This is a genomic window from Nocardioides sp. BP30 (genome assembly GCF_029873215.1).
GTDB lineage: Bacteria > Actinomycetota > Actinomycetes > Propionibacteriales > Nocardioidaceae > Nocardioides.
Genome location: NZ_CP123620.1, coordinates 2,895,527 through 2,949,339, shown reverse-complemented (window position 1 = coordinate 2,949,339; position 53,813 = coordinate 2,895,527). Strand labels below are relative to the sequence as shown.

General features: G+C 72.2%; 62 protein-coding genes, 1 tRNA gene and 1 riboswitch (2 of these 64 running past the window's edge). Of the genes, 44 read left to right on the top strand and 19 right to left on the bottom strand.

Annotated features, from left to right (window positions below):
* Positions 1 to 334 carry the 5' portion of a phosphatase PAP2 family protein gene (locus P5P86_RS13975; RefSeq protein WP_280608054.1) on the bottom strand. The gene continues 446 nt to the left of window position 1, outside the view, so 334 of the gene's 780 nt are visible here — the first part of the coding sequence; the start codon lies at positions 332 to 334; its stop codon lies off the left edge, out of view.
* A 147-nt stretch (positions 335 to 481) separates the two neighbouring features.
* Between P5P86_RS13975 and P5P86_RS13970 the strand changes: the two genes are divergently transcribed.
* Positions 482 to 1,663, top strand: coding sequence for a PQQ-dependent sugar dehydrogenase (locus P5P86_RS13970; protein WP_280608053.1), 1,182 nt, complete (start codon positions 482 to 484; stop codon positions 1,661 to 1,663).
* Here P5P86_RS13970 and P5P86_RS13965 read toward each other — a convergent pair.
* From P5P86_RS13965 to P5P86_RS13950, 4 genes are read right to left on the bottom strand one after another with little or no spacing between them, the layout of a single operon-like run.
* Positions 1,656 to 1,865: a ferredoxin gene (locus tag P5P86_RS13965; protein ID WP_280608052.1), complete on the bottom strand. Its 210-nt coding sequence runs from the start codon at positions 1,863 to 1,865 to the stop codon at positions 1,656 to 1,658. The genes P5P86_RS13970 and P5P86_RS13965 overlap by 8 nt on opposite strands.
* Positions 1,862 to 3,061 carry an NADH-ubiquinone oxidoreductase-F iron-sulfur binding region domain-containing protein gene (locus P5P86_RS13960; protein ID WP_280608051.1) on the bottom strand — a complete coding sequence of 400 codons (1,200 nt, stop codon included), beginning with the start codon at positions 3,059 to 3,061 and terminating at the stop codon, positions 1,862 to 1,864. Before P5P86_RS13960 ends, P5P86_RS13965 begins: the two co-directional genes overlap by 4 nt.
* Entirely contained in the window at positions 3,058 to 3,699 is a 642-nt protein-coding gene (locus P5P86_RS13955) for a ferric reductase-like transmembrane domain-containing protein (RefSeq protein ID WP_280608050.1), read from the bottom strand. The genes P5P86_RS13960 and P5P86_RS13955 overlap by 4 nt, the downstream gene beginning before the upstream one ends.
* Positions 3,696 to 4,613 carry an FAD:protein FMN transferase gene (locus tag P5P86_RS13950; RefSeq protein ID WP_280608049.1) on the bottom strand — a complete coding sequence of 306 codons (918 nt, stop codon included), beginning with the start codon at positions 4,611 to 4,613 and terminating at the stop codon, positions 3,696 to 3,698. The genes P5P86_RS13955 and P5P86_RS13950 overlap by 4 nt, the downstream gene beginning before the upstream one ends.
* A gap of 6 nt (positions 4,614 to 4,619) precedes the next feature.
* On the opposite strand from P5P86_RS13950, the gene P5P86_RS13945 reads away from it, so the two are divergent.
* Positions 4,620 to 4,919, top strand: a complete 300-nt coding sequence (locus tag P5P86_RS13945; RefSeq protein ID WP_280608048.1) for a hypothetical protein — start codon at positions 4,620 to 4,622, stop codon at positions 4,917 to 4,919.
* A 107-nt stretch (positions 4,920 to 5,026) separates the two neighbouring features.
* On the opposite strand, the gene P5P86_RS13940 is transcribed toward P5P86_RS13945, so the two are convergent.
* Positions 5,027 to 6,421: a HAMP domain-containing sensor histidine kinase gene (locus tag P5P86_RS13940; protein WP_280608047.1), complete on the bottom strand. Its 1,395-nt coding sequence runs from the start codon at positions 6,419 to 6,421 to the stop codon at positions 5,027 to 5,029.
* Positions 6,418 to 7,101: a response regulator transcription factor gene (locus P5P86_RS13935; protein WP_280608046.1), complete on the bottom strand. Its 684-nt coding sequence runs from the start codon at positions 7,099 to 7,101 to the stop codon at positions 6,418 to 6,420. Before P5P86_RS13935 ends, P5P86_RS13940 begins: the two co-directional genes overlap by 4 nt.
* A gap of 136 nt (positions 7,102 to 7,237) precedes the next feature.
* Here P5P86_RS13935 and P5P86_RS13930 point away from each other — a divergent pair, with 136 nt between their 5' ends.
* Positions 7,238 to 7,954: a CHAD domain-containing protein gene (locus P5P86_RS13930; protein ID WP_280608045.1), complete on the top strand. Its 717-nt coding sequence runs from the start codon at positions 7,238 to 7,240 to the stop codon at positions 7,952 to 7,954.
* 13 nt (positions 7,955 to 7,967) lie between these two features.
* Here P5P86_RS13930 and P5P86_RS13925 read toward each other — a convergent pair whose 3' ends face one another.
* Together P5P86_RS13925 and P5P86_RS13920 are read right to left on the bottom strand one after the other, a co-directional pair.
* Positions 7,968 to 8,642 carry a hypothetical protein gene (locus P5P86_RS13925; RefSeq protein ID WP_280608044.1) on the bottom strand — a complete coding sequence of 225 codons (675 nt, stop codon included), beginning with the start codon at positions 8,640 to 8,642 and terminating at the stop codon, positions 7,968 to 7,970.
* 71 nt (positions 8,643 to 8,713) lie between these two features.
* Positions 8,714 to 9,943 carry an HNH endonuclease signature motif containing protein gene (locus P5P86_RS13920; protein WP_280608043.1) on the bottom strand — a complete coding sequence of 410 codons (1,230 nt, stop codon included), beginning with the start codon at positions 9,941 to 9,943 and terminating at the stop codon, positions 8,714 to 8,716.
* A 383-nt stretch (positions 9,944 to 10,326) separates the two neighbouring features.
* Here P5P86_RS13920 and P5P86_RS13915 point away from each other — a divergent pair, with 383 nt between their 5' ends.
* Genes P5P86_RS13915 through P5P86_RS13905 form a run of 3 tightly spaced genes read left to right on the top strand, consistent with a single transcriptional unit; the run spans position 10,327 to position 13,421 of the window.
* Positions 10,327 to 11,460 carry a Nif3-like dinuclear metal center hexameric protein gene (locus P5P86_RS13915; RefSeq protein ID WP_280608042.1) on the top strand — a complete coding sequence of 378 codons (1,134 nt, stop codon included), beginning with the start codon at positions 10,327 to 10,329 and terminating at the stop codon, positions 11,458 to 11,460.
* 24 nt (positions 11,461 to 11,484) lie between these two features.
* Entirely contained in the window at positions 11,485 to 12,225 is a 741-nt protein-coding gene (locus P5P86_RS13910) for a zinc ribbon domain-containing protein (protein WP_280608041.1), read from the top strand.
* Positions 12,222 to 13,421, top strand: coding sequence for a bifunctional RNase H/acid phosphatase (locus P5P86_RS13905; RefSeq protein ID WP_280608040.1), 1,200 nt, complete (start codon positions 12,222 to 12,224; stop codon positions 13,419 to 13,421). The genes P5P86_RS13910 and P5P86_RS13905 overlap by 4 nt, the downstream gene beginning before the upstream one ends.
* A gap of 51 nt (positions 13,422 to 13,472) precedes the next feature.
* On the opposite strand, the gene yaaA is transcribed toward P5P86_RS13905, so the two are convergent.
* Positions 13,473 to 14,249 (bottom strand): peroxide stress protein YaaA, encoded by a 777-nt coding sequence (gene yaaA / locus P5P86_RS13900; RefSeq protein ID WP_280608039.1) that lies wholly within the window; start codon positions 14,247 to 14,249, stop codon positions 13,473 to 13,475.
* A gap of 19 nt (positions 14,250 to 14,268) precedes the next feature.
* Here yaaA and P5P86_RS13895 point away from each other — a divergent pair, with 19 nt between their 5' ends.
* A complete protein-coding gene (locus tag P5P86_RS13895) occupies positions 14,269 to 15,717 on the top strand; it encodes an RNB domain-containing ribonuclease (protein ID WP_280608038.1) in 1,449 nt (482 codons plus the stop codon).
* A gap of 7 nt (positions 15,718 to 15,724) precedes the next feature.
* Here the strand turns inward: P5P86_RS13895 and P5P86_RS13890 are convergent, their stop codons facing one another.
* The 3 genes from P5P86_RS13890 to P5P86_RS13880 form a co-directional block, all read right to left on the bottom strand.
* On the bottom strand, positions 15,725 to 16,693 hold the full coding sequence (locus tag P5P86_RS13890) for a cytochrome c oxidase assembly protein (RefSeq protein WP_280608037.1): 969 nt from the start codon (positions 16,691 to 16,693) through the stop codon (positions 15,725 to 15,727).
* 103 nt (positions 16,694 to 16,796) lie between these two features.
* Positions 16,797 to 17,276, bottom strand: coding sequence for a DUF421 domain-containing protein (locus P5P86_RS13885; protein ID WP_280608036.1), 480 nt, complete (start codon positions 17,274 to 17,276; stop codon positions 16,797 to 16,799).
* Positions 17,276 to 17,794, bottom strand: coding sequence for a hypothetical protein (locus tag P5P86_RS13880; protein WP_280608035.1), 519 nt, complete (start codon positions 17,792 to 17,794; stop codon positions 17,276 to 17,278). Before P5P86_RS13880 ends, P5P86_RS13885 begins: the two co-directional genes overlap by 1 nt.
* A 94-nt stretch (positions 17,795 to 17,888) precedes the next feature.
* Here P5P86_RS13880 and P5P86_RS13875 point away from each other — a divergent pair, with 94 nt between their 5' ends.
* The 14 genes from P5P86_RS13875 (at position 17,889) to P5P86_RS13810 (ending at position 31,273) form a co-directional block, all read left to right on the top strand.
* Positions 17,889 to 18,119, top strand: coding sequence for a hypothetical protein (locus P5P86_RS13875; RefSeq protein WP_280608034.1), 231 nt, complete (start codon positions 17,889 to 17,891; stop codon positions 18,117 to 18,119).
* Complete coding sequence (locus P5P86_RS13870; protein WP_280608033.1) at positions 18,116 to 18,550, top strand: hypothetical protein; 435 nt, start codon at positions 18,116 to 18,118, stop codon at positions 18,548 to 18,550. Before P5P86_RS13875 ends, P5P86_RS13870 begins: the two co-directional genes overlap by 4 nt.
* A 108-nt stretch (positions 18,551 to 18,658) precedes the next feature.
* Positions 18,659 to 18,886, top strand: coding sequence for a hypothetical protein (locus P5P86_RS13865; RefSeq protein WP_280608032.1), 228 nt, complete (start codon positions 18,659 to 18,661; stop codon positions 18,884 to 18,886).
* 81 nt (positions 18,887 to 18,967) lie between these two features.
* Complete coding sequence (locus tag P5P86_RS13860; protein ID WP_280608031.1) at positions 18,968 to 19,993, top strand: GGDEF domain-containing protein; 1,026 nt, start codon at positions 18,968 to 18,970, stop codon at positions 19,991 to 19,993.
* Positions 19,990 to 21,366: an amidase family protein gene (locus tag P5P86_RS13855; protein WP_280608030.1), complete on the top strand. Its 1,377-nt coding sequence runs from the start codon at positions 19,990 to 19,992 to the stop codon at positions 21,364 to 21,366. Before P5P86_RS13860 ends, P5P86_RS13855 begins: the two co-directional genes overlap by 4 nt.
* 106 nt (positions 21,367 to 21,472) lie before the next feature.
* Positions 21,473 to 22,603, top strand: a complete 1,131-nt coding sequence (locus P5P86_RS13850; RefSeq protein WP_280608029.1) for an ROK family protein — start codon at positions 21,473 to 21,475, stop codon at positions 22,601 to 22,603.
* A gap of 83 nt (positions 22,604 to 22,686) precedes the next feature.
* Entirely contained in the window at positions 22,687 to 24,030 is a 1,344-nt protein-coding gene (locus tag P5P86_RS13845) for an extracellular solute-binding protein (protein WP_280608028.1), read from the top strand.
* Positions 24,031 to 24,047: 17 nt separating this feature from the next.
* Positions 24,048 to 25,037, top strand: coding sequence for a carbohydrate ABC transporter permease (locus tag P5P86_RS13840; protein WP_280608027.1), 990 nt, complete (start codon positions 24,048 to 24,050; stop codon positions 25,035 to 25,037).
* Positions 25,034 to 25,894 (top strand): carbohydrate ABC transporter permease, encoded by an 861-nt coding sequence (locus P5P86_RS13835; RefSeq protein ID WP_280608026.1) that lies wholly within the window; start codon positions 25,034 to 25,036, stop codon positions 25,892 to 25,894. The genes P5P86_RS13840 and P5P86_RS13835 overlap by 4 nt, the downstream gene beginning before the upstream one ends.
* Positions 25,891 to 27,348, top strand: coding sequence for a glycoside hydrolase family 3 N-terminal domain-containing protein (locus tag P5P86_RS13830; protein ID WP_280608025.1), 1,458 nt, complete (start codon positions 25,891 to 25,893; stop codon positions 27,346 to 27,348). Before P5P86_RS13835 ends, P5P86_RS13830 begins: the two co-directional genes overlap by 4 nt.
* The gene (locus tag P5P86_RS13825; protein WP_280608024.1) at positions 27,345 to 28,262 is read left to right on the top strand and encodes an ROK family protein; all 918 of its coding nucleotides are present in this window, start codon (positions 27,345 to 27,347) and stop codon (positions 28,260 to 28,262) included. Before P5P86_RS13830 ends, P5P86_RS13825 begins: the two co-directional genes overlap by 4 nt.
* 143 nt (positions 28,263 to 28,405) lie before the next feature.
* On the top strand, positions 28,406 to 29,500 hold the full coding sequence (locus tag P5P86_RS13820) for an N-acetylglucosamine-6-phosphate deacetylase (RefSeq protein WP_280608023.1): 1,095 nt from the start codon (positions 28,406 to 28,408) through the stop codon (positions 29,498 to 29,500).
* Positions 29,501 to 30,286: a glucosamine-6-phosphate deaminase gene (locus P5P86_RS13815; protein ID WP_280608022.1), complete on the top strand. Its 786-nt coding sequence runs from the start codon at positions 29,501 to 29,503 to the stop codon at positions 30,284 to 30,286.
* Between the two features lie 111 nt (positions 30,287 to 30,397).
* The gene (locus P5P86_RS13810) at positions 30,398 to 31,273 is read left to right on the top strand and encodes a glycosyltransferase (RefSeq protein WP_280608021.1); all 876 of its coding nucleotides are present in this window, start codon (positions 30,398 to 30,400) and stop codon (positions 31,271 to 31,273) included.
* Between the two features lie 37 nt (positions 31,274 to 31,310).
* Here P5P86_RS13810 and P5P86_RS13805 read toward each other — a convergent pair.
* Positions 31,311 to 31,386 (bottom strand) — tRNA-Gly (locus P5P86_RS13805).
* Positions 31,387 to 31,438: 52 nt separating this feature from the next.
* Positions 31,439 to 31,831 (bottom strand): hypothetical protein, encoded by a 393-nt coding sequence (locus tag P5P86_RS13800; RefSeq protein WP_280608020.1) that lies wholly within the window; start codon positions 31,829 to 31,831, stop codon positions 31,439 to 31,441.
* Positions 31,832 to 31,947: 116 nt separating this feature from the next.
* Here P5P86_RS13800 and P5P86_RS13795 point away from each other — a divergent pair, with 116 nt between their 5' ends.
* Together P5P86_RS13795 and P5P86_RS13790 are read left to right on the top strand one after the other, a co-directional pair.
* On the top strand, positions 31,948 to 32,646 hold the full coding sequence (locus P5P86_RS13795; RefSeq protein WP_280608019.1) for a GAF and ANTAR domain-containing protein: 699 nt from the start codon (positions 31,948 to 31,950) through the stop codon (positions 32,644 to 32,646).
* A gap of 73 nt (positions 32,647 to 32,719) precedes the next feature.
* Positions 32,720 to 33,442: a hypothetical protein gene (locus P5P86_RS13790; RefSeq protein WP_280608018.1), complete on the top strand. Its 723-nt coding sequence runs from the start codon at positions 32,720 to 32,722 to the stop codon at positions 33,440 to 33,442.
* A gap of 9 nt (positions 33,443 to 33,451) precedes the next feature.
* Here P5P86_RS13790 and P5P86_RS13785 read toward each other — a convergent pair whose 3' ends face one another.
* Positions 33,452 to 34,036 carry a TetR/AcrR family transcriptional regulator gene (locus P5P86_RS13785; RefSeq protein WP_280608017.1) on the bottom strand — a complete coding sequence of 195 codons (585 nt, stop codon included), beginning with the start codon at positions 34,034 to 34,036 and terminating at the stop codon, positions 33,452 to 33,454.
* A gap of 134 nt (positions 34,037 to 34,170) precedes the next feature.
* On the opposite strand from P5P86_RS13785, the gene P5P86_RS13780 reads away from it, so the two are divergent.
* The 10 genes from P5P86_RS13780 to P5P86_RS13735 all read left to right on the top strand — a co-directional run bounded on the left by P5P86_RS13780 (position 34,171) and on the right by P5P86_RS13735 (position 42,211).
* A complete protein-coding gene (locus P5P86_RS13780) occupies positions 34,171 to 35,589 on the top strand; it encodes an APC family permease (protein ID WP_280608016.1) in 1,419 nt (472 codons plus the stop codon).
* Positions 35,590 to 35,631: 42 nt separating this feature from the next.
* Positions 35,632 to 36,687, top strand: coding sequence for an agmatinase (speB, locus tag P5P86_RS13775; RefSeq protein WP_280608015.1), 1,056 nt, complete (start codon positions 35,632 to 35,634; stop codon positions 36,685 to 36,687).
* Positions 36,684 to 38,054: a flavin monoamine oxidase family protein gene (locus P5P86_RS13770; RefSeq protein ID WP_280608014.1), complete on the top strand. Its 1,371-nt coding sequence runs from the start codon at positions 36,684 to 36,686 to the stop codon at positions 38,052 to 38,054. Before speB ends, P5P86_RS13770 begins: the two co-directional genes overlap by 4 nt.
* Before the next feature lie 86 nt (positions 38,055 to 38,140).
* Positions 38,141 to 38,581 carry a DUF2269 family protein gene (locus P5P86_RS13765; RefSeq protein WP_280608013.1) on the top strand — a complete coding sequence of 147 codons (441 nt, stop codon included), beginning with the start codon at positions 38,141 to 38,143 and terminating at the stop codon, positions 38,579 to 38,581.
* Positions 38,582 to 38,706: 125 nt separating this feature from the next.
* Positions 38,707 to 39,204 (top strand): LapA family protein, encoded by a 498-nt coding sequence (locus tag P5P86_RS13760; RefSeq protein WP_280608012.1) that lies wholly within the window; start codon positions 38,707 to 38,709, stop codon positions 39,202 to 39,204.
* Positions 39,205 to 39,208: 4 nt separating this feature from the next.
* A complete protein-coding gene (locus P5P86_RS13755) occupies positions 39,209 to 39,382 on the top strand; it encodes a hypothetical protein (protein WP_280608011.1) in 174 nt (57 codons plus the stop codon).
* Between the two features lie 158 nt (positions 39,383 to 39,540).
* On the top strand, positions 39,541 to 39,984 hold the full coding sequence (locus P5P86_RS13750) for an OsmC family peroxiredoxin (protein ID WP_280608010.1): 444 nt from the start codon (positions 39,541 to 39,543) through the stop codon (positions 39,982 to 39,984).
* Positions 39,985 to 40,030: 46 nt separating this feature from the next.
* Entirely contained in the window at positions 40,031 to 40,789 is a 759-nt protein-coding gene (locus P5P86_RS13745) for an alpha/beta hydrolase (protein ID WP_280608009.1), read from the top strand.
* Positions 40,790 to 40,875: 86 nt separating this feature from the next.
* Positions 40,876 to 41,020: riboswitch (cyclic di-AMP (ydaO/yuaA leader) on the top strand.
* Complete coding sequence (locus P5P86_RS13740; RefSeq protein WP_280608008.1) at positions 41,021 to 41,359, top strand: transglycosylase family protein; 339 nt, start codon at positions 41,021 to 41,023, stop codon at positions 41,357 to 41,359. It abuts the riboswitch before it with no gap.
* An 84-nt stretch (positions 41,360 to 41,443) separates the two neighbouring features.
* Positions 41,444 to 42,211: an SDR family NAD(P)-dependent oxidoreductase gene (locus P5P86_RS13735; protein WP_280608007.1), complete on the top strand. Its 768-nt coding sequence runs from the start codon at positions 41,444 to 41,446 to the stop codon at positions 42,209 to 42,211.
* Positions 42,212 to 42,235: 24 nt separating this feature from the next.
* Here the strand turns inward: P5P86_RS13735 and P5P86_RS13730 are convergent, their stop codons facing one another.
* Positions 42,236 to 43,723 (bottom strand): MFS transporter, encoded by a 1,488-nt coding sequence (locus P5P86_RS13730; protein WP_280608006.1) that lies wholly within the window; start codon positions 43,721 to 43,723, stop codon positions 42,236 to 42,238.
* 116 nt (positions 43,724 to 43,839) lie between these two features.
* Here P5P86_RS13730 and P5P86_RS13725 point away from each other — a divergent pair, with 116 nt between their 5' ends.
* The 6 genes from P5P86_RS13725 (at position 43,840) to P5P86_RS13700 (ending at position 47,724) form a co-directional block, all read left to right on the top strand.
* Positions 43,840 to 44,418, top strand: coding sequence for a hypothetical protein (locus P5P86_RS13725; protein WP_280608005.1), 579 nt, complete (start codon positions 43,840 to 43,842; stop codon positions 44,416 to 44,418).
* A 33-nt stretch (positions 44,419 to 44,451) separates the two neighbouring features.
* A complete protein-coding gene (locus P5P86_RS13720; protein WP_280608004.1) occupies positions 44,452 to 44,919 on the top strand; it encodes a MerR family transcriptional regulator in 468 nt (155 codons plus the stop codon).
* A gap of 124 nt (positions 44,920 to 45,043) precedes the next feature.
* Positions 45,044 to 46,084, top strand: coding sequence for an NAD(P)-dependent alcohol dehydrogenase (locus P5P86_RS13715; protein ID WP_280608003.1), 1,041 nt, complete (start codon positions 45,044 to 45,046; stop codon positions 46,082 to 46,084).
* 50 nt (positions 46,085 to 46,134) lie between these two features.
* Positions 46,135 to 46,473 (top strand): TraR/DksA family transcriptional regulator, encoded by a 339-nt coding sequence (locus P5P86_RS13710; protein ID WP_280608002.1) that lies wholly within the window; start codon positions 46,135 to 46,137, stop codon positions 46,471 to 46,473.
* Between the two features lie 49 nt (positions 46,474 to 46,522).
* Entirely contained in the window at positions 46,523 to 46,840 is a 318-nt protein-coding gene (locus P5P86_RS13705; protein ID WP_280608001.1) for a hypothetical protein, read from the top strand.
* A gap of 44 nt (positions 46,841 to 46,884) precedes the next feature.
* Positions 46,885 to 47,724 carry a hypothetical protein gene (locus tag P5P86_RS13700; RefSeq protein ID WP_280608000.1) on the top strand — a complete coding sequence of 280 codons (840 nt, stop codon included), beginning with the start codon at positions 46,885 to 46,887 and terminating at the stop codon, positions 47,722 to 47,724.
* 35 nt (positions 47,725 to 47,759) lie between these two features.
* Here P5P86_RS13700 and P5P86_RS13695 read toward each other — a convergent pair whose 3' ends face one another.
* Positions 47,760 to 48,218 carry an SRPBCC family protein gene (locus P5P86_RS13695; protein ID WP_280607999.1) on the bottom strand — a complete coding sequence of 153 codons (459 nt, stop codon included), beginning with the start codon at positions 48,216 to 48,218 and terminating at the stop codon, positions 47,760 to 47,762.
* Between the two features lie 150 nt (positions 48,219 to 48,368).
* Between P5P86_RS13695 and P5P86_RS13690 the strand changes: the two genes are divergently transcribed.
* The 5 genes from P5P86_RS13690 (at position 48,369) to P5P86_RS13670 (ending at position 52,921) form a co-directional block, all read left to right on the top strand.
* Positions 48,369 to 48,623 (top strand): hypothetical protein, encoded by a 255-nt coding sequence (locus P5P86_RS13690; protein ID WP_280607998.1) that lies wholly within the window; start codon positions 48,369 to 48,371, stop codon positions 48,621 to 48,623.
* A 59-nt stretch (positions 48,624 to 48,682) separates the two neighbouring features.
* A complete protein-coding gene (locus P5P86_RS13685) occupies positions 48,683 to 50,284 on the top strand; it encodes an ABC transporter substrate-binding protein/permease (protein ID WP_280607997.1) in 1,602 nt (533 codons plus the stop codon).
* Between the two features lie 26 nt (positions 50,285 to 50,310).
* Positions 50,311 to 51,066, top strand: coding sequence for an amino acid ABC transporter ATP-binding protein (locus P5P86_RS13680; protein WP_280611264.1), 756 nt, complete (start codon positions 50,311 to 50,313; stop codon positions 51,064 to 51,066).
* A 205-nt stretch (positions 51,067 to 51,271) separates the two neighbouring features.
* Positions 51,272 to 51,946, top strand: coding sequence for a sugar transferase (locus P5P86_RS13675; RefSeq protein ID WP_280607996.1), 675 nt, complete (start codon positions 51,272 to 51,274; stop codon positions 51,944 to 51,946).
* Positions 51,947 to 52,048: 102 nt separating this feature from the next.
* Positions 52,049 to 52,921, top strand: a complete 873-nt coding sequence (locus P5P86_RS13670) for a JmjC domain-containing protein (RefSeq protein ID WP_280607995.1) — start codon at positions 52,049 to 52,051, stop codon at positions 52,919 to 52,921.
* On the opposite strand, the gene P5P86_RS13665 is transcribed toward P5P86_RS13670, so the two are convergent.
* Positions 52,907 to 53,813, bottom strand: partial view of a GNAT family N-acetyltransferase gene (locus tag P5P86_RS13665; RefSeq protein ID WP_280607994.1) — the 3' portion only. 185 nt of this gene lie beyond the right edge of the window; only the last 907 of its 1,092 coding nucleotides appear in the window; the start codon falls outside the window, past its right edge — the gene reads right to left on this strand; its stop codon occupies positions 52,907 to 52,909. The genes P5P86_RS13670 and P5P86_RS13665 overlap by 15 nt on opposite strands.

Sequence of the window (53,813 nt, the reverse complement as noted above, 5' to 3'; positions counted from 1 at the left end):
CGATGGCGAGCGCCCGGCGAGCAGGCACGTAGACGTCGCGGCTGCGGCGGAAGAGCCACAGCAGGACGCCGGCGGTCACGATGTAGTGGAGGCTGGCGTACCAGTAGTCGGCCGCCAACCCCAGCCACCCGTGCATCGTCGCAAGCCGGTTGAGCCGCTGCTCGCCGGGCAGATGCAGCGACCGCTCGATGCGCTCGAGATCGATGGCTCGGGACAGCGCCTTGGGCAGGTTGCCGTCGGCGAGGGTGCGCGCCGCGGAGTAGCCCACGTAGAGGATGCCGATGATGGTCAGCTCGCGCAGCGCAGGCGCGAGCCGGGTCCGGAACCGATCCATGGTGATGCCCTTCCTGCCACTCGTCCACGGACACAAACGGGGATCCCATCCCCGGATATTCCCGAGATGTTCACCCGATCGCATCGGATCCGCATCGGATCGAGCGGTACCCCTTCCAGGCTCGCGCTGTCGCGTAGGCTCGTGGGCATGGGTCGCCCGCTTCGACCCCTCGGGGTCGTCATCGCGCTGGCATCGGCAACGCTGGCCCTCGGCGCGTGCTCGAGCGGGGACGTCGACGGCGGCCGGTCCGCGTCAAGCAACGGGACAGCGCCCGATCCGTCGCCAGCCTCCTCGGCCGCTGTCGGGCCGTCGGCGTCCGCGTCGACCGGCCGCCCTCGCAGGGCGACAGGCAGGGTGAAGGTGCTGCACACGGTCACCACCGGCATCCGGGTGCCCTGGGGGATCGCAGAGCTGCCGAACGGCCGTGTCCTGGTCGGCTCGCGCGACACCGGCAGGATCTACCGACTCGACGTGAGGACCAGGACCCGCAGGGCGGTCGGCACCGTCACGGCATCGGTGACCAACGTCGGTGTCGGCGGCGAGGCCGGCCTGCTCGGACTGGCTGTCTCGCCGGCGTTCGCCACCAACCACCGGGTCTACGTCTACTTCTCCACCCGTCGTGACAACCGGATCGGCTGGATGACCTACCGGAACGGTCGGCTGAGCCAGCCGCACGTGATCGTGGCGGGCATCCCGCACGGCGTGCACCACAACGGCGGCCGGATCGCGTTCGGGCCGGATGGAATGCTCTACGCCGGCACCGGAGAGTCCATGGTGCCCTCGCTGGCGCAGAACAGGTCCTCGCTGGGCGGCAAGGTGCTGCGGATGACCCCGGCGGGCAAGCCGGCGCCCGGCAACCCCTTCGGCACGCTGGTCTACAGCTACGGCCACCGCAACGTGGAGGGGCTCGCCTTCGACCCCGCGGGCCGGCTGTGGGCCTCGGAGTTCGGCGACCACACCGCCGACGAGCTCAATCTGATCAAGGCCGGACACGACTACGGCTGGCCCGCCACCCAGGGCAAGACCTCGAACCCGAAGTACACCAGCCCGGTCGCGCAGTGGGGGACCAGCGTGGACTCTCCGAGCGGCATCGCCTACGCCAACGGCGCGATCTGGATGGCGGCGCTGAAGGGTGAGCGGCTGTGGCGGATCCCGCTGCACGGCGCCGCGGCGGGCAAGCCGAGGGCCTTCCTGGTCCGCCGGTACGGCCGGTTGCGCAGCGTGCTCGCGCTGGGTCCGCACCGGTTGCTGGTCACGACGAGCAACCGCGACGGCCGCACCACACCGCGGCGCGGCGACGACCGGGTGCTGCTGGTCGAGGTCAGCTGACGCGGTCCGTCTCGAGCATGAGCGCCAGGCGGGGGCAGGATCGCACGGCCAGCCGAGCCCCGGCGAGCTCGGTGTCGGCGACCCCGCGCGGGTCGAGCAGCGGGAAGCCCCACTCGTCGAGCGCAATCCGCTCGCCGAAGAGCCTGGAGCACAACCCGTGCCCGTCGCAGCGGGTCCAGTCGATCGAGATGCGGTTGGTCATCGGGTGCCTCCGAGGGGAAGGGTGCCGAGCACCGGACGGCCGCAGCCGACGCCGTGCTCGTGCCGGGCGAGATCGTCGGCGTACGCGTCCAATGCGGTGGCCACGAAGCGCACGGTGCCGTCGGGATGGCTGCACGCCCCACGGCCGGCGACCAGTCCGAGGCGGCGGCGCAGCCTTCCCGTGTCGACGCGCTGACCGCTGACGAGCGCGACCAGGTCCTCGGCGATGCTCGCCAGCCCGAAGACGCACGGTCCGCACTGGCCGGCGGACTCGGCGGCGAGCCACTGCGCGACCCGAGCGATCTCGCCGACGGGGCAGGTCGTCTGCGGCAGCGTGGCCACCACGCCCGCACCCCAGCCGATGCCTGCCGCGCGCAAGGCCGGTCGGTCGACTGTCAGGCCCCCCGCCGAGGTCCACGTGCCGTGGTAGCCGCCGACCAGGACCGGTCCGACTCCGTCGATCAGGTCGCTCAGCGGCGTGCCGTGCGGCACCTCGACGACGCTCGTGCCCCGGTCGGGCCGGTGCACGGTGACGAGCGTCGTCCCCGGCTCGCTGGTGGTACCGACCCGGGCGTAGCGCTCGGGTCCGAGGGCGGCGAGGAGCGCGAGCTGGGCGAAGGTCTCGACGTTCGAGGCGAAGGTGGGCCTGCCTCCCACGCCACGGTCCGAGGGCAGCACCCGCCGACCGTTCGGCACGGCGGCGCGTCCGTTCAGCCCGTTGACCAGCGCCTGGACCTCGCCACCGACGAACCCGTGGTCCGCCGCCACGACGCTGACCCGGTCGGCGGCGCCCCGCTCCCGGATCGCCTCCTGCAGGGCTGCAGCGCTGACCTCATCGGCGACCGCGAGGGTGACACGCCGGCTGGAGAGCGCGCCGGCCACCACGAGCGCGCCGTCGAGCACGAGACCGGGTCTGGTCCGCATCAGCACGCGGTCCTTCCAGCTGGCCGGCTCGCCCTCGCTGCCGTTGACCAGGATCTCGGCGCCGCGACCGACCGCTGCCAGCTTGGCGCTCACCGGGAAGGCGGCTCCGCCACGGCCCAGGAGGGCGACCGAGCGGCTCGCCTCGACCAGCCAGCCGCGGTCGCGGCTCGGCGGCTGCCCGGACTCGCCCGCGAGCAGTCGGGCGGTGCCGGCGACGTAGACCGGCGGGAGCCGAGCGGTGGTCCGGGTGTGGTCGAACGTCGCGGTGCTCATCGGAGTGCTCCTGTCGGTGCGGTGAGCCGGCGGTGGCTCGTGCGGTGGCTCGTGCGGTGGCTCGTGCGGTGGTCGGCAGTGCCGCGTTGATCGCTCACGCGCCGCGGCTCGGTGGTGACGCGCAGTGTCAGCGCGACGCCGACACAGACCGCGCAGGCGACGTAGACGGCGATCGCCCAGGTCTGGCGCGCGTCCGAGCCGCCGAAGATGCCGTGCAGCATGGCCAGCGCCCAGGCGACGTACGCCGAGATGTGGATCGCCCGCCAGACCCGGTCGCCGTTGCGAAGGCGGGCGAACGTGCTCCGCATGACACCGGAGAGCGCGGTGAGGACGAGCGCGTAGAGCGCGAGGGTGCCCAGCCCCATGGCCACCGGACGGTAGGAGGCGGTGAACGGGAGCAGCACGCCGCTCAGGGAGACGCTGACGTAGGAGTCCAGCACCACGGCGGTCAGGTGGAGCACCAGCAGCACCAGCCCGAACACCGCCGCCGAGCGGTGCAGCAGCTGGCGTACGACGCGGCGATCGATCCCGGCCGGCGTCCGTGCTCCGTCGGTGCTCAGCGCCCCGAGCGTCGTCGCGGCCGTCAGCACGGCGAGGGCGCTGAAACCCAGACCCCGCATCAGGTACCAGAGCGTCATGACGCCACGCTCGTCGCCGTGTCCGGCCAGGCGCCGGGGGTGGCGACGGTGCCGTCCCGGGCGACCAGGCGGGCGCCGTACCCGTGCCGGACGAGGGCCTCCTCGGCGGCGTCGGGGCGGATGAGCATCCAGGCCGAGACCACGTTGGCCGACAGCGCCGTCGGTGCCCAGACCGAGGCGGTGCGCCAGCGGCTGCGCGCGGGCAGGCCCGTGCTCGGGTCGATGAGATGGTGACGCTCGCCGCCGTCCCCGTCCCGCCAGCGCCGCCCGAGCGTGGAGGAGGTGGTGATCGCACCGTCGTGCAGGATCACGGTGCTGCCGGCACCGCCGTGCACCTCGGCGACATCGATGCGCCAGCCGCCGGGAAGCGGCCTGGTGACAGCGAGGTCGCCGCCCAGACAGACCAGTGCCGGGCCGTCCAGGCGTCGCCGGAGCCGCCGGATCGACTCGTCGACGGTCCACGCCTTGGCGGTCGCGCCGAGGTCGAGCGCGATGCCCGCCGGCACGCCGACCAGCGAGAACGACCGGTCGACCCGCACGTCGCGCCAGGTCTCGCGGCGCAGGCGCGGGCCGGCCGCGGGCGCCGTACGCCGGCGGACGGTGACGATGTCCGTGTCGTACCCGTTGGCCACCAGGTCGTGGCCGAGGGCCGGGTCCACCGCTCCGTGGGTGTCACGGGCGACCTGGGTGCCGAGACAGATCAGGCGCATCGCCAGCGGACCGACCGGCGTCATCCGGCCGGCGCGGGCGTTGATGCGGGAGAGGTCGGAGTCGGCCCGGAACCTGCTCACCGCCGCATCCACCTCCGCGACGACGTGGTCGACGATCGTCACAGCCAGGTCGAGCTCGCGTCGCTCGGCGGTGACCGACATCGTGCAGGACCAGTCGGTCCAGGTCATCGTGTCGAGGGTCATGACGCGTTGCTCGAGCCGTGCGAGGTGGACGAGGAGTCGCCGGAGGAGCCGGAGGAGCTGGAGGAGTCACCCGAGGAGCTGGAGGAGTCGCCGGAGGAGGTGGACGAGCTGGAGGAGTCGTCACCGGAGGTGGAGCTGAAGGTCTGGTCCTCGGTGCTCTGTGTGGTGGTCGAGGAGGTGCTCGGGCTGGTGGTCGTCGAGGAGCCGGTGGTACTGGTCGTGCTGGTGGTGTGTGCGTGGGCTGCGCTCACCCCGACCACTGCCGCCGTGGCGCCTGCGCCGCCGACGATGATGCCCGCCAGGTAGCGGCGGGAGCGGTGGAGGAGCCGGGTGCGGGGGTTCGTGTCATCGCTCATGGAACGAGCGTGGCTCCCGGCGTCCTAGACCTTCCTCAGCAGAGCTTCAAATCGAGGTCAAGAGTTGGTGAGAGGCGCCTGAGGCTCGGTCCGGAGGAAGAGCCGGACACCGTGCGCGGCCGGGTCGTGCAGCAGCTCGAGGAAGCCGCCGGAGGCCACCGCCGCGGCACGGGCGATGTCCAGACCGAGGCCGGTGGAGCCGCGGTCGCTGCGCCCCCGCTGCAGGGCCTCGACGGGGATGCCGGGCCCCTCGTCGAGTACGTCGAGGTGCACCCCGTCGGTGGCCCGGGCGAGCCGGACGGTGAACGCCGTACCGTCCGGTGTGTGGGCCACGACGTTCTCCAGCAGCGCGTCCAGGGCGGCGGCGAGGTCCTCCTCGGCGGTGCGCACCCACACCGGCTCGTCGGGGAGGTCGACGGCGACGCGGCGGTCCTGGTCCTCGGCCAGCGGGGTCCAGAAGGCGGCTCGGTCGCGGATGACCGCCGTGGCGTCGCAGCGGGGGTGTAGGCCCTCACGCACCGGTCGTCGCGCGGCCTTGATCAGCTGGGTCAGGGACCGCTCGAGCTGGGTGACCTGGGCCTCGAGCTCGTGGGTCCGCTCGCTCGGCGGCAGCGCCTCCACGGCCAGCCGCACGGCTGTCAGCGGCGTACGCAGGCGGTGGGAGAGATCCGCGGCCGCCTCGCGTTCCTGCAGGAGGAGCTCTCCGATGCGGTCGGCCAGGGCGTTGAGCTCGATGGCCACCCGGGCGACCTCGACCGGGCCCTCGACCTGGGCCCGGGCCTGCAGGTCGCCGGTGCTCAGGGCGACGGCCGTCTCCGCCGTGCGCTGCAGCGGTCGCACGAGGCGGCGACCGGTGAGGTCAGCGGCCGCCCACGCCAACGCGATCAGCGCCAGCGCGCAGCCGCCGACCAGCAGGTACCGGTCCCGGACCGTGTCGGAGACGGAATCGTCGGTGACCGAGGCGAGCACCTGCGCGACACCTTGGTCGTTCTGGGAGAGCACCTGGACGATCCGACCGCCCCGGACGTCGATCGTGCGCGCGTTCGAGACCTGGCCGAGGTCGGCCGGCGGGTTGTCGTGATCGTGGTCGTCGCTCTTCTGGTAGTCGTTGGGCCGCAGACTCGGCTCGTGCTGCTGCCTGACCTGGGCGAGGACGTGGTCGTCGAGATCCGCCCCGAGGACGTCGCCGTCGGCCAGCAGCACGGTGACAGGGGTGCTGCCCCGCGCGTTGAGCCTGCTCAGGTAGGCCTTGAGCAGGCTGTCGCTCACGTTGCCGGTGCTGATGTAGTCGGCGGTGCTCTGCGCGGCGTCGGTCGCGTGTCGCTCGGCGTCGCCGTACGCGCTGGTGCGCAGGAGGAGGGCGATCGGCACGGCCGTCAACACGATGATGAGCGCGGCGATGCCGACCGCGAGCGCGATGACGCGGGCTCGCAGGGTGGAGAGCAGCCTCATGCCGGCTCGACCAGCTTCACCCCGACACCGCGGACGCTGACCAGGAAGCGTGGTTCGGCGGCGGTCTCGCCGAGCTTGCGCCGCAGCCAGGAGAGGTGGACGTCGACTGTCCGGTCAGCACCGCCCCACGGCTGTTGCCACACCTCGGTCAGCAGGGTCTGCTTGCTGACCACCTCGCCGCGACGCTGCATGAGCACCTGCAGCAGGTCGAACTCCTTGCGGGTCAGGTCCATCGCGTGGCCGTCGAGCTCCACGGTGCGCCCGACGGGATCGAGCACGAGGCCGCCGACGACGAGGCGCTGATCCTCGTCGACGTGGATCCGGGTGCGCCGCAGGACCGCCCTGATCCGGGCGTCCATCTGCGCAGCGGAGAACGGCTTGACCAGATAGTCGTCGGCGCCGGCGTCGAGCAGCCGGACGATCTCGGTGTCGTCGTCGCGGGCGGTCGCGACGATGACCGGCGCGGCGTCGAGGGCACGGGTCACCTCGAGCACGCGCGACCCGTCGATGTCGGGGAGTCCGAGATCGAGCAGGATCACGTCGTGGTGGGCGCTCGTGATGGCGGCCATCGCCTCGGCACCGGTCGCGACAGGCGTGACGACGTGGCCGAGCTGCGTCAACGCGCGGCTCAACCCGGTGCGGATGGCGCTGTCGTCCTCGACCAGCAGTACCTCGGCCATGCCCGAAGGCTACTGACCCCGGCGTCCCCGGACAGTCTGCTTGACTCGGATTTGAGGCTCGCTTGTGCTCTCCCTGAGGGTCACCGGCGCGGACCGCGCGCGGATGCGCACCGCTGTCACGGTTACCTGACGAAGCATGGGAGTGCGCACCTATCTCGTCGCCCAGGTGGCCACCGTGGTCGCGACCGATCGGGAACTGCGCGCCGAGACGCCGGGAACGGTCGATTCGGTGCACGACGCGCGCGTCGCCGTACGTCGGGTCCGCAGCGTGCTGCGGATCTTCCCCGAGCTGTCGGACGACGATCTCGCGGAGGCCCTGTCGACGTGGTCGGACCGGCTCGGGGCGGTGCGGGAGGCCGAGGTGCTGGCGCAGTCCCTGTCGGAGGTGTGCTCGACGGCGCTGTGGCAGTCGCTGGCCGGGCAGGTCGCCGCCGAGCGTGCTGCCGGCCTGACCGCCCTGAGCGGTGACCTGAGCTCGGAGAAGCACCGCCGTCTGCTCGATGAGCTCGAGGCGCTCGCACTGCGCCCTCGCGAGCGGTCGTTGCACAAGGCGCGCCGGCTGCGCCACGCGGCCAAGGTCGCCGGCAAGCGCCTCCGTGCGGCGGGCGACGACCCGGAGCGGCTGCACCGGGCGCGCAAGGCGGCCAAGCGGGCGCGGTACGCCGCCGAGGCGGTCGGCGACGCCGAGCAGGCCGACCGCTGGGAGGACGTCCAGGACGCCCTGGGCGACCACCACGACAGCGTCATCGCCCTGCGCCGGCTCGACGACGTACCAGCCGGGCTGGCGGCGGACGCGGAGCAGGCGCGCACAGCGTTGCGCGAGCGGGCGGCCGCCGCGCTCGAGCGGCTGTGACCGACCGGCGGCGCTAGTCCCGCCGGCCCTGGCGCGAGCCGCGATAGGCGGCTTCCCGCACCGCCGAGAGCAGCCGGACCGGGCGCAGTCCGGGCGCGGCATGCAGCATCGGATCGAACGCGAGCGACTCATCGCCGCCCACCCGGTCGATCACCAGGCGCCCGACGGTGCGCCAGCCGGTCCGCGATTCGAGCACGTCGAAGGCGAGCGGGTGGTGCTCGCTGACCTCGTCGAGAGCGGCAGGGGAGGCGTCCGGAAGCCAGTCGGTGACCGGTTGCAGCACGAGCAGCGTGCTACCCCCGTCGGCGGTGGCGTAGGGCATCACGGTGCTGAACGGGCGCGAGGTCCAGCGCCGCGCCGGCAGGACGAGCCAGCGACCCCAGGTCGGTCGAGCGGTGGTGGTCAGGAGCAGGTCGATGTCGTCGGTGACCACCGCGTCGGCGTCGTGCGCGGGTGCGATCCGGAGCGCGAGGCCGAGGAGATCGGGACTGGTCGGCGGCAGCCCCACGCCTCGGGAGAGCCGAACGGTGACGGCACGCTCGCCGTGCCCGAGCGCCGACCCCAGGGCGGAGTCGTCGCCGTCGATCAGGAGCCGCCCGTGCCCTACCCGCCCGACAGGATGGAAGGCGCGGGCCTCTCGCAGCCGAGCGAGGCGGCGGAACCCAGCGGTCACCGGTGGAAGCAGCATGCCCGGCAGGTACCCGGTCCGCCCGAGATCCGGACGCCGGCCTGTGGGTCCAGCGCCGAGGTCCCGCCGACTCACCGGCGCAGGATGGTCCGGGTTCGGTGTTGGAAGCGGTAGCGGCCGTCGGGGAGTCGGGTGGTTTGGTAGGTGGGGTCGTGGGCTCGTCTGTGGTGGTGGCCGCAGAGCAGGGATCCGTGATCTAGGTCGGTGTGGCCGCCGTGGCTCCAGGGTTGGTCGTGGTGGGCGTCGCACCAGGCGGCGGGGACAGTGCAGCCCTCTGCACGGCAGTGCTTGTCCCGTAGTGCGAGGGCCTTGCGCTGGGATGGGGTGAAGAGTCTTCGGGTGCGGCCCAGATCGAGGGGTTCGGAGTTGCCGCCGAGGACGGCGGGAATGATCCCCGCGGTACAGGCCAGGCGGCGGGTCTCCCCGGTGCTGATGGGGGTGCCGTCCTCGAGCCAAGCAACACCGAGACCGGCCCGCAGCTGGTCCAGCGTCATGGTCACCACCACCGTGGTCGCGTCGCCGCCGTGGGCGGGGAGTCGGGTGGGGTCGGTGTTCTCCAGGAGCTGGGCGAACGCGTGCGCGAGGAGCCGGCTCCTGGGCGGGACCCTGCCGTCGGCCTCCAGGGCCGCTACTCGGGGTTGGGTGTAGGCCTGCAGGTAGGTCCGCAACCGGTGACCGACCGTTTCGGGGACGATGCCGTGGATGCGGGTCGTCCCGTCGCCTTGGTCGGTGATCGAGAGGCACGCTTTCGCGTTCGCGGTCTCCTCGAGCCGACGGATGGCTGCGGCCTCGGCGGCTTCGGCGACCTCGGGTGCGACGACCTCCAACAGGTGGCTGGCGAGGCGGCGCAGGTCCTTGGGCCGGTGCTCACTCGCGAGGTCGCACAGCGTGACCTCCGCCCGCGCCAACACCTCGGCGGGTAGGTCGTCGGGCAGGTCCTCCAGGCCACGGAGGATCACGCGGGCGTGCTCGAGACTGAACGCACCGCGCGCGAGCCCGGCCCGGACCACCGGCCGACCCTCCAATCCCCGGGCCAACCGAAGGGTGGCGTGCGCGGCGGGACTCTCGACCCGGTGCTGCGCCACCAGCCAGGCCGCGACATCGCGGGCACCGACCTCGGCAGCGACATCATCGGCGGAGGCGACCACGCGCAGGTACAGCTCCTCGAGCCGGGCCCGGGACCGCACCAGCGCGGCGAGCACGTCTCTCTTCTCATTCGTTCCCAGGAAGACCGGGTTCGCCTCGGTGACCTCATCGAGGGCAGCGTTGATGGTGGCGAGTGTCGCTTGGATCTGATGCATGAGGGATCACCACCGAGAGAGATCAGTTCGAACGCATGTTCGAAGCCTAGGTGGTCGGATGTGTGTGGTCAAGCCCCTGTTGTGATGCCACATCAGGGTGCGTGCTCGTCGTACTGGATCACAGCCATGGTGGCCCGACGCAACTGTGCTCAAGGCACTCGACCCGGCCAAGACACCGGGCCACGCTGGTACTGGCCCACGCCTTTCGTTTTTCCTCAGACCAACCCCGAACGACGGCCGGTGTCGCAGGCCCGACTGAACGCGGACGCAGGCCCGACTCGACCCGGACGCAGGCCCGACTCGACCCGGACGCAGGCCCGACTCAACCCGGACGCAGGCCCGACTCAACCCGGACGCAGGCCCGACTCAACTAGCCTGAGGCCATGTCCGCCCCACGCCTCGGTGATGTCGTCGACCTGCTGCACGGGTGGTACCCGCCGGAGACCGCTGCGGGGTGGGACGCGGTCGGGCTGGTGTACGGCGACCCGGAGGCGCCGTGCGAGAAGGTGCTGCTCGCCGTCGACCCGGTGCTGCCCGTCGCGGAGGAGGCGGCCGAGTGGGGCGCCCAGCTGCTCGTGACGCACCACCCGCTGTTCCTCAAGCCGGTGCACGGCTTCGCGCCCACCACCCCCAAAGGCCTCACGCTCTGGACGTTGAGCACCGCCGGCTGCGGGCTGCTCGCGGCGCACACCAACGCCGACCAGGCCGAGGCGGGTGTCAGCGAGGCGATGGCGCTGGCCCTGGGGCTGCAGGACATCCGGCCGCTCGAACCCGCGCCGCCCGGTGCGGGCGAGCAACTGGACAAGCTGACCACCTACGTCCCGACCGAGCACGCCGAGCGACTGCGGCAGGCGCTCGCCGGGGCCGGCGCGGGTCGGCTGGGGGACTACGACAACGCGAGCTTCTCCAGCGCCGGCGAGGGCAGGTTCCGGCCGCTGGTCGGCGCCGATCCGCACACCGGCTCGATCGGCGAGCTGAGCGTCGTCGAGGAGGTACGGATCGAGGCGATCCTGCCGCGCGTGCGTCGTCGTGCGGTGATCGAGGCGCTGCTCGGCGCACACCCCTACGAGGTCCCGGCGTACGACGTCGTCGAGCTCGCTCCGGCCGCGCCCGCGCCGACCGGCTTCGGCCGGATCGGCACGCTGCCGGCCCCGATGAGCCTGGCCGACTTCACCGCCCACGTCGCCCGCAACCTGCCGCGCACCACCGCCGGCGTCCGGGCCGGCGGAGCGGGGGATCGGACCATCCGGACGGTCGCGCTCTGCGGGGGTGCGGGCGACTCGCTGCTGGGGTCCGTGCGCTCGTCGGGTGCCGACGTGTACGTGACCAGCGACCTGCGGCACCACCTCAGCAGCGAGTTCCTGGAGGACGGTGCAGCGCTGGTCGACGTACCGCACTGGGCGGCCGAGTGGACCTGGCTACCGCTCGTGGGCGGACGGCTGCGAGCGGCGCTGGGGGATAGGGTGGAGGTGCGCGTCTCGGAGATCGTCACCGACCCGTGGACCCTGCGCATCTGATCTGACATCTGAAGAGGAGCACCGGTGAAGGCCGACCCGTTCGCCCAGTTGAAGCTGCTGGACATCGCCGATATCGACGCACGGATCCTGCAGCTGCGCCACCAGCTCAAGAACCTTCCCGAGACCCAGCAGATCCGCGACCTCCAGGTCGAGCGGAAGCGGATCGACGACGTCGCCATCGACGTACGGACCCGGCGTGACGACCTCACGGTGGCGCAGGCCAAGGCGGAGAAGGATGTCGAGGCGGTGCGGGTGCGGCGCACCAAGGAGCAGCAGCGCATCGACGCCGGCCAGGTCACCAACCCCAAGGACCTGGAGCGCCTGCAGGCCGAGCTGGCCAACATCGACCGCCGGATCGGCGTCCTGGAGGACGAGGAGCTCGAGGTGATGGAGCAGCTCGAGGCCGCGACCACCGAGGCGGCCGGCTTCGACACCCAGGTCGCCGAGATCGAGGCGAGGATCGCGGAGCTCACGGCCTCGCGGGCCGAGCGCGGTGCCGAGGTCGAGCGTCGGCTCGCCGAGGTCGTCGCCGAGCGCGAGCCGGCGATCGAGGGGCTGCCGGGCGACCTGCTCGCGCTCTATGACCGGCTGCGCGAGCAGCACGGCGTAGGGGCCGCCGAGCTGCGCGCGCGTCAGTGCGGCGGCTGCCGGCTCAGCGTCGAGCCGGCCGAGCTGTCCAGGATCCGCAGCGCCCAGAGCAACGAGGTCATCCGGCACGAGGAGTGCGGCGTGATCATGATCCGGACGGCCGAGTCGGGGCTGTGAGCGGCAGCGCCTCGGGCGGCCCGGCGAGTGTCGTCGTCGAGGCGGACGGCGGCTCGCGCGGCAACCCCGGCCCCGCGGCGTACGGCGCCGTCCTCAAGGATGCTGTCACCGGCGCGGTGCTGGCCGAGGACGGCACCCCGATCGGAACGGCGACCAACAACGTGGCCGAGTACTCCGGTCTCATCGCCGGTCTCAAGCTGGCCGCGGAGTTCGCGCCCGGTGCCCGGATCGAGGTCCGGATGGACTCCAAGCTGGTCGTGGAGCAGATGAGCGGCCGATGGCAGGTCAAGCACCCGGCGATGAAGCCGCTGGCGCAGGAGGCGAGGGCGCTGGCGCCCGCCGGGACCACCTACACCTGGGTGCCGCGGGAGCAGAACAAGCACGCCGACCGCCTCGCCAACGAGGCCATGGACGGGTTGCGCAACGGCGTCACCGTGGCGGGTGGGGACGACAGCCTGGTCGCCGAGGTGGAGTCGGTCCGCACCGAGGCGCCGGCCCGAGGCTGGTCGGACGCGGGTGCCTCCACCACCCTGGTCCTGCTGCGCCACGGCGTCACGCCGCACACCGTGGAGAAGCGGTTCTCCGGTGGTCTGGCGTCGGCCAACCCGTCGCTCTCGGAGGACGGCCGTGCGCAGGTCCTTGCGGCAGCGCAGTGGCTCTCCCCGTTGAAGGACCGGATCGGGGCCATCGTCACCTCGCCGGTCAGGCGGACGCGCGAATCGGCCGAGATCGCCGCCGGCGTGCTGGGCACGCAGGTGATCGAGGAGCATGCCTTCGCCGAGATGGAGTTCGGCGAGTGGGACGGGCTGACCTTCGCGGAGGTGGGGGAGCGCTACCCCGCCGAGCTGGAGCGCTGGCTCGGGTCGCTGGAGGAGCCCCCGCCCGGCGGGGAGTCCTTCCGGGCCGTGGAGAAGCGGGTCCTCGACGGGTTGGACCGGCTGCTCGAGCGCTACCACGGCGAGATGGTGCTGGTCGTCAGCCACGTGACCCCGATCAAGACGCTGGTCGCGCGGGCGCTGGAAGCCGATCTCGGCGCCGTCTACCGAATGGAGCTGGCGCCGGCGTCGATCAGCGTGGTCACGTTCTTCGACGACGGCGAGAAGGGAGCGACCCGCGGGTCGACCCGCGGATCGATGCGCCTGTTCAACGCGCTGCCGCCTGCCCGGGACCCGATCGCGACCGTCTCGACCTGGTGAGGGACCTGGCGCCCTGCGCCGTGCTCATCGGCGCGCTGGACCTCGGGTGCCTCAGAGCTCCGCGATCACCACGTCGAGCTGCGTTCCCGACCTCCCGGGTTCGCCGACCTCGACGCTCCAGCCCAGGTCGCGCAGCGCGCCGGCGAGCGCTGCCGGTGTACGCGGCGTGGCGCCGGATTCCAGGAGCGCCCGCACCAACCGGCCCTTGGTGGCCTTGTTGAAGTGGCTCACCACCTTGCGCACGCCGTCGACCTCGTGCAGCACGCGCACCGTCGCGGTCCGTGGAGCCACCTCGTCGGGTCGCCAGAACGCGGCGTAGGTCCCGCTGCGCAGGTCGACCAGGAGGCCACCGCCGAGCGCCTCCACAGCGGCGGACCCGAGGTGTCGACGCCAGTGCGCCTGCACGCCGCCGAGGCCGGGCAGGGCGGTGTCACCGGAGAGCCGGTACGCCGGGATCCGATCGCCCATCCCGACGAGACCGAAGACCGACGAGGTCACCATCACCCGTGACGCTGCCCGGCGCTTCGCAGCGGTGGAGAGCGTCGAGGGGTCGAGCGCGTCGTACAGCACCCCGGTGTAGATCGCATCGGCGCGCGCCGTGGGCGCCTCCCGCAGCGCGGCGTTGAGCGAGACGAGCTCCGGCTGGCTCTTCGGTACGCCGAGGGTCGCCATCGCGACCGCCGGGTCGCCCGCGCACAGCGTCGTCAGCGCCTCGATGACCGAGGATCTCGCGGCCGTCAGCGACGGCAACGAGAGCGAGGAGAGATCGAGCGCAGCGCCGCGACGCGGCGCTGTCTTGCCCTCGGACGGCGGCAACAGGATGAGCACGAGCGGCTATCTTTCCAATGTGCCCAGCAATCGAGTGATCCGGGTCGCCCAGGCCGACGACGGTGTCGCCGCGCAGACCCTCCGCGCCGGCATCGAGCAGCTCCAGCAGGAGCTGGATGTGAGCCCCGACTTCCCGCCCGACGTCGAGGCGGCCGCCGCCGAGGCGGCGCGCGAGCCACTGTTGCCCGACCTGGACCGCACCGACCTGCCGTTCGTCACCATCGACCCGCCGACGTCGATGGACCTCGACCAGGCGATGCACCTGACCCGCAACGGCGACGGCTACACCGTGCACTACGCCATCGCGGACGTGGCTGCCTTCGTCCGTCCCGGGGGCCCGGTCGACCTGGAGGCGCATCGACGCGGCGAGTCGCTCTACGGCGCCGACGCCACTGTCCCGCTGCACCCCAAGGTCCTCTCCGAGGACGCCGCGAGCCTGCTGCCGGGTCGGATCAGGCCGGCGCTGCTGTGGACCATCGAGCTCGATGCCGACGGCGAGGGCGTCTCGGCGCACGTGGAGCGAGCCCGGGTGCGCTCGACGGCCAAGCTGGACTACGCCGGCGTGCAGCGGCAGCTCGACGACGGCACCGCACCAGAGATGCTGCAGCTCCTGCGCGAGATCGGCCAGCTGCGCCAGCACATCGAGGCCAAGCGCGGCGGGGTCGACCTCACCCTGCCCGACCAGGAGATCGAGGTGACCGGCGACCGGTGGCGGCTGGCGTTCCGCAGCCAGCTGCCGGTCGAGCGGTGGAACGCCCAGATCTCACTGTTGACGGGCTTCGGAGCCGCCTCGTTGATGGTCTACGCACGCGTCGGCGTGCTGCGGACCCTGCCGCCGCCGGACCCGCACGACGTGCAGCGGCTGCACCGCACCGCTCGGGCGCTCGACATCGAGTGGCCGGCGGAGATGCTCTACCCCGACTTCATCCGCACGCTCGACCCCGCGAACCCGAAGCACGCCGCGATGACCGTCGCCTGCACCCGGCTCCTGCGGGGTAGCGGCTACGCCACCTTCGACGGCGAGCTGCCCGTGCTGACCGAGCACGCCGCCCTCGCCTCCGAGTACGCGCACGTGACGGCTCCGCTGCGGCGGCTGGTGGACCGGTACGCCGGCGAGATCTGCGTGTCGCTGTGCGCGGACCGGCCGGTGCCCGACTGGGTGCATCACGCCCTACCGGACCTGCCGGAGGAGATGCGCACCTCCGCCCACCGCGCCTCGGCGTACCAGCACGGCATCACGGACCTGGTCGAGGCCGGCGTGCTCGCGCCACACGTCGGGGAGTCGTTCGCGGGGGTGATCGTGGACGTCGACGAGCGGACCGGCGAGCGGGGCACGGTGACGCTGCGGGAGCCGGCGGTGGAGGCGGCCGTGACCGGCACGGGGCCGCTGCCCCTGGGGACCGACGTCACGGTCAGGCTCACCGAGGCCACCGTCGCGACCCGGAAGGTGGCCTTCGAGCTGTCGTAGTCGGAGCTCAGCCCTGCTCGCGCAGTCGCGCCAGCATCCGGTTGTACGCCGCCAGCGCCTCCTCGCCGTCCGGGTCGGAGATCGCCTCGACGTCCTCCCCGGTGTGCTCGGCGAGTGCCGATCGGCGCGCACCCTCCAGCCAGGAGCCGGTCATCTTTCCGCGCCGGTCGGCGGAGGTGATGACGCTGATCATCAGGCCGACGGCCACCAGCATCATCAGGCCGTCGCCGGCCGCCCACATGAGGCCACCGGCTGCGTGGACGTCGGAGAGCGGCTGCGGCGCCCAGGCCGGATGCCTCCGCATCATCTCCGGGAACGGCACCGTGTCGGTCTGCAGCAGGACGATGCCGACGATGGTGTCGGGGATCATCGCGGCGACGAGCAGCCCGATCCGGACCAGGTACGGCGGGTTGGGCCTGGTCGGCTCCTCGCCCAGCAGGGGCAGCAGGAACAGGTAGCCGGCGACGATGTAGAGCACCTGCTCGCCGCTCATCAGCCAGGAGTGCTGCGCCATGGTGTCCATGAAGCCGGTCAGGTGGGTGCCGATGATGGTGGCGGTGTAGACGAGCACCCCGGTCGCGGGATGGCTGAGCACCGTGACGGGCCACGAGTGCAGGATCCGCTGCACGCGCTCGCGGGCCGGCCCGTGGAAGGCCTCCAGCAGCACGGTCAGCGGATGACCGAGCACCAGCAGCGCCGGGACCACCATGATGAGCACGAGGTGCAGCACCATGTGCATCCAGAAGACCGACATCGCGTAGGTCCCGACCGCCGAGGCGACAGCGACCCACATCAGGGCGACACCGGCGACCCAGCAGCCCACCCGCCACGGCCGCACGGTCGAGTCGGCGCCGGCCGCCCGACGAGCGAGCAGGTAGGCGCCGATCAGCAGCACGGCCGCCTCGAGCCAGCCCGCCTGGAGCCGCCAGGTGCCGAAGAACGACGACCAGCTCAGCGGTGAGAGATCCGTACCCATGCCGGGCATCCCGGGCAATGCACACCTCCTGCAGCGGCCGGGTCTCCGGCCGCGACCAGCCTACGACCGCTGACGGCGAGGGCCGAAAGCGGGAGGCCGGCCCTCAGGTCTGCGGCGCCGTCTCCGGGGAGCCGCTGTCGTGGCCCTCGTAGGTGAAGAAGGAGATCCGGCCGTCGGCCTCGAGCACGGCGTACTCGATGTCGGCGGTCCTGCGCACGCCCTGCTCGCGCGCGGCGACGAGGAAGTCGGCCATCGCGAGCCGCTCGTCGCGCATCATCTTCTCCAGTGGCCTGCCGTCCTGCCACACCATCACCGGGCGTCCCGTGGTCAGCGGTCGGATCCGGGGGAAGCGCCACTGCAGCCAGCCGATCGCCACGGTGAGCAGGGCGAAGGTGCCGATGCCGAGTACGCCGGCGGTCACGGAGTAGTCCTGGGACGTCACGGCCTGTTGCACCAGGTCACCCATCGTGACGTAGACGAGCAGCTGGAAGGTGCTGAGCTCTCCCAGGGTGGAGCGCCCGAGCGCCCGGGTGACGGCCCACAGGAAGCAGTAGACGACCAGCGCGCGGAGCACGATCTCCATCAGGGCACCAGCCTCGTGGTGAAGTCGACGCTGGCAGCGGGATGGCCGCCGTCGAGGACCCTCGCCGTACCGCTGCTGCCCACCTGGCTGAAGGGCTGCACGTAGATGTCGAAGTCGATCACGAGGGTGTCACCCGCCGGCTTGTCGAAGGTCATCGTCCACCAGTGCTCGTCCTCGGTCTCCTTCGTGGGCGCGGGCGTGACGCCCTGCGACTCGAAGATGTCGAAGTAGCTGCCCGTCACCTGCACGTCGACAGGGCCGTCGAAGCCGCCTGGGCGGGTGATCGTCAGCTCCCAGGGGGTGTCCATGCCGGGGCGAGCGATGTGGGGGTACTCGAGCTGGAGGTGGTAGCCGCCGGAGTTCGCCGACACCGTCCGGGTCTGCAGGCCGAGGTAACCGGCCAGGGCGGCGATCACCACCACCAGGAGGGCGATCAGGAAGCCCCGCCGTCCCCAGGCGGCCGCACGAGCCCTGGTCTCGCCGGCCACGCCGTCGAGCGTGGAGATCGGAACGTTCACGTCGCGCAGGTACCCCCACGGGCATGGGGCTCATGCGGTGGATGGGACACCGGCAGCGGGCGTGCGTTCCCGCTCCGAGGGGTATCGCACTCCCATGACTGACGCGAACACCAACAACGACGACCGGCTCGAGGCGATCCAGGCGGTCGTGGACCGGGTCACGTCCTGGCAGGACGGCGCGACCGAGGGCACCGTCGCCGAGGAACTGCGCAAGGGCTTCGGCGAGGCAGGCGTGGACGTCTCCGACGACGACCTGACCAAGCTGGCCGACGCGATCGAGGCGCGGCACGGCGCGGTCTCGGCCGCGTCGGTCCTCTCGGCATGAGCGGACCCGACGCGGCGCACCGCCGTCCCGAGGGGGTCGACGACGCCACCGTCGAGGCACTCGGCAAGCTCTCCGAGGCCCTGGAGGCCGCGGAGGTGGCGCGCGGGCATCTCTATGCGTTCCACCGGCTCTCCGGCACCACCGATCTCACCCTCGGTGACGCCGTCGACCTTCTCCGCGACGCCGGCCATGGTGAACTCGCCGACCGGATCGAGACCGAGCTCGTCGGTCGCAACGTGATCCCCGGCCGATGGACGTTCCAGATCGTGGAGGCGTACGACGACGGCTACTACGCGACCTTCAAGGAACTGGAACGGCAGGCCCGCGAGGAGCTCGCCGAGGGCCGGCGCCACCTCTACGAGGCGGAGATGAAGGAGGACCGGCGCACGCACGGCCGCCCCGGTCACGAGGCGACCCCGGACGAGCTCTAGCAATCCCCGGACCGCAACCGTCGCAGCGTCGCAGCGCGGCCGCATGCCGCTCGGCGACTTCGGGAACACCGTGAGAACAGCATCATCGAGGAGACGAGGGAGCAGAACATGTCAGGAAAGCTGACCCTGCTGGCCGGCATCGGCATCGGGTACGTCATCGGCACCCGCGCCGGCCGCGAACGCTACGACCAGATGGTGGGCAAGGCACAGTCGTTGTGGCGCGACCCGCGCACCCAGGAGAAGGTGCACCAGGCGCGCGACGTCGCGCAGGAGAAGGTCGGCCAGGCCGCGCACGGTCTGCAGGACACCGTCCAGCACGCCGCCGGCAAGGACTGAACGAGCCCGGCGCGGCCGGCGTACGGCGTTTCACGCCACCTGCGTCCCGACCGGCCACCGGCCCTGGGGCAGGATGGCGGCGTGGACGACCTGATGCGCTGGCCGCGCCCCGCCGACGACGCCGAGCGCGTCGCAGCCCTGCGAGCCCTCGGGGTGCTCGACACGGCTGAGGACGAGGACCTCGACGCGGTGGTCCGCGTCGCCACGTTCGTCTGTGGGGTGCCCTCGGCAGCCGTGAACCTGATCGACGCGGACCGGCAGTGGCAGGCCGCCGCCTACGGCTTCAAGCGGGGCGAGGTCCCGCGCGACGACTCGATGTGCGCCTGGAGCATCCTGCAGCCCGGCGTCACCTATACCTCGGACGCCTCGCAGGACGCGGTCTTCGCGAACAATCCGTTCGTGACCGGGCGGCTGGCCTCGGTCCGGCTCTACGCGTCGGCGCCGGTGGTGATCGCGTCGGGGTACGTCGTCGGCTCGCTGTGCGCCTTCGGCGAGGAGCCCGGCGAGCTCTCCCGCGTCCAGATCGACAGGCTGGCCGACCTGGCCTCCACGGCGGCCCGCATCCTGGAACTCCGGCAGACGGTGGGCACCGTCGCCGAGGCGGCCGCCACCGACCCGCTGACCTCGCTGCGCAACCGGGCGGTGTTCGGGGAGGCCCTGCGCCGCGCGCTGGGTCTCTATGGGCAGGGTGTCGGCAGGCCGGGCGTCGTCTATCTGGATCTCAACGGCTTCAAGCCGGTCAACGACACCTACGGACACCGGGCAGGGGACGCGGTGCTGCGCGCCGTCGCGGGCCGGCTGCTGGGCAGCGTCCGCGAGACCGAGCTGGTCGCCCGGCTGGGCGGCGACGAGTTCGCCGTGCTGGTGCAGGAGCCCACGGCCCAACGCATCGAGGACCGCCTCGGTGCGATAGCGGGACGGATCAGCGAACGGCTCGCGCCGCCGATCGTGCTCGGCGACGGGATCGAGGTCACCGTCGGCGCCGCGATCGGGCTGGCGGTCGCCGAGCCCGACGACACGCCCGAGGGACTGCTGGAGCGGGCCGACTCCGCGATGTACGCCGCCAAGCTCACCAGTCACCGTCCTGGTCGGGACGGCTCGCGATGAGCCCGGCCTCGGCAGGCCTCGTCGCGCGCAGCCGCACGGCGACGGAGATCGCCGCCGAGGTGCGCGCCGGCCGCGGGAGCGCGCGGGCGGCTGTCGAGACAGCGCTCGACCGGATCGCGGCGGTCGAGCCGCACCTGAACGCCTTCACGGTGGTGCTCGCCGAGCAGGCCCGCACGGCCGCCGACGCCATCGACGCGTTGCCGCCGGAGGATCGCGGCCCCCTCGCCGGCGTACCGATCGCCGTCAAGGCCGAGGCCGATGTCGCCGGAGTGGTCACCACCTTCGGCGGTCGCAGCAACAGCACACCGGCGGCAGCGGACTCCGAGGTGGTCCGGCGGCTGCGCGCGGCCGGCGCGGTCATCGTCGGGGTCACGACGATGCCGGAGTTCGGCCAGTTCCCCTTCACCGAATCGGTCGCGTACGGCGCCACCCGGAACCCGTGGCTTCCCGAGCGCAGCACCGGCGGCAGCAGCGGCGGCTCGGCGGCTGCTGTCGCCTCCGGCTGCGTACCTGTCGCGATCGGCGGCGACGGCGGCGGGTCGATCCGGATCCCGTCCTCGTGCTGCGGGCTGGTCGGGCTCAAGCCCGCCCGCGGCCGGGTCAGCCAGGCGCCGCACGCTGCGCTGTGGGGCACGCTCGGCACGGCCGGCCCGCTCACCGGGACGGTCGCCGATGCGGCGCTGGTCTACGACGTCATCAACGGCGTCACGCCTGTCGACCGGTGGTCGGCGCCGCCGCCGCAGCGCTCCTACGTGGCGGCCGCCGCTGATCACCGCCCGCGCCGGATCGCGTGGTCGACCAGGCCGGCGCTCGGGCCCGTCCGGGTGGATCCAGAGGTGATGGCGGCGGTCGAGCGGACGGCTGCTCAGCTCGCCGCGGCGGGTCACGAGGTGGTGCCGGTCGAGGGCCGATGGCCCGACGTGCAGGCTGCCTTCGTCCCGCAGTTCTTCGCCGCGATCCGGGAATGCGCCGGCCTGGTCGAGCACCCCGAGCGGCTGGAGCTGCGCACCCGGCACACCGCCCGGCTCGGGGTGTGGGCCCGGGGTCCGGTGCTGCGCAAGGCGGTCGAGCTCGGCGAGGCCGCCCGGCGCTCCTTCCAGGACCGCTTCGAGGGGTACGACGCGGTCCTCAGCCCGATCATGGCCTGCCTGCCGCCGACCCTCGGACAGCTGGACGGCGCGGGCAGCGTGCGGGCACTGCTGCGGTCGCTGCCGATGATCGCCTTCACCACGCTCGCCAACACCACCGGGTTGCCGGCGATCTCCGTGCCCGCGGGGGAGTCCGCCGGCGGGTTGCCGATCGGCGTACAGCTCTCCGGGCTCGTCGATGACGAAGGGCCGCTGTTGGGTATCGCCGGGTCGTTGGGGAAGTAGGTCGCGCGGGTCGGTGGGCTTCGCGCCCCGCGCCCTCATCTTCCGTTCCCGACGGAGCCGCCGTGACCCTTGACACCTCATTAGTAAGTACGATGAACTAACAAACGTGAGCACCAACACCGCCCGCCGTCGCGCACTTCGCCCCAGCGGCAAGCTCCTCCAGGAGGACGCCCGGCGGCACCACCGCGCGCTGATCCTCCAGGAGCTCTTTGCCGAGGGGCCGCGCAGCCGGGCCGACCTGGCGCGGAGCTCGGGACTGACCCGCGTGACGGTCTCGGACCTGGTCGCCGAGCTGATCGAGGACGACCTCGTCGCCGAGCTCGGCGCGCCCGTGGAGAGCCGGGTCGGCAAGCCGCCGATCCTGGTCGGGCTGCGGGGCGACGCGCTCCAGATCGTGGTGCTCGACCTCAGCGTCGACGACCAGGTCACCGGCGCCGTCCTCACCCTCGCCGGCGAGGTGTGCAGCCGCGACGAGCAGCCGCTGGGCGGCGCCAAGGGCGATGCGGCGCTCGCACTCGTCCATACCCTCACCCGCCGCCTGCTCGACCGGGCGGACCACCGGGTGCTCGGCGTGGGCGTCGGCAGCCCCGGCATCGTCGACCCGGCCGGCACCGTCGTCGACGCCCCCAACCTGGGATGGCACCAGGTGCCGCTCGCGGCCGGCCTGCACGAGGCCTTCGGCCTGCCGGTCTACGTCGCCAACGACGCCAACACCGCCGTCCTGGGTGAGCACACCTACGGCCAGGCCGGCGAGGGCGGTCTGATGCTGCTGCGGGTCGGCACCGGCGTCGGCGCCGGCCTGGTGCTCGAGGGAGCCCTGCTGCACGGGCACCGCAACGCGGCCGGCGAGATCGGCCACGTCGTGGTCGACCCCGAGGGTCAGCCGTGCGCCTGCGGTCGGGTCGGCTGCCTGGAGACGATCGTCGCCGTACCGCACCTGCGGCCCCGGCTGGCGCAGGCCGCCGATCCGGACGCGGTCCGGACAGCGGTGGGCGAGCAGCTCGGTCGGGTGCTCTCCCCGGTGGTGGGCGCGCTCAACCTGCACGAGCTGGTCCTGTCGGGACCTGCCGAGCTGCTCGACGGCGCGCTGCTGGCCGCGACCGACCGCGTGATCCGCGAGTACACCATGCCGGTCTCCGGCGAGCAGCTGGTCGTGCGTACCAGCACCCTCGGGGACGACGTCGTCCTGCTGGGCGCCGCCGTCCTCGTCCTCGCCGGCGAGCTGGGGGTGTCCTGATGGGACGCCGCCACCACGAGTCGCCCGGGGCGAACGCCCCCGGGTCCACGCGGGCACCCCGCGACTACATCCAAGGAGACACGTTGCGTAAGACACGCTCCCTCGTGGCCGGTGCCCTCGGCATCGCGACCGCAGTTGCCCTCACCGCCTGTGGCAGTGGCAGCTCCTCCGACGCCGCCGACAGCGGCAAGTCGGGCGATCTGTCGGCCGTGAAGGGCGCTGGGAAGACGATCACCGTGTGGAACATGCAGGGTGACCTGAACGCCGACACCATGAAGGCGATCAACGACGAGTTCACCAAGGAGACCGGCGCACAGGTCAAGGTGCAGACCCAGCAGTGGGCCGACATCGCGACCAAGGTGACGACCGCGCTGGCGACCGATGGCACGCCGGACGTGGTCGAGCTCGGCAACACCGACGTCCCGCTGTTCGCCAACAGCGGCGGCCTGGCCGACCTGACCAGCGCGAAGAGCCAGCTCCAGCAGGGCGGCACCTGGCTCGACGGCCTGGCCGGCCCCGCGACCGTCGACGGCAAGCTGTACGGCGTACCCGCCTTCGCCGCGACCCGCACCGTCATCTACAACAAGTCGATGTGGGACCAGGCCGGGATCACGTCGGCGCCGACGACGTACGACGAGCTGACCTCCGACCTCGACAAGGTCAAGGCGAAGTTCGGCGGGCAGAAGGACTTCGCCCCGTTCTACCTGCCCGGCAAGTACTGGTATGACGGCCTGCAGTGGGTCTGGGACGCCGGCGGTGACGTCGCCACCCAGGACGGCGACAGCTGGAAGGGCGGCCTGGCGAGCAGCGAGGCGCAGCAGGGCCTGAACGACTTCAAGACCTTCCAGAACGCCTACTCCACCAAGGCCTCGGCCACCATCAACACCACCGGCACCGGCCAGCCCGACCAGGACAAGGACATCTTCGCCCCCGGCAAGACCTCCGCCGTGGTGGGCAACGCCTGGGAGATCGGCGTGATCGAGCAGGACAACCCCAAGCTCACCGACGCCGACCTCGGCACGTTCCCCTTCCCGGGCAAGTCGGGCAAGGCGCAGCCGGTGATGCTCGCGGGCTCCGACTGGGGCGTCGCGGCCAAGAGCAAGAACCAGGAGCTGGCCGAGGTCTGGGTCAAGATCGCTGCCAGCGAGGCGATGCAGACCGGGCCGATCGCCAAGCAGGGCTGGATCCCGGTCACCACCGAGGAGATCGCCACGGTCAAGGGCACCGCCGACGCCCTGCACCAGGCCTACTTCGACGCCGCCACGAACTCCCAGTCCACCCCGGCGGCCGCGAACTGGGCCACCATCGAGGGTGACGGGGCGGTCGAGCAGTTCTTCGCCGACATCGCGTCGGGTAGCAAGAGCCCGGCCGATGCGGCCAAGGGCTTCGACGACCACCTCGACCAGGTGCTCAACAACAACGGCTGAACGGATCGAATCTCGCTATGAGCTCACCCACCGCGACACCCGTCGCGGTCGGCGAGCCCGTGGCCGCCGCGGCACCACCGCGGCGGCCACGGCGGCGGCGGGGCAGCCGGGGCGTCCAGCGCTCGGGTCTGGCTCCTCTGCTCCTGCTCTCGCCGGCCGGACTGGTCATCATCGCCCTCACCATCGTCCCCATCGGCTACCTGGTCTGGATGTCGTTCACCGACGCCGGCCAGCGGATGCTGTTCACCGGCGAGTACGACGTCGTCGGTCTGCAGCAGTACCGCGACATCCTCAGCGACGCGGACTTCTGGCGATCCTTCGCCCGAACCGTCGGCTTCACCGCAGCGATGGTCGGCGGCAGCGTCCTGCTCGGCATGGGGGTGGCGCAGCTGCTCGGCAAGGTCGGCCGCGTCCTGCGATGGGCCGTCACCATCGTCCTCATCTTCGCCTGGGCGATGCCCAACGTCGCCTCCTCGATGGTCTGGGGTTGGCTGTTCCAGCCCGGCTACGGCGTGGGCAACTGGCTGCTCACCCAGACCCATCTCTTCGGCGACGTCACCGACACCAACTGGGCTGACCGGCCCGGGCTCGCCTTCGTCTGCATCTGGATGCTGATCGTGTGGCAGGCGGTGCCGTTCGTCGCGCTCACGCTGCACGCTGCCCAGAGCCAGGTCGACCCGGCCTACTACGAGGCCGCCCGGATGGACGGTGCCGGCGAGTGGCGGGTGTACTGGACCATCACCGTGCACTTCCTGCGCCCGACGCTGTTGCTGGTCACCATCTTGTCGATCATCTGGGACTTCAACGTGTTCAACCAGATCTGGCTCATCTCCAAGGGCGGCCCCAACGGCGCCACCTCGACCCTGGGGGTCTACGCCTACCGCAACGCCTTCGTGAGCTTCCACTTCGGCGTCGGCTCGGCCATCGCCGTACTGACGACCCTGCTGCTGCTCGTGCTCACCGCGTTCTACGTGCGCAGCCTGGTCAGGACGGGGGAGGAGCTGTGAGCGACACCCGCACCCAGCGCGCGCCCCGGCGCGCCACCCGGGGCCGCGTCGTCGCCAACATCCTGGCCGTGGTCTTCTGCCTGGTGTGGATCTTCCCCGTGTACTGGATGGTCAACACCGCGTTCAAGCCGCCGTACGACGTCACCACCGCCACGCCCCAGTTCCTCCCGCGACACTTCACCCTGACCAACTTCAAGGCGGCGATCACGCAGTCGCACTTCCTCGGCGACCTGCGCAACAGCTTGATCGTGGTCTCGTGCACGCTGGTCGTGGCGATCGCGCTGGGGATCTTCGCCGCGGCCGCGTTGTCGCGCTTCCGGTTCCGCGGCCGCCGGCTCATCCTGGTCGTGATCCTCGCGGTGCAGATGCTGCCGAGTGCGGCGCTGCTGATCCCGATGTTCCTGGTCTTCAACAAGATGGGCCTGCTCGACCACTACCTGGGCCTGGTGCTGGCCTACGTGGCGGCGGTGCTGCCCTTCTCCATCTGGGTGATGCGCGGGTTCTTCCTCGCGCTGCCCTACGAGCTGGAGGAGGCGGCCATGGTCGACGGCGCCTCCACCGGCAGCATCCTGTTCCGGGTGCTCTTCCCCCTGGTCGCCCCGGGCGTCATCGCGACGAGCATCTTCGCCTTCGTCTACGCCTGGAACGACTACCTCATCGCCTACACGTTCATGAAGGACCAATCGATGTACACCCTCCCGGTCTGGCTGGCGTCCTTCTCGACGCCGACCACGGGCACCAACTACGGCGGGCAGATGGCGGCATCGGTGCTGTTCTCACTGCCGGTCGTGATCTTCTTCCTGGCCATCCAGCGCAACCTGGTGGCGGGGCTGTCCTCGGGGGCGGTGAAGGGATGAGCACTGCACCCCGTGCGGCGCCGGAGCAGCCGGTGTCGCTGGACCGGCTCGCGCTCGGCGTCCTGATGGCCTCCTTCGCGGGGCCGGCGCTGCCCGACGACTATGCCGCGCTGCTCGCCGAGGGGCTGGGTGGGATCTGCCTGTTCGGGTCCAACATCGGCGCCGCCTCCCTCGCCGAGGTGCGCGCGCTGACCGACGCCGTCCGGGCCGCCGGACCGCAGGCCGTGATCAGCACCGACGAGGAGGGCGGCGACGTCACCCGGTTGCATGCGCTGACCGGCTCGCCCGTCCTCGGTGCCGCGGCCCTGGGTGCCGCCGGTTCGGTGGACCTGACCCGCGCCACCGGCGCAGCGGTGGCGGCGGACCTGGCTGCGGCCGGCATCGACCTCGATCTCGCGCCGATCGCCGACGTGAACTCCAACCCCGACAACCCGGTGATCGGCACCCGGTCCTTCGCCGCCGAGCCGCACCGTGCCGCCGAGCACGTCGCGGCCTGGGTGGAGGGTCTGCAGGGCCGCGGGATCGGCGCCTGCGTCAAGCACTTCCCCGGCCACGGCGACACCGGCGAGGACAGCCACCTCGCGCTGCCGGTGCTGGACGCTGCCCTGGAGGTGATCGGCGCCCGCGAGCTGGTGCCGTTCGAGGCGGCCGTCAAGGCGGGTGCCGCCGCGGTGATGACCTCGCACATCGTCGTACCGGCGCTCGACGCCGAGCTCCCGGGAACGCTCTCGGCCCCGGTGCTGGCGTTGCTGCGCGAACGGCTCGGCTTCGACGGCGTCATCGTCTCGGACGCGCTCGACATGGCCGGTGCGTCCGCCTCCCGCGGCATCCCCGCAGCCGCCGTCCTGTCCCTGGCGGCCGGTGCCGACCTGCTGTGCCTCGGCCCGGACAAGCCGGCAGCGCTGATCGGCCAGATCCGCGACGCCGTGGTGGCGGCCGTGACCGACGGCCGGCTGACCCGGGAACGCCTCGAGCAGGCCGTACGGCGCATCGCCGACCTTCCCCGGGCCCTCGACGCATCGCTCGGCGCCGCGGTGGGCGGTGGCACGATCGAGGGGCCGGTGCTCGACCGGGCCGCCCAGGCCGCCGGCGCGCACGCCGCGCTGATCGTCGAGGGTCACCTGCCCGACCTGGCCGGTGCGCGGGTGGTCAGCGTGAGCACGCCGGCGAACATCGCCGTCGGCGAGGTCCCGTGGGGACTGGCGCCCGACGTCACGGTGCTGCCGACGGACCCGGTGCCGGACGGACCGCTGGTGGTGCAGGTGCGCGATGCCCACCGTCGACCCGAGGTGCGGGCGTTCCTGGGCCGCGTCCAGGCGCCGGCGGTGGTGGTGGAGTGGGGCTGGCCGGGCCCGTACGACGGTGCGCTGGCGCGGCTCTGTCCGCGGGGGTTCTCCCTGCCCGGTGCCGAGGCGGTCGCGACGGTGCTGCGCGGTGCAGGGTGGGACCGATGAGCGTCCCCTGCGGCTCGGTGGAGCCGATCTCGGTCGGTCTGGACATCGGCGCGACCAAGGTGCACGGCGTCGCGGTCGACGCCGACGGCGCGATCCTGGCCGAGCACCGTGAGCCCACCCAGCTCGGTTCCGACGGGGTCCTTCGCACCGCTGCGACGGTGTTCGAGGCACTCGGGGCGGCCGGTCCGGCCGGGCCGGTGGGTGTCGGCGTACCGGGGCTGGTGGATCCCGACCGGGGCACGGTGAAGTACGCCGTCAACCTCGGCCTGAACGGTGACTGGGTGCCGCTGGGCGAGATGCTGGCCGACCGGCTCGGCACCTCGGTGATGGTGGAGAACGACGTCAACGCCGCCACCCTGGGCGCTCACCTGATCGCCGCTGCCGACGACGTCGCCTACATCTCGTTGGGCACCGGGCTGGCGGCCGGGATGGTGCTCGGCGGGGTGCTTCGTCGCGGAACGCATGGCGCCGCGGGCGAGATCGGGCATCTTCCGGTGGACCCGAACGGACCGCCCTGCTCCTGTGGCCAGCGCGGGTGCCTCGAGCTGGTCGCCTCCGGGTCGGCACTGGCCGCGGCGTGGCCCTCGCCCGACCGCCCGCCGGCTCAGGCGCTCTTCGCAGCCGCTGCGGCGGGTGACACCCGGGCGGTGGCGATCCGGGACAGGTTCACCGCCGGGGTGGCCGACGCGGTCCGGGTGATCGCGTTGGCGGTCGACCCCCGCGCGATCGTGATCGGTGGTGGGGTCGCTGCGCTCGGCGAGCCGCTCCGGGTGGCTGTCGCCGCCGCACTCGCCCGGCAGGCGGAGGGCTCACCGTTCCTGGCCTCACTCGACCTGCCCGGCCGCCTGCAGGTGGTGCCGGCGGGCATTCCGATCGCGGCGCTGGGTGCTGCGCTGCTGGGGCGGAAGTGGTGAGGGGCTCTGGTGGGGTAGTCCGGGGCGCAAAGCAGGGGTCACTCGCTGATAGCCCTGATCTACGCCCCGGACTACCCCGACAAGGCTCGCTCCGCATCTCCGGCGGCCACGACGCGGCCGGTGTCCCGATCGAGCTGACGATCGTGGCGGGACGGGTTGCAGGTGCCTCGCAGGTCGACGAGCCCACGACGATCCTCGACGCGACCGGTCTGACGGTGCTGCCGGGACTGATCGACGCCCAGGTCAACGGCGCCCTCGGGCACGACCTGACCGCCGAGCCGGCGCGGCTGTGGGAGGTGGCCAGCGGCCTCACGCCGTACGGCGTGACCGCCTTCGTGCCGACGATCATCACCTCGGCGCCGCAGGCGCGCGAGGAGGCACTGGCCGTCCTGGCGGCCGGGCCGCCACCGGGCTGGCGTGGCGCCGTACCCCTCGGACTGCACTTCGAGGGTCCGATGATCGCCGAGGCCCGCAAGGGCGCCCACCCCGCTCGACGGCTCGTCGCCCCGTCCCTCGCTCTGGTCGAGGGCTGGTCGCGCGAGACGGGGGTGGCGATGGTGACGATCGCCCCGGAGCTGCCGGGTGCGCTGCGGGTGATCGAGGAGCTGGTCGCCCGCGGCGTGGTGGTCAGCATCGGCCACACCGAGGCGACCACCGCGCAGGTCACCGCCGCCGTGCTCGCCGGCGCGCGCGCGGTGACGCACCTCGGCAACGCGATGCCGCCGCTGCTCGCCCGCAACCCCGGTCCGGTCGGACACGCGCTGGGCGGGGACGCGCTCACCGCCGGCGTCATCGCCGACGGGCACCACCTGGACCCCTACATGGTCCGTACGGCGTGGCGTGCCCTGCAGCCGACCGGCCGCTTCCTCACGGTGACCGACACGACCGCCGCCCTCGGCATCCCCGACGGGGCGGCTGTGCTGGGCGCCCAGGACGTGGTCGTGGCGGACGGCACGGTGCGGCTCGCCGACGGGACGTTGGCCGGCTCGGCGGCGAGCCTGCCGCAGTGCCTGCGGGTGATCCGGGCCGCGACCGGCGCCTCGCTGAGCGCGGCGGTGGCCACGTGCACCGCCGTACCGGCGGCCCTGTTCGGATCCCCCGAGCGCGGCCACCTGGCGCTCGGCGCCCGCGGCGACGTCACGCTCGTCGACGACGAGCTCGACGTGGTGGCCACGGTGGTGGCCGGCAACCTCGTGCATGGCCCCGTCCCCAGCCCCGTCCCCAGCAAGGAGCAGTGAATGGAGCTCGTACCGCTGACCTCGCCCGAGGAGGTGGCCCGGGTGGCTGCCGACATCGTGGAGGAGCTGGTCCTGCGACGGCCCGACGCCGTCCTCGGCCTGGCGACCGGCTCGACGCCGCTACCGACGTACCGAGCGCTGATCCGCCGCCACGAGCAGGGGAGCGGCCCGGCGTGGGACGGGGTGAGGACCTTCAACCTCGACGAGTACGTCGGCCTGCCCGCGGGCCATGAGCAGAGCTACCTGGCGACGATCCGACGTGAGCTGACCGACCCCCTCGGCATCGATCCGGCACGCGTGCACGGACCGGACCCGTCGCAGGCCGGGCTGCCGACGGCGGGGGAGCGCTACGAGGCGGAGATCGCCGCTGCCGGCGGCGTCGACCTGCAGGTGCTCGGCATCGGGACCAACGGCCACCTGGCGTTCAACGAGCAGGGCTCGTCGCTGGGCTCGCCGACGCGGATCAAGACGCTGACGGCCCAGACCCGCAGCGACAACGCCCGCTTCTTCGGCTCCTTCGAGGCCGTGCCGCTGCACGTGCTGACCCAGGGGATCGGCACCATCCTGCGCGCGCGCCACCTCGTCCTCATCGCCACCGGGGCGGCCAAGGCCGACGCGGTAGCGGCCGCGGTCGAGGGCCCGGTCTCCGCCAGCTGCCCGGCGTCGGTACTGCAGCTGCACCCGCACGCGACGGTGCTGGTGGATGCCGCGGCAGCCTCGGGGCTCGAGCGACTGGACTACTACGCGGAGGTGTACGCGGCCAAGCCGTCCTGGCAGCGGCACTGACGTGTGTGAAGGGGTAGTCCGGGGTAGAAATCAGGGGTTACTGATGGGTAGGCCTGATCTCCGCCCCGGACTACCCCTTCGCCGCCATCGTTCGCCCACTAGCGTCGGCCCATGACCCTGCCGATCTCCGCCTGCCTGATCGTCCGCGACGAGGCGGCCGAGATCGCCGGGTGCGTCACGGCGATCACCCCGTACGTCGCGGAGGTCCTCGTCGCGGACACCGGCTCGACCGACGACACCCCGAAGCTGGCGGCCGAGGCCGGCGCCCGCGTGGTGGAGGTGGCGTGGCGCGACGACTTCGCGGCGGCCCGCAACGCGGCCACCGAGGCGTGCACGCACGACTGGATCCTCAGCGTGGACGCCGACGAGCGCCCCGAGGGCGATCCTGCGGCGGTGCGCACCCTGCTGGGCGGCGACCTGGGCGAGACGGCCGGGTTCGGCATCGCGTTCCGCATCGAGGGTCCCAACCCGCGTGGCGCGGTGCCCCACCGGGCGGTGCGGCTGTTCCGGCGCAGCGTGGCGCGGTGGCGCGGCCGCGTGCACGAGGAGGTCGTGGCCAGCGACGGCTCCCCGGCCGTCATCGCGCAGCTGCCCGAGCGCGCACTGGCGCTGGTGCACACCGGGTACGCCGACCCGGCCGCCTTCGCGCGCAAGGTGACGCGGAACCTGGCGCTGGCCCGCGCCGAGGTGGCGGGGCTGGCGAACGACGGCACGTCCGGGGAGCGCCGGGTCGCCGCGCTGCTCGACCTCGGCCGGACCGAGCTCGCGGCCGGCCTGTCCGGGGAGGGCCGAGCCACGCTCGGACTCGTCCGCGACCTGGCCCGACCCGGCACGCCGGCGTGGGTCTGGGCGACCGACTTCCTGGCCTGGGACGACGTACGCCACGCCCGCCTGGACCGGGCCTGGGACCTGCTCGGCGAGCTCAGCGACCACGGTGCCGGCGAGCAACACGTCCGGCCGCTGACCGAACGGCTGCTGCGGGACTGAGCGAGGGCGACCGACCCAGGAGGGTCGAGGAGAGGAGTGGAGCGGACGACGAGGCTCGAACTCGCGACCTCAACCTTGGCAAGGTTGCGCTCTACCAACTGAGCTACGTCCGCATCGTCCCCTCGGCGCCGGGTCCGACCCGGTGCCGCAGCGACGACGAGAACGTTAGCGGAGGCCTGATCGCCCGCCAACTCCGGGGGCGTTGTGACGAGCGACCAGGGCACGGTTGAACCGGGTGACTGCGGCCCGCAGGGCTGGCAGCACGCGGGGGAGCACATCGCCGTCGAGACTCGGGTCGAGGGCGAGCACCGCGTCGACGTACACCTCAAGCGCGACGGCGAGCAGGCCCGGCTCGTCGATCGGCGTCGACCGCTGCCGCCGGTAGAGCACCTTGACCACGGCGAGCGCGTCCTCGGCGTTGAGGGCGGCCACCTCGCGGAGCACCACCCGGCGCAGGGCCGGGTCGAGCGTCGCGCTGGCGACATCGAGCAGACCACGGCTCGCGTCGAGGCGCTGGGCGTGCGTGAGATCTCTGTACGGGGGTGCGGCAACGGCCATGAGACATCCACTTCCGAGAAGGAGGGCGTCGCCGTTGCTGAGCGACGTACCCACGTTACGCCGCGGCCGCACACTGCTCAAGCGCCGCGGGAGGTAAACCTGGGTAACGTGGATGCATGTGCGGTCACCCCACCATGACCGAGCGGATGGCACAGGCGGCGCGCGACCTGCGTGACGGCGCGGATCCGCTCGCCACCCTGCAGGCAGCAGTCCGCATCGCGGCGACGAACGTCGGCGGGTGCGACGCCGCCGGCATCTCGGTGCGGGAGAGCGACGGGCGCCTGCACACCCCGGCGTACACCGACGAGCTGGCGCTCGCCGCAGACACGCTCCAGTACGAGCTCGACGAGGGTCCCTGCCTCGAAGCGGTCCGCGAGCAGGGCATCGTGCACGGGGCGGACCTGGCCGCCGACCCGCGCTGGCCGGCGTGGGCGCCGCGGGTCGTCGAGGAGTACGGCGCACGCAGCGTGCTGTGCCTCCGGCTCGTCATCAGCGGCGACCCCCTCGGCGTCCTGACCCTCTACGCGCGCACCCCCGACGCCTTCGGCGAGGAGGAGCGCGACGAAGCGATCTCCCTGGCCGCTCACATCGCTGTGGCGGTCGCCGCCGCCCGGCGCGAGGACGAGCTCACCGAGGCGCTGGGCAGCAGGACGGTGATCGCCCAGGCGTGCGGCATCTTGATGGAGCGCTACCAGCTCGACGCGGGACGCGCCTTCCAGGTCCTGGTCCGGGTGAGCTCGCAGACCCACGTCAAGGTGCGCGACATCGCCGCCGAGCTCGTCGAGACCGGCGACCTGCGCGAGGCGGTCGACTGATGCGCGTCGCCGGAGGGCCACGTCCCGCGGCCTGTCGCACATGCTCGCCGCCTCCGCGGGCAACGGGACGACCATGAGCAGTTCCTCGCGTGACCAGCCCCGCATCCGGCCGCGGCCGTTGTGGGCGGGGGTGGCCGTCGTGATCGTCGGCGGCTGCCTCCTGGCCGTCGGGCTGATCGCCTCCCTGACGGCCCTGTGGATCGCCGGCATCGTCGTCCTCGCCGCCGGCGCCCTGCTGTGCCTGCGCGGCGGCATCATGTACGACGCCGGCGCACACACCAGCCCGGGCAGGGAGATGCACCACGTCGTCACCGGTGGCGAGCTGGAGGGCGTCACTCCCGGCGAGAGGCTGGACCTGCCCGAGGCCAGGGCGCTGGTCGCGGCCGACGCGGCTCGGACGGTCGAGCTGTACAGCGAGGTGCCGGGTCCGTTCGTGTCGCCGTGGCTCGCCGTGCCGAGCGGGTGGGTGATGCTGATGTGCTCGGTCTCGCTGATCGTCTCGGAGTGGATGCTGATGGGCGACAGCGTCAACAGCCAGAACAACAGCTACATCGAGACCGCCGGCGCCATCTTCCTCGGGCTGGCGGGCATGCGCTGCCTCTCGCCGGGCGTGCACCCCGGGGCCGGGCTGGTCAGCATCCTCACCGGCGTCGGCATCGTGCTCCAGGCGGTGTTCGCCAGCGAGCAGAGCATCGGGGACCACGTGGTGCGCTACGGCACCGGCGGGATCGCGGTGCTCGCGGGGCTCGCCGTGCTGGCGGCGGCGCGCAGCGAGCGTTCCGGAGCACGCTGGTAGCGATCCGCGCTAGCCGCCGATGAGCGCGATCGTGTGATCCAGTGCGGCTCCGCGCAGCCGGGTGCCACCCCCGGTGACGATGCCGACGCTCAAGCCGTCCCACATCGCGCGCAACCGCTCGGAGGTGCCTTCGGCATCGGCCAGGCCCGGCAGCGCGCGGCCCAGCAGGAGGACGAGGTCGGCGTGCCAGTCGGCGTCGATCTCGCGCTGGGCGGCGGCGAGCTCGGGGTGGTACGGCGCCCGCGCCCACAGCTCGAGCCACAGCTGCCAGCGCGGATCCTTCTCGTCGATCGCCAGGTAGACGTCAGCGAAGGCGGCGACGGCAGACGGATCGGGCCGGTCGCCCGTCGCCGCGGCCTTCTCCAGCACGGGCGCCCGCTGCTCGGCGTACCCCGCCTCGCTCCAGCGCAGCGTCTCCAGCAGCAGCCCGTCGCGGGTCTTGAAGTAGTAGAGCAGGTGGCCGCCGCTGGTCTCCAGGCGCGCGGCGAGGGCAGCGATCGTCAGCTTGCCCAGACCCTGCTCGGCGACCATCTCCAGGGCGGTGGTGAGCACCTGCTCGCGCGGACGCTCCATCCGACGGTTGTGGCGTGGCACCGGGCCGCCTTTCTCGAAGATCGCCGAGTTTTTTCCTGCCGAGGTCTTGACTCTAGCCGGTGACGTGCGTCACTTTGAATACCGTTCAAAGTTTTGAATGACGTTCAAAGATCGATCTCAGGAGGCGCCGGTCCATGACCGATCCCATGTTGTTGTCCGCCGACGAGGCGGTGACGCCGATCGAGGCGGAGCGGAAGCTGGCCCGCGTGCTCGGCCCCGGGACGGCTGTCCTGCTGGTGCTGTCGTGCATCACTCCGGCCTCCAGCCTGTTCATCATCGTCCCGGAGGTGCTCGCCTCCCAGGGCAGCGGCGCGGTCCTCACCATCATCGCGGGCATCCTCGTCTCGGTCGCCGTGTGCGCCTGCTACGCCGAGCTCGGCACCCGCACCGCAAGCTCGGGCGGCGAGTACGCCATGGTCGCCCAGACCCTCGGCAAGGCCGCCGGCTGGCTGACCTTCGCCCTGGCAGCGATCCAACTGTGGGTGATCCCGCCGATCATCGCGCTCGGTACCGCCGACTACCTCAGCGACATCGTCCACCTGCCGCGTGCCGCCACCGGCGCCGTGGTCATGTTGATCTCCACCGCGACGGCGATCCTCGACGTGAAGTCCAATGCCTTCGTCACCGGCATCTTCCTCGGCCTGGAGATCGTGGCCGCCATCGTGGTCACCGTGCTCGGGCTGACCCACCTGCACCGCGGCCCAGGCGAGCTGATCTCCCCGCACGTGGTGGGGGCGCACGGCCTCGAGCCGTTCACCATCGCGATGCTCGTCTCCGGGCTCGCTGTCGGCACCTTCGTCGTCAGCGGCTTCAACACCGCCGCCTACCTCGCCGAGGAGGTGATCGAGCCGCGCCGCAACGTCGCCCGGGTCATCTTCGCCTCCCTCGGCCTGGGTGCGCTGGTGATCCTGGTCCCGACCATCACCACCGTCCTCGCTGTCGGCGACGTGGGCGACCTCGCCACCGGCAACTTCTCCGAGTTCGTGCACGAGTGGGGCGGTCACGGCCTCGGCGTGGCGATCAACGTCGCGATCGCCATCGCGATCCTCAACGCCGTCATCGTGATGGTGCTGCAGAACGGCCGGGTCGTCTTCGCCTCGGCCCGCGACCGCTGCTGGCCGGCGGTCGTCAACGAGACCCTCACCCGCCTGCACCCGCGGTTCGGCACGCCGTGGCTGGCCACGCTCGCCGTCGGCGTACCGGGTGCCGTGCTCGCGTACGCGGTGAACATCGAGTCCCTGCTCGGCATCACCTCGGTCGTCCTCGCGGTGATGTACGTGATGGTGGCGATCGCCTCGCTCAAGGTGCGTCGCATGCCCGCCACCGTCGCGAGCTGGCGGATGCCGTGGTGGCCGGTGGCGCCCGTGCTGGTGATCGTGGCGGTCGGCTACGCGGTGTTCAGCTCGGCGCGCTCGGACCTGCTGGCCACCGCCGTGCTCGTGCTGCTGGCGCTGGCCTACTACGCGTTCTACCTCGCCCGTCGTCCGCACGACCGGTTCGTGGTGGTGGACCCCGCCGACGAGCCGGCCGAGCCGGCCGTGGGATCCGCCTGATCCTCCGACCCTCCCCGACCTTCCCGATCCAAGGAGATCCCCATGGTCCGCTACGGCCCGCAGTTCGGCCCGGACATCACCTTCCTCGGCGTCGAGCGCTGCGACTGGAGCGAGCCCTCGACGTACGCCGAGGCCGACGTGGTCATCCTGGGCGCGCCGTTCGACGGTGGCGCCTCGCACCGCGCGGGCACCCGGTTCGGCCCGCAGTTCATCCGGCAGACCTGCTACCTGGCCCACGATGGCTCCCGGCCCTCGCTGGCAATGCGCGTCGACGCGCTGCAGGACCTGCGGGTGCTGGACGCCGGCGACGTCGAGATGTTCTCCGGCGACGCCGAGCGCTCGGTGCGCGACCTGCAGGAGGCGGTCCACGCCGTCACCAGCAACGGCGCCATCCCGCTGATCCTCGGCGGTGACCACACCATCGCGTGGCCCGATGCCGCTGGCGTGGCTCAGCACTACGGCCCGGGCCGGATCTCGATGATCCACTTCGATGCCCACGCCGACACCGGCGACATCGAGTTCGGCGCGCTGATCGGCCACGGTCAGCCGATGCGCCGCCTGATCGAGTCCGGCGCCCTGCGTGGCGACCGATTCCTGCAGATGGGTCTGCGCGGGTACTGGCCCGGTCCGGACACGCTGGACTGGATGGCGGAGCAGGGCATGAGGTCCTACGAGATGACCGAGATCGTGCATCGCGGCCTCGACGTCTGCCTGACGGAGGCCTTCGAGATCGCCACCGACGAGTGCGACGGCGTCTTCCTCTCGGTCGACATCGACGTCTGCGATCCCGGGCATGCTCCCGGCACCGGTACGCCGGAGCCCGGCGGCCTGACCGCCCGACAGCTTCTGGACTCGGTGCGCCGGATCGCCTACGAGCTGCCCGTCGTCGGCATCGACGTCGTCGAGGTCTCGCCGCCCTACGACCATGCCGACATCACCTCGTTCCTCGCCAACCGGGTGGTGCTGGAGGCACTCTCCGGCATCGCCCGGCGCAAGCGCGATCAGCGCGACGGCACCTGCTGGGACCCCGCCCTACCCCTTCTCGCCGAGCGGAACCCGCCTCGGCTCAGCCTTGCTACGAACGGAGAATCCCGATGACCAGCCCCCACCACACGCACGACGTGATCGTCGTCGGCGCCGGCGTGACCGGCCTGACCGCCGCCTATCGGCTGACCCAGGCCGGCAAGGACGTGCTCGTCCTGGAGGCGCGCGACCGGATCGGCGGCCGACTGCTCAACGAGGTGCACACCCAGGGTGCGGCCGGTGAGCACGAGGCCGAGTTCGAGGTCGGGGGCCAGTGGGTCTCCCCGGACCAGACCGCGCTGCTGGCGATGATCGACGAGTTCGGGCTGGAGACCTTCGCGCGCTACCGCGCGGGTGACTCCCTCTACGTCGACCGCCGCCGCGAGGCGCACCGGTTCACCGACGAGCTGCCGGTGTCCGAGGCGACCAACGCCGCGATCGAGCAGCTCACCAAGACCCTCGACGGTCTGGTCGCCGAGATGGATCCCGACCGGCCCTGGGAGCACCCCGACGCGGCGCACCTGGACAGCGTCTCCTTCAGCGCGTGGCTGCGGGAGCAGTGCGACGACGAGGAGGCGTGCGACAACGTGGCGCTCTACGTCGGCCCGGCGATGCTGACCAAGCCGTCGCACTCCTTCTCCGCGCTGCAGGCGATCCTGATGGCCGCCAGCGCCGGCTCCTTCAGCAACCTGGTCGACGCCGACTTCATCCTCGACCGGCGCGTCGCCGGGGGACTGGCGACGGTGCCCCGGACGCTGGCCGAGCGGCTCGGCGAGCGGATCCGGCTGGATGCGGACGTGACCCGCATCGACTGGCGCGAGGACGGTGCGGTGGTGCACGTCGGCGAGGAGACCTTCGCGGCCGCGCACGTGATCCTGGCCGTGCCGCCGACGGTCGTTCGCCGGATCCGGTTCGCCCCTGAGCTGCCGGCAGAGCACCGGATGGCGCGCGAGCACCAGTCCTTCGGGCTGGTGATCAAGGTCCAGATCGTCTACCCGACCCCGTTCTGGCGCGAGCAGGGCCTCAGCGGCACCGGCTTCGGGCCGTACGAGCCGATGCACGAGGTCTACGACAACACCCCCGAGGGCGAGGAGCGCGGGTTCCTGGTGGGCTTCGTGGCCGGGCTGAACGCGGACGAGGTCGGCCGGCTGAGCGCCCAGGAGCGGCGCGAGCGCATCCTGCGCTCGGCGGCGGCGTACTTCGGCGAGCAGGCACTCTCGCCGGTGGTCTTCCACGAGAGCGACTGGCAGCACCAGGAGCTGACCGGTGGCGCCTACGGCACCAGCTTCGACCTGGGCAGCCTGACCCGGTACGGCGCGAAGCTGCGCGAGCCGCTCGGTGCGCTCGACTTCGGCAGCAGCGACGTGGCGGGGCTGGGCTTCCAGCACGTCGACGGCGCGATCCGGGTCGGCGGTGAGATCGCCGCTCGGCTGCTCGCCTGACCGCCGGGCGTCCGTGGCCTGATCGCGGATCGACCGACCGGGGCCCGGTCGTCGACAGGTGCGAGGGCGGGCGTAGCCTCACCGTCATGTTCAAGGTGCTGCTCGCCCTCCACCTGCTCGCCGCTGTCTTCGCGGTCGGCCCCCTCGTCCATGCCGCCACCACCGCCTCGCGGGGTCTGCGGCAGCAGGACGCCGCCGTCATCAAGCAGACCTCGCGGATGGCGACGATCTACGCCTACGCCTCCGTGCTGGTGGTCATCTTCGGCTTCGGCCTGATGTCGATGGACTCGCCGTACCACCCGGGCAAGGTCGCCAGCTTCGGCGACGTTTGGATCTGGCTCTCGCTGCTGCTGTGGCTGGTCGCGGCGGCGCTGGCCCTGTTCGTCGTCGTCCCGACGCTGGACAAGGCCGCCGCCGACGTGGCGTCGGGGCCGTCGCTGGTCGGCAAGGTCGCCGCCGCGGGCGGCATCACGGGCATCCTGTTCGCCGTGATCATCTTCCTGATGGTGTACCAGCCCGGCTCCTGATCGACACCGCCCGCCAGGGCGTCGGGCCCGGGTGGGCGCCGTACGCGGTGCTGTGTGCCCGGGGGCCGGGCCACGGTTGTGACCCTCGCGCGGCGAACGGGGCCTCGGATGGGTACTGATCCCCTATGACCGACCTGCCGCAGCACTCCGGCGACCCCTATCCGAACGACCCCTACCCCGGCGACCCGGCCTCGACGGACCCGTCCGCGACGAACCCGCTGCGCCCCGATCCGGTGCAACCCGACCCGGCCACGGGCCCTTCGGGAACGGGAGCGCCCGGGACGATTCCCGGCGACACCCCGGCCGATACCGCACCGGGCCACGAGCCCCCGGCACGGCCCGACCCGCTGCGGTCCTCGCGCACCGGTCGCGCCTGGGTGTCGATCATCGCGCTGGGCGTCGTCCTCGTCCTGCTGATCGTCTTCATCGCCCAGAACACCCGCAGCGTGACGGTCTCGTTCCTCGGCTGGCAGGGCCGTACGCCGCTGGCGGTGGCGCTGCTGATCGCGACGGTGGCGGGTCTCTTCCTGGCCGGCGTCGCCGGAACGCTGCGGATCTGGCAGCTGCGCCGACGGGTCAAGCGTGAGGCCAGGCGCGATACCAAGCGGCGCCGGGCCGCGTGATCGCGTGTACGCCGACACCAAGCCCTGCCAGCTCTGCGGCGCGCCGGTCGACCTGCGTCCGCGCGAGGCGGGCGACCCCACCCGGGTGACCGAGGCCGACGGGACCCCCGACGAGCGGGTCTGCAGCAACGCCGAGTGCCCCTCGAACCGCGCCGCGGAGGACGCCCCGCTGCCCTGAGCGCGCCCTGGCCGCCCGCTGAGCGCGCCCTGGCCGTCGCCACGCCAGCGTCGGCCGGCTGGTGCAGCACGGCGGGTGTAGGAGGAGGGCGAATCAGGTACAGCGAGGTCGACGACCACCGCGGTGGCCCATCACCGCCATGACACGAAGGAGCCGCTATGCCCACGCGCACCGCACGCACCGCCTGGAACGGCACGCTCGAGAAGGGCTCGGGCCAGGTCGAGCTGACCAGCTCCGGCGTCGGGACCTATGACGTGTCCTTCCCCAAGCGCGCCGCCGAGGAGGCGGGCGGCGCCACCAGCCCCGAGGAGCTGATCGCCGCGGCCCACACCGCCTGTTACGCGATGCAGCTCAGCGCGGAGATCGCCCAGCGCGGCGGCACGCCCGAGGCCCTCGACGTCCAGGGGGACGTGTCGCTGGGCCCGGACCAGGCGGCCGGTGGCTTCAAGCTCACCGGGATCAAGCTCGCCGTACGCGGCGAGGTGGACGGCCTCGACGAGGCCGGCTTCCGGGAGGCGGCCGAGGCGGCCAAGGCCAACTGTCCGGTGAGCAAGGCGCTCACCGGTGTCGACATCACCCTCGACGCCGCGCTCGAGAGCTGAGCGTCGCGGGTACGGCGGAGGGTCGCGGCGTGACAGATTGGGCCCCATGAGCGCCGATCCCGCGATCCTCACCGAGCCCGGCCCCCAGCCCGACGCCGAGGCCTCCTACGGCCCCGAACCCGACCAGGTGGCGGACCTCTGGCGCGCGGACCGCGACCACGCGGGACCCGGCGATCGAGGCGACAGGCCGCTGCTGGTGATGCTGCACGGCGGCTTCTGGCGTCCGGCCACCGACCGCATGCACACCCGCCGGCTCGGCGCCGCGCTGCGCGCGGCCGGCTGGTCGGTCGTGGTGCCGGAGTACCGGCGCGTCCCGGGCGACCCCGACACCACGACCGCCGACGTCCGGGCCGCGCTGGCAGCCCTCCCCGAGCTGATCGGGCATCGCCCGAGCGGCGTCGTCGTCCTCGGCCACTCCGCCGGCGGCCACCTGGCGCTCTGGTCGGCCGCCGCGGCTCCGGCCAGGGACCTGGTGCTCACCGTCGCCCTGGCTCCGGTCGCCGACCTGGTCCTCGCCCACCGGCACAACCTCGGCAGCGGAGCCGTGACGGCGTTCCTCGGCACCCCGCCCGAGCTGCGGGCCGACCTGGACCCGGTGCGCCTGGCGGCCCCGGCCACGCCGGTGGAGATCCTGCACGGCACGGCGGACGATGTCGTACCGCTGGCGCTCGGCAGCTCCTATGCCGGCGCTCACCCGGACACCCGCCTGCACGCGCTCGCGGACGCCGATCACTTCGATGTCATCGATCCGGGCTCGGCCGTCTTCCCCCGCCTGCTCGAGGTGCTCGGCCGGGCCGGAGTTTGACCTTGGCGGGAGCGATCTGCCTACCCTCGGTGCGTCCCGGGACCTCCGGGCCGACCGCCGCGTGACGCCGAGTCCTGTCCCGCGCGGCGGTGACACCGACCTGTTCGGGCAGGAGCGGGGGACCCAGGAACCGCGGGTCTGACGACCCTTGGGGTGAAGCCGTGCACGCGCGGCCGGGCATCTTGCGCCCGAACCCGACAGCTAACTCCGCAGGCGCGCAGGAGATCACCCATGCGCATGCGCACCCTCGTATCAGCGGCTGCCCTGACGGCGGCCTCGCTCGTCCCGGTCGTGGCCACGGCCGCTCCCAGCTCGGCCGTCACGGCCCACACCTGGCAGCGGCTCGCCGAGTGCGAGTCCAGCGGCCGCTGGCACGTCAACACCGGCAACGGCTACTACGGCGGCCTGCAGATCAGCGCCGGCACCTGGCGCGCCTACGGCGGCCGTCATTTCGCCTCGCTGCCCCACCGTGCCAGCAAGCACCAGCAGATCAAGGTCGCCAACCGGATCAAGGCGCATCAGGGCTGGGGCGCCTGGCCGGCGTGCTCGAGTCGCATCGGCGTGCGCTGAGGCTCACGTCGGTCGACCCGCCCGAAGTGGGCACTGGTCCCAGGGCGCGGTCGACCGACGACCGCCCGGCGAGAGGTGGAGGACATGCTGCTGGAGGGCAAGACAGTCGTCGTCACGGGCGGGAACAGCGGGATCGGTGAGGCCATCGTGCTGGCAGCCGCCGCCGAGGGCGCCAACCTCGTCATCGACTACGTCGCCCATCCGGAGGAGACCGAGTCGCTGATCAAGCGGGTCGAGGACGCCGGCGGCCGCGCGGTCGGGATCGAGGCGGATGTGTCCAGCTCGGGTGACCTGCACGCGATGGTCCAGAAGGCGGTCGACAGCTTCGGCCGCCTCGACGTGTTGGTGAACAACGCCGGCATCGAGACCCGAACAGGGCTGCTCGACACGAGCGAGGAGGACTTCGAGAAGGTCCTGGCGATCAACATGAAGAGCGCGTTCTTCGGCAGCCAGGCCGCCGCGAAGCAGTTCATCGCGCAGGGGGAGGGCGGCCTGATCCTCAACATCTCCTCGGTGCACGAGGAGTGGCCCATGCCCGGCAACATCGCCTACTGCGTGTCCAAGGGCGGGATCAGGATGCTCACCAGGACGGCCGGCGTCGAGCTGGGGGAGCACGGCATCCGGATGGTCAACGTGGCGCCCGGTGCGGTCAGCACGCCGATCAACGCCTCGACCGAGTCCGACCCGGAGAAGATGAAGCGGCTGGAGGCTGCGATCCCGCTCGGTCGGATGGCCGAGCCGCGCGAGATCGCCGACGTCGTCGTCTTCCTCGCCTCGGGCAAGGCCGCCTACATGACGGCGACGACGGTGACCATCGACGGCGGGATCATGCAGGGCAGCGTCGGTCTGTGACAGCCGGCCCGCGGTGCCGCGGCCTCAGGCGGCGGCCTCGGCCGACTCGTCCAGGAGGCGGTTGACCTGCTCGGTGGAGCGCTGCGCCCATCCGGTGCTCGCGAGGACACCGAGCAGCAGCACGACGACGCCGACCACGGTGACCAGCCACCACAGCGGATGGGTGTGGGCGGCGAAGGACGGCCCGAGGTTCGTCGCGGCCCCGACGCCGGTGAGGGTGCCGGCGAGGGCCACGCCGATCGCCGAGCCGGTCTGACGGCAGGTGGAGGCGACCCCGGCCGCCACGCCGGCCTGCGAGACCGGCATGCCCGAGACAGCGGTGTTGGTGATGGGGGCGTTGATGGCACCGAAGCCCAGCCCGAACAGGACGTAGCTCGTGCCGATCAGCCACCAGGAGGTGTCGGTGGTGAGGAACGTCAGGCTGATGCCGCTCAGCGCGAGCATCGTGCCCGCGAAGACGAGCGAGGGGCGGGTGCCGAACAGGGAGACCAACCGGCCGGAGGCGAGCGAGGCGACCAGCGTGGTCAGCGCGAGCGGCAGCATCCGCAGGCCGGCGTCGAAGGGGGAGAGCCCGCGCACCTGCTGCAGGTAGAGCGCATTGACGAAGAGGAAGGCGCCGTACGCCGCGAAGGCGATCAGGGCGGTGATCGTGGCCGAGGCGAACGGCACGCTGCGGAAGAACCGCAGGTCGAGGAACGGTTCGGCCACACGGCGCTCGACGAGGACCAGGCAGAGCGCGGCGAGCACGGCGACGGCGAGCAGCACCACGATCCGCGGTGACCCCCAGCCGGCCTGGGGCGCCTCGATCAGGGCGTAGACGAGGCTCGCCAGGAAGACGATCGCGAGCGTCTGGCCCACCCCGTCGATCCGGCGCGGCCGAGCGGCCCGCGACTCGGGCACGAAGAAGTGGCACAGGATCACCGCCGCCAGCGCGATCGGGACGTTGATCCAGAAGATGCCGCGCCAGCTCACGTGCTCGGTCAGCAGGCCGCCGACCAGCGGGCCGAACGCCATCGACACCCCCACCACGGCGCCCCAGACGCCCACGGCGCGAGCCCGCTCGCGGCGGTCGGTGAAGGTGTTCGTGATGATCGACATTGCCACGGGGTTGAGCATCGACCCGCCGATGCCCTGGAGGACGCGCGCGCCGACCAGTGTCTGCACGTTCGGCGCGAGGCTGCACAGCAGCGAGGCGAGACCGAAGACGGTCAGGCCGATCTGGAAGACCCGGCGCCGCCCGACCCGGTCGGCGGTGGCGCCGCCCAGGAGCAGGAAGCTCGCGATCGCCAGGGTGTAGCCGTCGATGGTCCACTGCAGCGTCGAGACGTCGGTGTGGAGGTCGGCGCGGATGGAGGGCAGGGCCACGTTCACGGCCGTGGCATCCATCGAGACGATCAGCAGACTGCAGCAGCAGATCGCCAGCACCAGACCCTTGGACGGCGGCTCGATCTCGCGGCTCGTGCGACGGGCGACTGGTCGATCGAGCTTCGGGGCAGCCGGTTTCGTCGTCATCGTTAGCAATGCTAACTGCCGCCAGGGAACGCTCACGCGTCGATGACATCGGTCGAGGAGTGGTCTTGGGCACACTTTCGCGGTGCAAAGGGCCACCGTCGCGCCAGACGGGGCCGGTGGTCCGTCGTCTCGCCGTACTCGCCGCCGTACTCGCCGCCGTGCTGGTCCTCGCCGGTGGGACCGCCGCGGGTGTGCGACATCTCCGTGCCGACCACGACGGGCGTCGCGGAGTGCCGGTGTACGCCGTCGCCCCCGCCGTACCGGTGGCGACCCGCGTGGTGCGACATCGGGGCGCGCCGCCGACGTGCATCGTCGCCACGCACGGCTCCGGCGCGGGGCCGTCGTCGGGCACGACCTGGCTCGATCCGCGTCCGAGTGGTGGTGAGCTGCTGTGGCGCCCCGGGCTGAACTCCCGCCACTGCCGGGCCTCGCTCGCCGTGCTGGACGCCGCGCACGCCCGCGCGCTCGTCGCCGCCGTGGACAGCGCCCCGGTGCAAGCCCCCGGGCGCTCCAGCTGCCCGATGGACGACGGGAGCAGCGTCACCGCCTACCTCTCCCATCCCGGCACCGCCGAGGCGGAGGTCGTCACGATCGAGCTGAGAGGCTGCCAGCTGGTCGCCGCCCCCGGCCGGAGCGTCCTGACGACGACCACGGCACTCCGCCGCGCGCTCGGACCCCCGCCGAAGGGTCTTTGACTTCGAGTACTCGAAGTTCCTACGGTCGAAGACGTGAGCACGAGGAGCCACCGCTACACGATCACGGAGACGGCCGCGCTGACCGGTCTCCCGGCCACCACCCTGCGCTACTACGAGTCGATCGGCGTGATCGCGCCGATCAGCCGCGGCGCGAGCAGCAGGCACCGGGTCTACGACGAGGACGACCTCGACCAGGTGATGTGGGTCGCCTGCCTGGCGGCGACAGGGATGTCGGTGAGCGACATGCGGACCTACATCGCCAACGGCGGCCAGGGTGCGGCCGCCGCCCGGGACCAGATCGACCTGCTGGAGCAGCAGGAGCGGCGGCTGGCGGTCGAGGCGGAGCAGGTGGCGCTGCGACAGCGCTACGTCCGGCTCAAGATCGGTTACTGGCAGGCCCTCGAGGCGGGCGACGAGGCCCGCGCATCACAGCTCTCGGACGAGGCGTCCGCGCTCGCGGACCGCCTCAAGAGGACCACGAAGAACGAGGAGAGACGTTGACCTTCACCGCCGACCGCCGCCACCGGGCCACCCGAGGCGGGCTCGAGCACGTCAGCGACGAGGAGTACGGCGCCTGAGCGCCGTACGTCCGCGACCACCCCACCCCGAAAGGAAAAGTCTGTTGATGCGCGTCAACGCCTACGCCGCACCCGCCGCCGGAGAGCCGCTGGCACCGACAACCGTCGAGCGCCGCGACGTCGGCACGAACGATGTCCTGATCGAGATCGAGTACGCCGGCATCTGCCACTCCGACATCCACACCGTGAACGGTGACTGGGGACCGCAGCCGTTCCCGGTCGTCCCGGGCCACGAGATCGTCGGCCGGGTGACCGAGGTCGGCGACGGCGTGACCCGGCACCGCGTCGGTGACCGGGTCGGCGTCGGCTGCATGGTGAACTCCTGCGGCGAGTGCACCAACTGCCGCAACGGCGACGAGCAGTACTGCCGCCGGGGCATGACGCCCACCTACGCCGGCACCGACAGGGACGGCACGACCACCCAGGGCGGCTACTCGACCCACGTGGTCGTCGACGCCGACTTCGTGCTCTCGGTGCCCGACGGCCTCGACCCCGCGGCCGCCGCTCCGTTGCTGTGCGCCGGGATCACGACGTACTCGCCGCTGCGCCGCTGGGGCGCCGGGCCGGGCAAGAAGGTGGCGGTCGTCGGTCTGGGCGGCCTGGGCCACCTGGCCGTCAAGATCGCCCACGCCCTCGGTGCCGAGGTGACGGTGCTCTCCCAGTCGCTGAAGAAGCAGGAGGACGGCCTGCGGCTCGGGGCGGACCACTACCACGCGACCGCTGACCGCGAGACGTTCAAGCAGCTGGCGGGGCGCTTCGACCTGATCCTGAACACGGTCAGCGCGAGCATCGACCTCAACGCCTACCTGCGCCTGCTGGCCGTGGACGGCACCCTGGTCAACGTCGGGGCCCCGGCCGAGCCGCTCAGCCTGCACGTCATGTCGCTCATCGGCGGCCGTCGCTCCTTCGCCGGCTCGATGATCGGCGGCATCGCGCAGACCCAGGAGATGCTCGACTTCTGCGCCGAGCACGGCATCGGCGCCGAGATCGAGGTGATCCCCGCCGAGAAGATCAACCAGGCCTACGAGCGGGTGCTCGCCTCCGACGTCCGCTACCGGTTCGTCATCGACGCCAGCACGCTGCGCTGAGCACCGGAGATGGTCGCCGGGCTCCTTCCGTGCCGCGTCACCATGGAAGCATGGAGGGAGCCCGCGACCGTCTCGACGCCGAGCGGCGGCAGACGCTGCGCCGGCTGGCGAACCTGACCAGCGACTTCGACGCCGTCGTCGCCGCATCGCGCGACACCAATGCCGACGACGAACACGATCCCGAGGGTGCGACCATCGCCTTCGAGCGCTCGCAGGTCGACACGCTCGTACGCCAGACCCGGCGCCGACTCGGCGAGATCGAGGCCGCCGTTGCGCGGCTCGACGCGGGCACGTACGGCGTCTGCGAGGTCTGTGGCGGCCCCATCGGGGAGGGTCGGCTGGAGGCCCGGCCGGCCGCGCGCACGTGCATCCGGTGCGCCTCCGCGTAGGATCCCAACGCTGCGAACAGGCGCGAGCAGGCGCGAACAGGAGTGCACCATGGTGGCGAGCCGATCCGCTCGGGAACGGAAGGCGGCGACCGAGGCCGGTCCGCTGGCGAGGGTGAAGATCGACCTGGGCGTCGACGAGCAGTTCGTCTACAAGATCAGCTGCACCGCGTGCACGGTGAAGGGCGACCGGGCCTGGTCGGCGTACCGCCCCGGCGACGACAACGGCTACATGGCCGCGATGGATCGCTGGATCTTCCACCTCAAGCAGCGTCATCCCGATGCCGAGGCGCCGTGCCTGGCCTACACCGAGGCCGCCGAACAGCGGCTGCAGGAGCGGCGTGAGCGGCTCGAGGGCCGCCGTCCGTAGGACGACCGCCGGCAGGTAGCGGCCGGGCCGCTACGGTCGAAGACATGTCGGCCGAGGTCACGACGTACCGCTATGTCCGCTTCGCCCTGCTGGCGTTGCTGCTGGCCCTGACGGTCTCGGTCGGTGCCGAGACCGTCCGGTCGGGGTGGCAGACCTCCCTCAGCGCCTACTACTACACCGCGGCCGGTCCGGTCTTCGTCGGCGCGCTGACAGCCGTCGGCGTCTGTCTGATCGCCCTGCGGGGATTCACCGACGCCGAGGACGTGCTGCTCAACCTGGCCGGGATCTCCGCGCCGATGGTCGCGTTCGTCCCGACGCCGGAGGCGGGACGGCATCCCGATGTCGCCGCCGTCGAGAACAGCGCGCTGACCTTCCTGGCGGTGCTGGCGCTCGGGTACGTCGTGGTCCTGGTGGTCGGACTGAGACGGCGCGCCGAGGGCTGGCCCACCCGGTGGGGCCTGTTCGGGCTGATCGCGACGGCGCTGGCCTGGGTCGTGGGCATCGCCTGGATCCTGCTCGACCGGCGGTCGTTCGCCGCTCACGCCCACGCGCTGGCCGCCGTGGCGACGTTCGTGCCCTTCGCGGGCGTCGTGGTGCTCAACACCGACTGGGGTGTGCGGGTGCTGGCAGGGGCGAGGGAGCCCAGTCGCACACGCTTCGACGCGGCGTACTGGGGGATCGGCGCGGGGATGGTGGTCGCCGTGCTGGTCTTCGCCGGCCTGCATGCCTGGACCTACGCGCTGCTGGGCCTGGAGACGGCGCTGCTGGCCCTGTTCGGCGCGTTCTGGGTCCTGCAGACGATCGACCTGTTCGACGCCGACCGCGACCTCGCGCGCTGTCACCCGGCGGGCGGTGACGTGCGGAGCGCCACTGTCACCGGCTGACAGTGGCGCTCCGCGACGCGTTGCTCGAGGCGGCGTCAGCCGGCCGACACGTCGCCACGCCAGGCGCCGGTCTCGCCGCCCCGCGACTCGATGAACTGCTTGAAGCGCTCGGCGTCCTTCTTGACCTGGTGGTCGTCGATGTTGACCGCTGCGCCGATCTTCTCCACCAGGTCCGAGGGCTCCCAGTCGATCTGGATCATCACCCGGGTGGAGTTCTCGTCCAGGCGGTGGAAGGTCACCACGCCGGCGTGCTTGGAGTCGCCACCGACGCTGCGCCAGGCGACGCGCTCGTCGGGGTGCTGCTCGGTCACCTCGGTGTCGAACTCGCGGTTCACCCCGGCGATGTTGGTCACCCAGTGGTTGTGGGTGTCGTCGATCTGCGTGATCGACTCGACGCCCGTCATGAACTGCGGGAACGACTCGAACTGCGTCCACTGGTTGTAGGCGACGCTGACCGGGACGTCGACGTCGACGGACTGCTGGATCTGGCTCATGGCTGCTCCTTGTTCGTACGGCGTGGGGGCACGCTCCCGTTCCCGAACCCGCGGGTGTCGAAACGGCCGCCTCGACCAGGGTGTCCGAGACGGTGCGGGAGCTGCGAGGACGATGCGCCGGCGGGGCCAGCCCGGCCGTAGGGTGCAGGCATGAGGTTCGAGCTGGATCCGGCAGCCGGCGAGCCCGGCGCAGAAACGGGCGCAGAAACGGGCGCAGACATCGCGGCTGCGGTACAGCAGGCCATCGACGCGACGGCGACCGCCTACACCGACGACGCGCGGATCGACGTCGAGGAGCGGCTGCGCGGCGAGCTGCGCGAGCGGGGCCTCAAGGCCTCCGACGAGGCAGCGATCGAGGAGCTCGCACGCGACGTCCGCTCCGGCCACCACGTGTCCGTGCTCTGAGTCCAGGGCCCGCCCAGGCGGGGCGGTTCCGGGTCGCCCCGGCGGGGTACCACGCGGTGGTGCGAGCCGAACCCACCCGCCGAGACGGCGCGAGAGCCTGGCCGCGAGCCGGGTCGGCGCTCGTCCTGCTGCTCCTGCTCGGAGCCCTGCTGCCGCTCGCGGGTCCAGCGCCCGCGGCAAGTGCCGCCGGCAGCGGCGCGCGCGCAGCGGGGCTGCAGACGGCGCAGCAGGTGGGGCAGCAGGTGGGGCAGCAGGTGGGGCCGGCGAAGGCCGCGTCCCGCCCGGTCGTCCGGGTCGGCACCGAGGGCACCTATCCGCCGTTCTCTTTCGTCGACCCCAAGAGCGGTGACCTCACCGGCTTCGACATCGAGGTGGTCCGCGCCGTCGCACAGGAGGCCGGCTGGAACCTCTCCTTCACCAAGGGCACGTTCGACTCGCTGTTCCCGGCCCTGGACGCAGGCCGGGTGGACCTGCTCGCGGATCAGATCACGATCAACCCCGACCGGCAGGCGCACTACCTGTTCAGCACCCCCTACACGTACTCGCACGGGGTGATCGTCACCGCCGCCGACAACCACGACATCACCTCGCTGGCCGACCTGAAGGGCCGCACCGCTGCCCAGTCGCAGACCAGCAACTGGACCCAGGTCGCCAAGGACGCCGGTGCCAAGATCCAGTACGTCGACGGGCTCGACCAGGCGGCTGCGCTGATCGCCCAGGGCCGGGTCGACGCGACCGTGAACGACAACATCGCGGTGCTGGACTACCTGGAGAGCTCGGGCTCGACCAAGATCAAGGTGGCGGGCAACGCCGGCGACGAGGTCAGCAAGCAGGCGTTCGCGTTCCGGAAGTCCAGCGCCACCCTGCGCGACCAGGCCGACCAGGCGCTCGCCGCGCTGGCCAAGGACGGCACCCTGGCGAAGATCTCGCAGAAGTACTTCGGCGCCGACGTCACCGTGCCCAACTCCGGCAAGGTCAAGGTCAAGGCCTCCGACACCGGCCGCAGCACCTGGCAGGTCGTCCAGGACACCGCCTGGCCGATGCTGCGGGAAATGCTCAAGGGCACGATCCCGCTGACGGTCATCAGCTTCCTGGTCGGACTGGCGATCGCCCTGGCGGTCGCCCTGGCGCGGCTCTCGACGTACCGGCTCCTGGACGTGCCCGCCCGGATCTACATCTCGATCATCCGGGGCACGCCGTTGCTGGTGCAGCTGTTCATCGTCTTCTACGGCCTGCCCGAGCTCGGCGTGCGGCTGCCCAGCTTCCTGGCGGCCTGCCTGGCGCTGAGTCTCAACGTCGGCGGCTACGCCGCCGAGATCATCAGGGCGGCGATCCTCTCGGTGCCGCGCGGGCAGTTCGAGGCCGCGACGACGATCGGGATGGACCACTGGCAGACCATGCGACGGATCGTGCTGCCGCAGGCGGCGCGGATCGCCGTCCCGCCGCTGTCGAACACGCTCCTCTCCCTGGTCAAGGACACCTCGCTGGCCTCCGTCGTCCTGGTCACCGAGCTGTTCCGCGAGGCCCAGGTCGCGGCGGCTGTGAGCACCCGGACGATGGCGCTCTACTGCCTGGCGGCGCTCTACTACTGGGTGGTCTGCTACATCATCTCGCTCGGCCAAGGCGCGCTGGAGCGGCGCGTGGGGAGGTATGCGACATGACCGGGACACCACCGGTGCGGGCCGGGCTGGTGGAGGTGACCGGGCTGGAGAAGTCGTTCGGTGACCGCCAGGTGCTCCGTGGCGTCGACCTCGGCGTCGACAGGGGTTCGGTGACGGTCCTGCTCGGGCCGTCCGGCTCCGGCAAGACGACGGTGCTGCGCTCGCTCAACGTCCTGGAGACGCCCGAGCGGGGCAGCGTCCGGATCGGCGAGGCGAGCGTCGACTTCTCCGCGCTGCCGAAGGACAAGGGTGAGCGACGCCGCCGGATCAGGGCGCTGCGAGCCCGCAGCGGGATGGTCTTCCAGGCGCACAATCTCTTCCCGCACATGACGGTGCTCGGCAACCTGGTCGAGGGGCCTTTGCACGTCCAGCACCGCCCGCGCGAGGAGGCGGTGGCCGAGGCCCGGGTGCTGCTGGACCAGGTCGGTCTGGCGGGCCGGGAGGATGCCTACCCGGGCCAGCTGTCGGGTGGGCAGCAGCAGCGCGTCGGCATCGCCCGCGCGCTGGCGCTCAAGCCCGAGGTGCTGCTGCTCGACGAGCCCACCTCGGCCCTCGACCCGGAGCTGGTCGGCGAGGTCCTCGGCGTGATCCGCGACCTGGCCGCCGAGGGCTGGACGCTCGTCATCGTCACCCACGAGGTCCGCTTCGCCCGCGACGTCGCCGACCAGGTGCTCTTCCTCGACGGGGGAGTGATCGCCGAGCGCGGCGGCCGCGAGGTGCTCACCGACCCCAGCGAGGAGCGCACCAGGCGGTTCCTCGCGCGGGTGCTCGAAGCCCGCTGAGCGCGGTGTGCTGTCCAGCGTGAGCCAGAGGTCACGCTGAGCACCACGAGGCTGCGCGGACATCGGATGGATCACAGCGGTCCCTTCCTGCACTGGAGAGATGGGCCGGCGTTGCCGGACCCGTCGACCGGCCTGCGGGCCACCGAGCGGAAGGCGGTTGCGAGGTGAGGGCTCATCTGCGCGGCACCGGTCCGGGAGGGTCGCCGTGACCCTGCCTCTCACCGAGTCGCCGGCGGTCTCCGACGACCCGACCGGAGCCGCCGACGCGGCCGCGCATCGGGCGAGGCGCGCCGGCAAGCGTGCCTTCGACATGGCGGTCGCCGCGGCAGCGCTGGTGGCGCTCTCCCCGGTGTTCCTGGTGCTCGCGCTCCTGGTCCGCTGCTCCAGCCCGGGGCCGGTGTTCTTCACCCAGACCCGCGTCGGAGTCGACGGGAGGCCGTTCCGAATGGTGAAGTTCCGCACGATGCGGGCCGATGCGGAGCGGCTCGTCGTCACGCTGACAGCGCTGAACGAGGCCAGCGGGCCGCTGTTCAAGATCCGGCGCGATCCGCGCTTGACCCGGGTGGGGCGGTGGCTGCGGCGATCCTCCCTCGACGAGCTGCCCCAGCTCTACAACGTCCTGACCGGTTCGATGTCGCTGGTCGGCCCGCGACCGGCGCTGCCGCACGAGGTGGCGGCCTTCGACCGGTCGGCGCACCGGCGGCACGCGGTCCGGCCCGGGCTGACCGGGCTGAGTCAGGTCAGCGGCCGCAGCGACCTGGACTGGGAGCGGACGATCGCCCTGGACCTGCACTACGTCGAGCACTGCTCGCCGTCGTTGGACCTGGTGATCCTCGCCCGGACGGTGCTCGCGGTCGTGGTCGGCCGCGGCGCCTACTGAGGGTCGGCGTGACGGCCCGCCAAGAAGTCGGGGTGCCGGTGGATCAGCCGGCTGTCCGGACGGCACTGGAGTGACATGAGTTCGATACAGGAGGTCCCCGACGTGAGCACCCTGCAGCAGCCCTGGGCGGGGCCGCAGGTCGATGCGGCGCTCGCCGCGGACATCGCCGTACGCCGCCCGCGGGGCTTCGACCACCGTCTGGCCGGGCACCCGCTGATGAGCATCGACGCGATCGCCGAGCTCGGGCAGGAGCTGGGGCCCGACTCGATCTCGGCCGAGGACGCGGTCAAGCCGCTGGTCACCGCCGAGCCCGCCTTCCGCGAGCTCGCGGCCGAGGCGATCGCCGACCGGATCCGCTCGCTGGCGGCGGCGGACTCGTGGTTCACGCTGCTCAACATCGAGCAGGAGCGGGCCTACCGCGAGCTCGTCGACGAGCTCGTCGAGGGCGTGGCGGAGCGCGCGGGGCTGGACCCTGCCGGCCTGCGCAGGCGGATGGGCTTCGTCTTCGCCAGCTCGCCCGGCTCGGTGACGCCTGCCCACTTCGACATCGAGCACAGCCTGCTCATGCAGCTGCGCGGCAGGCGCCGGCTCTCCTTCGGACGGTTCGGCTCACCGGAGGTTCGGGAGCGGGAGATCAACCGGTACTGGACCGGCTCCTCCTTCGGCCGGCTGGAGTCGATGCCGGAGCCGGTCAGCGAGCTCGAGCTCGGCCCCGGCTCGGGTGCCTACATCCCGCCCTACACGCCGCACTGGCTGAGCAACGGCGAGGAGGCGTCCTACTCGCTGACGGTGACGTTCTTCGAGCGCTCCAACGAGGACGAGTCGCGCGTCCAGGTGCTCAACGAGCGGCTGCGGCGCCTCGGCATCACGCCCAAGCCGTACGGCGCCGCGCCCGCCCGCGACAGGTCCAAGGCAGCGCTGATGCGGTGGTACGCCGGGATGCGCCGGCGCGAGGAGACCTCACGCTCGCACTGAGGGCGAGGCGTCACGGCGTGCCCGCGACGCCCGCGACGCGAGCATTGCCCGCCCGGCCCGGGCAGCCCGGATCCTGCGCACCGCCCGACGCAAGCCGGCCTCGACCGTGAGCACGGCCCGGGCAGGGAGCCCGTGGGCCGCGCGGAGCCGCAGCAGCGGCCGCCGACCCGTCGCGAAGTGGTCCTTGTAGCCCTCCTCGCCACGCAGGAGGTCCACCTCGGCGTACTCCCCGGCGGCGGTGTCGATCACGCGGTCGAGCAGCACCGTGCCGGCGCTGCCGTGAGCCGGATCCAACGACCGGGCCACCTGGTAGAGGCTCAGCCGGTCGCCGACGCCGAACGCGATGCTGACCGCGAGCGGTTCGCCGCCGGCCTCGATCACGTCGAGGTGACACTCGCCGCAATCCACGCCCGCGAGCACGATCCGGTCGAGGACTGCGGCGTACCCGATCAGGCGATCCCTGTCACCGCGCGCCTCGTGCAGCGCCCAGAAGGCCGCCAGCGCGCTCGGCACCTCCTCGGGCGGGATCCGGCGATGCTGCGCGCCCGCCTCGGACAACCGGCGCGCGGAGCGCCGCAGGTTGCGCCGGAAGCTCGCGGACAGCGTCGCCGGGTAGGCGTCGGAGCCGGCCCCGAGGGTGAGGTACGGAGCCGCGTCGACCGCCTCGCCCTGCCGGCCGATCGCCCGGGCCAGCAGAGCACCTGCGGCGAGACCGTCGAGATCGAGCAGCCGCGACCCGCGACCGCGGAACCACTGCGCGAAGGCCCGTGCCACGGCCGCCTCCTCGCCGGGCGCGGCCAGGAGGTCGAGGTGGTCGGGCGTGAGGACGCCCTGCCCGAGGAACCTGTACCGCGGCACCAGCAGATGCCGATCGACGGCCAGCGCCACGCCG

Excerpts from the sequence above, each read along its gene's own strand:
- P5P86_RS13960 (WP_280608051.1), bottom strand. The coding sequence starts at position 3,061 with ATGAGCACCGCGACGTTCGACCACACCCGGACCACCGCTCGGCTCCCG.
- P5P86_RS13915 (WP_280608042.1), top strand. The coding sequence starts at position 10,327 with ATGTCCGCCCCACGCCTCGGTGATGTCGTCGACCTGCTGCACGGGTGG.
- P5P86_RS13920 (WP_280608043.1), bottom strand. The coding sequence starts at position 9,943 with ATGCATCAGATCCAAGCGACACTCGCCACCATCAACGCTGCCCTCGAT.
- P5P86_RS13715 (WP_280608003.1), top strand. The coding sequence starts at position 45,044 with ATGCGCGTCAACGCCTACGCCGCACCCGCCGCCGGAGAGCCGCTGGCA.
- P5P86_RS13940 (WP_280608047.1), bottom strand. The coding sequence starts at position 6,421 with ATGAGGCTGCTCTCCACCCTGCGAGCCCGCGTCATCGCGCTCGCGGTC.
- P5P86_RS13875 (WP_280608034.1), top strand. The coding sequence starts at position 17,889 with ATGACTGACGCGAACACCAACAACGACGACCGGCTCGAGGCGATCCAG.
- P5P86_RS13745 (WP_280608009.1), top strand. The coding sequence starts at position 40,031 with ATGAGCGCCGATCCCGCGATCCTCACCGAGCCCGGCCCCCAGCCCGAC.
- P5P86_RS13740 (WP_280608008.1), top strand. The coding sequence starts at position 41,021 with ATGCGCATGCGCACCCTCGTATCAGCGGCTGCCCTGACGGCGGCCTCG.
- P5P86_RS13830 (WP_280608025.1), top strand. The coding sequence starts at position 25,891 with ATGAGCACTGCACCCCGTGCGGCGCCGGAGCAGCCGGTGTCGCTGGAC.
- P5P86_RS13885 (WP_280608036.1), bottom strand. The coding sequence starts at position 17,276 with ATGGAGATCGTGCTCCGCGCGCTGGTCGTCTACTGCTTCCTGTGGGCC.
- P5P86_RS13965 (WP_280608052.1), bottom strand. The coding sequence starts at position 1,865 with ATGACCAACCGCATCTCGATCGACTGGACCCGCTGCGACGGGCACGGG.
- P5P86_RS13730 (WP_280608006.1), bottom strand. The coding sequence starts at position 43,723 with ATGACGACGAAACCGGCTGCCCCGAAGCTCGATCGACCAGTCGCCCGT.
- P5P86_RS13925 (WP_280608044.1), bottom strand. The coding sequence starts at position 8,642 with ATGCTGCTTCCACCGGTGACCGCTGGGTTCCGCCGCCTCGCTCGGCTG.
- P5P86_RS13810 (WP_280608021.1), top strand. The coding sequence starts at position 30,398 with ATGACCCTGCCGATCTCCGCCTGCCTGATCGTCCGCGACGAGGCGGCC.
- P5P86_RS13840 (WP_280608027.1), top strand. The coding sequence starts at position 24,048 with ATGAGCTCACCCACCGCGACACCCGTCGCGGTCGGCGAGCCCGTGGCC.
- P5P86_RS13865 (WP_280608032.1), top strand. The coding sequence starts at position 18,659 with ATGTCAGGAAAGCTGACCCTGCTGGCCGGCATCGGCATCGGGTACGTC.
- P5P86_RS13890 (WP_280608037.1), bottom strand. The coding sequence starts at position 16,693 with ATGGGTACGGATCTCTCACCGCTGAGCTGGTCGTCGTTCTTCGGCACC.
- P5P86_RS13700 (WP_280608000.1), top strand. The coding sequence starts at position 46,885 with ATGTCGGCCGAGGTCACGACGTACCGCTATGTCCGCTTCGCCCTGCTG.
- P5P86_RS13930 (WP_280608045.1), top strand. The coding sequence starts at position 7,238 with ATGGGAGTGCGCACCTATCTCGTCGCCCAGGTGGCCACCGTGGTCGCG.
- P5P86_RS13765 (WP_280608013.1), top strand. The coding sequence starts at position 38,141 with ATGTTCAAGGTGCTGCTCGCCCTCCACCTGCTCGCCGCTGTCTTCGCG.
- P5P86_RS13970 (WP_280608053.1), top strand. The coding sequence starts at position 482 with ATGGGTCGCCCGCTTCGACCCCTCGGGGTCGTCATCGCGCTGGCATCG.
- speB (WP_280608015.1), top strand. The coding sequence starts at position 35,632 with ATGGTCCGCTACGGCCCGCAGTTCGGCCCGGACATCACCTTCCTCGGC.
- P5P86_RS13705 (WP_280608001.1), top strand. The coding sequence starts at position 46,523 with ATGGTGGCGAGCCGATCCGCTCGGGAACGGAAGGCGGCGACCGAGGCC.
- P5P86_RS13735 (WP_280608007.1), top strand. The coding sequence starts at position 41,444 with ATGCTGCTGGAGGGCAAGACAGTCGTCGTCACGGGCGGGAACAGCGGG.
- P5P86_RS13870 (WP_280608033.1), top strand. The coding sequence starts at position 18,116 with ATGAGCGGACCCGACGCGGCGCACCGCCGTCCCGAGGGGGTCGACGAC.
- P5P86_RS13825 (WP_280608024.1), top strand. The coding sequence starts at position 27,345 with ATGAGCGTCCCCTGCGGCTCGGTGGAGCCGATCTCGGTCGGTCTGGAC.
- P5P86_RS13955 (WP_280608050.1), bottom strand. The coding sequence starts at position 3,699 with ATGACGCTCTGGTACCTGATGCGGGGTCTGGGTTTCAGCGCCCTCGCC.
- P5P86_RS13695 (WP_280607999.1), bottom strand. The coding sequence starts at position 48,218 with ATGAGCCAGATCCAGCAGTCCGTCGACGTCGACGTCCCGGTCAGCGTC.
- P5P86_RS13710 (WP_280608002.1), top strand. The coding sequence starts at position 46,135 with ATGGAGGGAGCCCGCGACCGTCTCGACGCCGAGCGGCGGCAGACGCTG.
- P5P86_RS13790 (WP_280608018.1), top strand. The coding sequence starts at position 32,720 with ATGAGCAGTTCCTCGCGTGACCAGCCCCGCATCCGGCCGCGGCCGTTG.
- P5P86_RS13855 (WP_280608030.1), top strand. The coding sequence starts at position 19,990 with ATGAGCCCGGCCTCGGCAGGCCTCGTCGCGCGCAGCCGCACGGCGACG.
- P5P86_RS13935 (WP_280608046.1), bottom strand. The coding sequence starts at position 7,101 with ATGGCCGAGGTACTGCTGGTCGAGGACGACAGCGCCATCCGCACCGGG.
- P5P86_RS13950 (WP_280608049.1), bottom strand. The coding sequence starts at position 4,613 with ATGACCCTCGACACGATGACCTGGACCGACTGGTCCTGCACGATGTCG.
- P5P86_RS13750 (WP_280608010.1), top strand. The coding sequence starts at position 39,541 with ATGCCCACGCGCACCGCACGCACCGCCTGGAACGGCACGCTCGAGAAG.
- P5P86_RS13800 (WP_280608020.1), bottom strand. The coding sequence starts at position 31,831 with ATGGCCGTTGCCGCACCCCCGTACAGAGATCTCACGCACGCCCAGCGC.
- P5P86_RS13780 (WP_280608016.1), top strand. The coding sequence starts at position 34,171 with ATGACCGATCCCATGTTGTTGTCCGCCGACGAGGCGGTGACGCCGATC.
- P5P86_RS13770 (WP_280608014.1), top strand. The coding sequence starts at position 36,684 with ATGACCAGCCCCCACCACACGCACGACGTGATCGTCGTCGGCGCCGGC.
- P5P86_RS13815 (WP_280608022.1), top strand. The coding sequence starts at position 29,501 with ATGGAGCTCGTACCGCTGACCTCGCCCGAGGAGGTGGCCCGGGTGGCT.
- P5P86_RS13760 (WP_280608012.1), top strand. The coding sequence starts at position 38,707 with ATGACCGACCTGCCGCAGCACTCCGGCGACCCCTATCCGAACGACCCC.
- P5P86_RS13795 (WP_280608019.1), top strand. The coding sequence starts at position 31,948 with ATGTGCGGTCACCCCACCATGACCGAGCGGATGGCACAGGCGGCGCGC.
- P5P86_RS13690 (WP_280607998.1), top strand. The coding sequence starts at position 48,369 with ATGAGGTTCGAGCTGGATCCGGCAGCCGGCGAGCCCGGCGCAGAAACG.